Here is a 42,264-nt window from a genome sequence, read left to right as displayed (position 1 = left end):
ACCACACAGTGGGAAGCCGCGCGGGTCCAGGTCCGGCGGCTGACCAAACGACTGCGGCGCACGGCCGAGCCGGCTCACGCCGAAGCCGCCGACGCCGTGCAACCGATCGAGGACGCCCGCACCGAGGCGAACCGCATCGTGGGCCAGGCCCGACGCCGGATGGACCACCTGGCCCGGCGCCACGATCGGCTCGCCGCCGCAGTCAAGACCCACCCCACGAAGACCCGACGGTCGACCGCGGAGGTCGACCTGTCCCGCGACGATGGAGGTGCCGCAGCATGACCACCACCATGACCCCGTTCGCCGCGCCCGGCCTGGCGAGCCTGCCGACGCCGCCCACGGGATGGCCGATCGGTTCCTACGCCACCTACGCCGAGGCCCAACGCGCCGTGGACTACCTGGCCGACAACGACTTTCCCGTTCAGGACGTCACCATCGTCGGCGTCGACCCGCTGGTGGTCGAACGCGTCACCACCCGCCTGACGTGGGGCCGGGTGCTCGGTGGCGGCGCGGCCTCCGGCGCCTGGTTCGGGCTGTGGGTCGGCCTGCTGCTCGCCCTGTTCAGCCCCGGCTCGCTGCTGCCGCCGATCCTGATCGGTCTGCTCACCGGCGCCGTGTTCGGCATGGCGCTGGCCGCCGCCGGCTACGCGTCGCTGAAGGGCCAGCGCGACTTCGCCTCGACCACCCAGATCGTCGCCGGCCGCTACGACGTGCTCTGCGAGCCCCGGCACGCCGAGAAGGGCAAGACCCTGCTGGGACGCCTCGCCCTCGCCGAACCGGCATCCTGACACCGGCCGGTGCGTTGCCGGGCCGGCTCAGCCGGCCCTGGTCAGCCTGGACTGTTCCAGCCCGGCGACGATGTCGTCGACGAAGTCCACCGGATCCCGCCCGCTGTCCAACACCTTCCGCACCAGCGCGTGCTCGGCGGCATCCATGGCGGCGAACTCGTCTCGCATCCGGCCGAACAGCTTCATCGCCTGCTCCTGGTGACCGAGGCAGGCGTACGCCCAACCCTGGTTGCCACAGATGACGGCGACCAGCAGCCGGGACTTGTGCGTCTGCGCCGGGATTTGGCCGAGCTGGAACAGCATCAAGGCGTCATTGGGCGCGTCGAGGTGCAGGTACATCCGGCCCGCCCGGTAGAGGATGTGGGCGATCAGCAGGTCGTCGTCGACTACCTTGGCGAGCTCGAGTGCGTGGCCGAGGTGCTCGCGGGCGTCCTGGAGCGAGCCCAGGTCGAACGCCACCCAGCCGGCCAGGTTGTGCAGCTTGGCCCGGTTCCACAGAAACCGCAGCCATACCGGCTTCTCGGCCGCGGACGGATGCACCGGGATCGGCTCGGCCAGCACGGCGAGCAGAGCCGCCCGGCACGACACGCTGCCCTCCCGCTCGAAGAGCAGCTCGACGGTGCGGCGGGTCGCCTCGAGGCGGTCCACCCGGTCGCTGTCGATGGGTTCGGCGGACATCGCGCGGGGTCGCGCCCACGGCGGCTCGGGATCACCGAGGACGTATGCCCCGACGGCGACCGCGCAGGCGTGCGCCAGGAACCGCCGCCTGGCCACGAGCTCCTGCTCGTCGGGAGGCCGGCAGACGGCGGTGAAGTCGCCCGACTGCCAGGAGAGCACGGCGTCGAGGCCGGTCAGCCGGGCCAACTGAATGCGCTGGTCATCGGGAAGGAGCGCCAGTTCGGCATCCCACCGGCGAACGGCGCCACGGCGCCGGTACTCGTCGTCGAACCGGCGGTAGGCCCGGCGCACGGCCAGCGGGTCCGGGGTGATCCGGCCCGCCGCCCGGAGCAGCTCGTCGATGCTCACCGCGTGCCTCCCGCCAACATCGCGCGCAGTCGTTTGCGGGCCAGGTAGCGGTGCTTCTTGACGCTCCCCGGAGTCACGCCGAGGATTTCGGCGCTGGCCGCCACGGAATGCCCCAGCGTGAAGAGGATGATGGCCTCGGCCTGCCGGCGCGGAAGCTGCCGAATCGCCGCATACACCCGCTCGTTCTCAGCGATCGTGGCGATGGGATCGGTGGTCGCGGGCACCCGAATCGGCACGGCCGGCCGCCTTTCCCGAGCCAGGATGCGCCCGATCCGCCGCAACGCGACCTTGAGCACCCACCACTCCGGCTTGTCGAAGTGCCTGAGCTGGTCCCAGTTCCGGCGCGCCAGCAGGAACGCCTCCTGAACCTCGTCCTCGACGAACCGCTCATCCGCGACGCGCATCGAGACGGCCAACCGCACCGGTTCCCAACAGCGAACAAAGAACTCCTTGAAGGCGGCATCCTCCTGAACCGCCTCGACCGGCCCTGGCGATACCGCGTCCCGCCATCCTTCGTCCTCCGCCGTAGCCACCCCATCATCCTTCCCATGCCCTGTGCCATTCGTGCCCAGGACAGGCCGCCCGCGCCGGAACGGTTGAACCGCCGCGAACCGCGGGCCCTACCCGACCTGGTCGCGGCGGCGGGTCAGATAGGCGGTCTGAGCGGTGTTGCCGGCCAGCTCGATGGCTTTGTCGTACGCCGCGCGCGACTGCCGGCCGTGGCCCAGCCGGCGCAGCAGGTCGGCGCGGGTGGCGTGGTAGGCGTGATAGCCGGCCAGCTCGTCCTCAAGACGGTCGACGAGTGCCAGTGCGACTTGCGGGCCGTCGAGCTCGGCGACCGCGATGGCCCGGTTGAGGGCGATGATCGGCGAGGGGTCGAGGCGGACGAGCTGGTCGTAGAGGGCGACGACCTGCGACCAGTCGGTGTCGCGTACGTCGCGGGCGGAGGTGTGCACGGCGTTGATCGCGGCGAGGATCTGGTAGCGGCCCGGGGCCACCCCGCTGGCCAGGCGCTCACGCACCAGCCGATGACCCTCGGCGATCAGCGCCGTGTCCCAGGCCCCCCGGTCCTGCTCGTCGAGGGGGACCAGTTCGCCGCCGGCCGAGACCCGGGCGGTGCGGCGGGCCTCGATGAGCAGCATCAGCGCCAGCAGCCCGGCCACCTCACCGTCGTCGGGCAGGAGGGCACGGATCAGGCGGGTGAGCCGGATCGCCTCGGCGGTCAGGTCCTGCCGTACCGGAGCGGTGTCGGGGCCGGTCGCCAGGTAGCCCTCGTTGAAGACGAGGAACAGGACGGCGAGCACCCCGGACACGCGCGCCGGGAGATCCTCCGCGGACGGCACCCGATAGGGGATGCGAGCCGCCTTGATCTTGGCCTTCGCGCGGGTGATCCGCCGCTCCATGGTGGTCTCCTGCACCAGGAAGGCGCGGGCGATCTGGGCCACGGTCAGTCCGCCGACCATGCGCAGCGTCAGCGCCACCCGGGTCTGCATCGCCAGGGCCGGGTGACAGCAGGTGAAGATCAGCCGGAGCCGCTCGTCGTCGATGGCGCCGACCGGCGCGGGCGGGTCGTCGTACAACAGCTGAGCCTCCCGCTGCTTGTCGTCGCGCTTGTTCTCGCGCCGGATCCGGTCGATGGCCTTGCGGCTGGCGGTGGTGGTCAGCCAGGCGCCGGGGTTGGGTGGCACGCCGTCGGCCGGCCAACGCTCGACCGCGGTCGCGAACGCCTCGGCCGCCGCCTCCTCGGCGATGTCGAGGTCACCGAAACGCCTGGTCAGGGTGGCGACCACCCGCGCCCACTCCTCGTGGTGGGCCCGGGTGACCGCCTCCCGGACGTCGATCACGCTCACCGGAACGGCCGGACCTCGACCTTCCGATTGCAGGCCTTCGACCCCTCGGCGGCGAGCTTGAGCGCCACGTCGAGGTCGGGGGCCTCGATGATCCAGAAGCCGGCGAGGAACTCCTTCGACTCCACGAAGGGTCCGTCGGTGATCAGCGCCTCCCCGCCACGGTTGTCGATGACGGTGGCCGTGTCGGGGCCCCCGAGGCCACCGGCGAAGACCCAGTGGCCCTCGGCCTTGAGCCGGTCGTTGAACACGTCGATCGCGGCCGCCTCCTCCGGGGTGGCCATGCCGGGCGCGTCGAAGATCACGGAAACCAGGTACTGCATCTGAAGATCATCTCCCGTGGTTCTGGGCGCCCCTCGTGGGCTGCCCTCACCCCTGCTACGAACACCGCAGCCCCGATCCGACACCGCCGCCCGGACTTCTTTCAAGATTTCCGGCACGCGTCAACCGGCGAGCGGGCAGGTCCGGGGTCCTCGGGTCGCGGCCTTGCTGGTGAGGGTGATCGGCGCGGTGGTGGACAGCGCGTCACCGACGGTGCACACGATCTGGTCGGCGGCCGTGTTGGACAGCGTCGTGACGTCGGCCGACACCACGACCTCGACGTTGCCGGACGCGTCGATGGTGACGGTGATCGGGTCGAGTCCGGTGGGGACCTCGCTCGTCAGGTTCATGGCCCGTTCGTCGCCGTCGGGTCCGTCCTGGAGCAACACAAGGGTCTGGGTGGGCGAAAGGTGCTGGCGCGTCGGGCGACGCATCAGTATCAGCGAGGAGTTGGCGAGGAAGTAGAGGTTCACGCCCTCGGCCGGTGCGGCGGGTGCGGGCCCGCCGCGGATCACTCCGCTCGGTCGCACCCCGCAGCCGGCGCTGAGCACGGCGATCAGCACGACCAAGGCGAGCAGGGGTCGTCTCGTCATCGGGTGTCTCCGGGTTCGCTGCCGGGCCGCGGCAGGTGGACGGTGAACACCGCCCCGCCGGCGGGACGGTTCGCGGCGGTCAGGTCGCCGCCGTGCAGCCGGGCGTTCTCCCGGGCGATGGCCAGGCCGAGGCCGCTTCCCTCGGAGCGGGCCCTGGCGGTGTCGGCCTTGTAGAACCGGTTGAACACGTGCGGCAGCACGTCCGGGGCGAGCCCTGGCCCGCCGTCGCCGACCTCGATGTCCAGCCGGTCCGGTCGGACGTGCGTCCGCACGGACACCGGGGGCGCGCCGTGCCGCAGCGCGTTGCTGACCAGGTTCGCGATGATCACGTCCAGCCGGCGGGGATCCAGGCGGGCCACGACGCCCTGGGGCAGGTCGGTCCGCACGCGGTCGGACCAGCCGCGGGCGCGCAGGGTCGCCCGGATCGCCTCGGCCACGTCGACGTCGTCGAGCGCGAGCGTCGCGGTGCCGGTGTCGAACCGGCTGACCTCGATGAGGTCGTTGACCAGCCGGGTGAGCTTGTGGGTCTCCCCGCTGACCAGCCGGGCGGCCCGGCCCGCGTCACCCGGCAGGCGTTGCGCCTCGTCGTCGAGGACGTCGGTGACCGCGGTCATCGCGGCCAGTGGGGTGCGCAGCTCGTGGGACACGTCGGCCACGAACCGCCGCGCCTCGGCCTCCATCCGGCGCAGGTCGCCGACGTGCCGTTCCAGCGTTTCCGCGGTGTTGTTGAACGTGCGCGCGACGTCGGCCAGCTCGTCCGTGCCACGGATCTGTGCGCGGGCGGTCAGGTCCCCCTCGCCCAGCCGGTTGGTCGCCCGGCGCAGCTCGCGCACCGGTTCGAGCACACCGCGCCCGGCCAGCACGGCCAGCAGCACGGCGAACACCAGCGCCACCGCGCCGGTGAGCCAGGCCCGGGTGGCGAGCCGGGCGATGCTCTGCTGTTCTGGTTCCAGGCTGCGCACCGAGTAGATCTCCAGCTCCGACGGCTGCGTGGCCGGGCCGGGCGGCAGCGCGGAACCGCCCGGCGGCTGCGCGGGCCGGCCGGGCCGGCCAAGCCGCAGCTGGGTGCCGATGACCAGCACGGGTCTCCCGTTCATCGATACCCGTTGCCACACCACGATTCCCTCGCCAACCGCACGCCGCAGTTCCCGTGGCAGCGTGTCCGGGTCCAGGCGACCCACCGACCGGCGGTCCCGATAGACGGCGACCGCGGTGTCGTCCCTGCCGGACAACCGACCGGCGATCTCGTCGAGCGTGGCTTGGCTGGGTGGCAGGTCGCCGAGCGGCGGCAGGGTCTCGATCCGCTCGGTGATCGTCAGCACCGCGGTGTCCTGCGCCTTCTGCAGGATGATGTCACGGGCCTGGACGTAGTCGACGCCGGCGACGAGCGCGGCGGTGCTCACTCCGAGCAGCGCGAAGGCCACCAGCAGGCGGGTGCGCAGGCTCCTGGCTCCGCCAAGAAACCGGGCCGCAGGGTTCACACTGTTCACAGTGGTCCGAACCGGTAACCGAAGCCCCGTACGGTCTGGATGTACACCGGCGCCGCGGAATCGTCCTCGATCTTGGCGCGCAGCCGCTGCACGCAGGCGTCCACCAGCCGGGAGTCGCCGAGGTAGTCGTGTTCCCACACCAGTTCGAGCAGTTGCTGCCGGCTCAGCACGCGGCCCGGTGTCGCCGACAGCTCCAGCAGCAGGCGCAGCTCGGTCGGCGCGAGACCGACCGGCTCGCCGTGTTTGCTGACCATCAGCGCGGCCCGGTCGATGGTGAGGTCACCATGTCGCTCAACCGGTGGCGGCCCGACGTTCGCCGGGCCACCGCCGGTGCGCCGCAGCACCGCGCGGATACGCGCCTCGAGCACCCTCGGCTGCACCGGCTTGACCACGTAGTCGTCGGCGCCGGCCTCCAGCCCGGCGACCACGTCCATGTCGTCGTTGCGGGCGGTCAACATGATGATCGGCAGGTCGCCGTCGGTGCGAATCCGGCGGCAGATCTCGAATCCGTCCATCCCCGGCAACATGAGGTCGAGCACCACGACGTCGGGCGGCGTGGCGCGCAACAGCTCCAGCCCCTGCTCGCCGGTCTCGGCGGCGTCGACGGCATGTCCCTGCCGGGTCAACGCCAGCTCAAGGCCGGTACGCACCGCCCGGTCATCCTCGATCAACAGCACTCGGGACACATGCCCCACTATCTCAGCGCTGCCCAGCGCCCGCGCTCCGGTATCCACCGCCCGCGGCGGTTCGTGTCGGACCATTTCCGGGCCGTGGCCTTCTCATGACACGACAGGGATCGGGCGCGCGCATTCGGTGTCGACAGTGGGTGCCATGGTCGAAATCGAGTCCCGCTCGGTGTGGCTGCGTGCCCTGGTCACCAAGCTGATCGCCCGATGCCTGCTGCCCCTGACCGCGCTCCGCGCACCCGGTCGGGCCCGCTGGCTCGCCTGCCAGTGGGCGCTTGGTATCCGGTTTCCGGCAGAGGATCTCGAAGGGCTGTCCCCTCCCGCGCGTGCCGCGTTCACCACCGCCCGCGCCGAGGCGTTCTGGCGGCACGGTCAACTGATCGGCCTCACCTCCGGCCACCGGGACGCCGCCGAGCAGCATCGGCTGTTCATCGCGGAGGTCCGCCGCACCGGCTCGATGGCGGCGGCCCGCCGCCGGGTGCTCCCACCCGAGGAATCCGCCCACGTCGCGGGCATCGCCTTCGACGTGCGGCCGGTCGGCGGGGCACGCTGGCTCGAGCGGCACGGCCACCGCTACCACCTGTACCGCCGCTACGACAACGAATGGTGGCACTTCGAGTACCGGCCCGAGTACGACGGGCAACCACCCCCACGCCTTCCACACCCCGGCTGTAGCACAACCGTGACACGGTGATCACGGCGCGCGGACATCGTCCGGCCACGGTGAGCCCATGCGTATCGCGTCACCGCACGCGCACGCCGTGGTGCACCTGGACGCGGTGGCGCACAACACGGCGCTGTTCGCCGCCGCTACGAAGGCGGCGGTGATGGCGGTCGTCAAGGCCGACGGCTTCGGTCACGGGGCCGTGCGGGTGGCCAGCGCCACGCTGTCCTCGGGCGCGACCTGGCTGGGCGTGACGACCTGCGCCGAGGCGCTGCGGCTGCGCGCGGCCGGTATCACCGCCCCGATCCTGTCCTGGCTGCACAGCCCGCTGGAGGACTTCGGGCCCGCGCTGCTGGCCAATGTGGACCTGTCGGTGTCCGCACGAGACCATCTCCGTGCGGTCGCCGCGAGCGCGGCGAGGCTGGGCGTCACCGCCGAGGTGCACCTGAAGGCGGACACCGGACTGCACCGCAACGGCGCGCGACCCGAGGAATGGCGAGAGCTGGTGCGCCTGGCCCGCGATCTGGAGACCAACGGGCACGTGCGGGTGCGGGGCGTCTGGTCGCACCTGGTCAGCGGCACGCACGCGGCCGGGGACACGACCCGGTTACAGGTCAAGCTCTTCGACGAGGCGGTCGAGGTCGCGCGCGGCGCCGGGCTGCGACCGGAGATCCGCCACCTGGCGAACTCCGCGGCGACCCTCGGCGCACCGCGGACCCACTACGAGCTCGTCCGTCCCGGCATCGGGCTCTACGGGGTGGAGCCCGATCCACGGCACGTCTTCGGGTTACGCGGCGCCATGACCCTGCGCGCACGCCTGATCCTCGTCAAGCGCGTGCCGGCGGGCAGCGGCGTCTCCTACGAGCACGACTACGTCACCGACCGCGACACCACGCTCGCGCTGGTGCCCCTTGGCTACGCAGACGGTCTGCCCTGGGCCGCGGCCAGGCACGCCCAGGTCTCGATTGCCGGCCGCAGGTATCCGGTGGCCGGCCGGATCGCGATGGACCAGTTCGTCGTCGACGTCGGCGACGCCACCGTCCACACCGGAGACGAGGTCGTCCTGTTCGGACCCGGTACCGAGGGAGAGCCGACGGTGGCCGACTGGGCCAGGTGGGCGAACACCGTCCCACACGAGATCGTCACCGGAATCGGCCCACGGGTGGCACGTCGCCATGTCCACACAGGCGCCCGCCGGATGGAGGAGCCGTTGCGTGCCTGAGCCGAAGATCCGACTCGCCGTCCTGTTCGGTGGTCGCAGCGGTGAGCACGAGGTGTCGTGTCAGTCGGCGGCCAGCATCCTGATCAGCCTCGACCGGGAACGCTACGACGTCCTGCCGGTCCGGATCGGCAGGGACGGTGTCTGGGCCAGCGTCCCCACCATGCCCGACCTGGCGACCGTCGGGGAGGTCCTGCGCTGGCAGCACAACGGCTTCCCCGACACCGGCCGCACCACGCCGGCGGCCAGCATGTTCGCCACCGCGCGCGAGCTCATGTCGTGTGACGTCGTGTTCCCGGCGTTGCACGGCCCCTGCGGGGAGGACGGCGCCGTCCAGGCGATGCTGCAGGGATTCAAGATCCCGTACGTCGGCAACGGCGTCGCGGCCAGCGCGCTGAGCATGGACAAGGAGTACACGAAGAAGATCGCCGCCTTCGCCGGTCTCGCGGTGGCCGACGGCGTCGTGCTGCGCAAAGGGCAGCACGAGGTCTCCCCGGAGGACCGCGACCGGTTGGGACTCCCGGTGTTCGTCAAGCCCGTCCGCGAGGGCTCGAGCATCGGCGTATCCAAAGTGGAGGACTGGACCGAGTTGCCGGAAGCCCTCGACCGGGCGCGCAAGAGTGACCACAAGGTACTCGTGGAGGCGGCGGTCCCGGGCCGGGAGATCGACATCGGAGTGCTCGAACGCCCGAGCGGCGATCTCGAGGTCAGCCCGCCGATGGAGATCCTGCCGTCCACCGAGCACGCCTTCTTCGACTACCGGGCCAAGTACGCCGACTCCAGCACCGTTTTCGACGTCCCCGCCAAGCTCGACCCGGCGACCACCCATGCCATCGGCCAGGACGCCCTACGCCTGTTCCGCGAGCTGGGCTGCTCCGGTCTGCTGCGGGTCGACTTCTTCCTCCGTCCCGACGGGACCAGGATCCTCAACGAGGTCAACACCTTCCCCGGCTTCACCAGCGTCTCCCAGTACCCTCGGATGTGGCAGGCCGCCGGCCTCGACTACGGCGACCTCCTCGACGTCCTGGTCGACACCGCCCTCACCAACCAGACAGGCCTCCGCCAACGCCGAGGTGTCCACCCACCGGGCCGGCCGCGCCGTTGACGTGCACCGCCAACTCCGGCAACAAGATCGACACGTCGTGCAGGTTGAGATACTGGTGGCAGGTCATCGTCGGCCGGGGCGCCCGCGATGACGGCGCGGGCGGAGTCGCGTCGTCATCGTGGGCACCCTCTCGCCCGAACAGATCGAGGCCGGCAGGCGTCTCGGGAGACTGCTGCGTGAAGCGCGAGCAGACCGGGCGCGTTCGGCACGATCGCCCGCCTCGGCGAGGTACTCGACGTGCCGACACAAGACCTCGCCGTCGCATGGCGGACGGGCATCGTCACCGGGTGACCGGTGAGTCAGTCCTGCATGGCTTCGGTGAAGAACTCCGGTGGTGCCTGCAGGTCGTGGGCGCGGAACAGGACGGCGTGCTCGACGCCCATGGCCCTGCCGCTCATCGCGGTGAACTTCGGGATGATGTCCTCGGGAGCGGGGTGGCCCGGGAGCGCGGCGAGGTACGCGGCGTGCGCCTCGAGCGAGGCGACCCCGCGGCGCAGCGGCTCACCCGTGACGTCGACGCCATGGGTAGCGCCGGAGCCGGCCAGCCCGGGGACAATGAACCAGCGCACGGAGTGCGGTTCGAGGCCCTCCTCGTCGACCTGCTCCGGGAAGACCCACCGGTTGCCCGCGTCCCGCACCGCATCGAGCGTCGCAAGCCCGGCCGCGCGATGATCAGCCTGGTCGAAGCCATACGGCGTCTCGACCTCATAACCGGCGCCGAGTACGACATCGGGCTTGAACCGGCGAATCTCCCGGCAAATGTCCCGCCGCAGATCGAGACCGTACACGAGCACGCCGTCCGGATGCTCCAAAACGGTCAGATGCTTGACACCAACAACTTCGCATGCGACCTGCTGCTCGGCAACGCGCAGGCGTGCCGTCTCCTCAGGAGGGTTCGGCATCCCAGCCTCACCCCGGGTAAGCAGCAGATACCCAACCTCGATACCACGCGCAGTCCAACGAGCGACAGCCGCGGACGTGCCATACTCCATATCGTCAGGGTGCGCAACCACACAGAGCACCCGCTCGAAGGACTCCTCGGGAAGTGCAGGCAATGTCATGCCGACCATCCTCCCGCGCCCAACCCCCACCGTCCGCCCTTTGAACGTTGCCGATGAGCCCCGGCCCAGCGGACAACGAGCCCGGCCGGACCGAACACAGCGCCGACGTACCAGCTCCCCCCAAGTACACGGCGAGCCGGGCGGTGGCCAGCAGATAGTTGTAGCGGGCGACCTCCGGGTAGTTGCCCGAGCGCAGGGATCGGTTCCAGTCGCGCAGCAGCCAGGTCTTCGATACGCCGGTGGTGATCTTGGTGAGGTCAAGGAGTGGCATCGATCGAACCCTCCGAGCCAACGTGTCCATGACCGGCGTGCTCGACCTCGAAGGCCAGATCCTGGGGCAAGTTTCGTCGTCGCGGGCCAGTATCTTGACGGCGATACCGGATTGCCAGAGATGCCACCCGTTGCGCGTAAGCAAGCAGATTGTCCAACTTGCCTACTGGCCACAGGATTGAGCGAGCGCACGAAAAGCAATTTACCAGGCGGGAGGCTCTCATGTCCGACGACCCGACCAGCGACCACTGCGCCTCCGCGGGAGGAAGTACGTCGGCGCGCGGAATCCCCAATGCCGACAAGCCCGGGCCACTGGCTGGTGCCGCCGTGGCCCGCCGACGCGACGTTCAGCGACGTCGTGCGGCATTTCCTGCGGTTCCACCCGTGGGGGCAAGGCAAGCACCGCGCACCTGGCCGCCTAATTCCCGGGCTACGAGGCGGCGCTCGGCGCGGCTCCGCCGGCGTATGCGCTCTCCACGCGCTGGTGCGCGGATATGCACAACTGCATCCGCCGATGCGCACGGCTCTACCGGGACGAGCGCGCCGCAAAGTCGAACAGAAACGTCTCGGCGTTGCAGACTACAACACGGATTTCCAACCCGTCATCGGTATTTCAAGAACGGGCGTCGTAAAATTGCCCGTCATACCTTGATTGATTCGAGTGCCCTGTTGATCGCGTCGCGGTCGACGGCCGTTGGGTCGAGCGGCTCCTCGCCCAGCCAGTCCAGGTAATTGTCGTGCTCGGGGTGGCGGGGGTTGGTGATGGCCTCGAGGAGGTTGTAGTAGCCGGGGATTCCGCCGCAGTCCTCGGGTGGTCCGGCGTTCTCCGCGGCCAGACACACCACGCGGGGATCGTCCTCGGCGGGTTCGACGGACTCCACGGCGATGTCGTGCACCCAGTTGTCGCCGAAATCGTAGGTGTAGCGCAGCCGGTCGCCCTTGCGCGGTGCGGCCGCGGCCAGCGTGGCGCGGCGTTCGTCCTCGGTGCCGGGGACCGCCCGGTAGCCGTGGTCGGCGTAGCGGCGGCCGTTCGCCTCGAACTCGTGCAGGTGGTCGTTCTCCCAGCCGAAAGCGGCCTGGATGACCCAGTGCAAAGTGTCCAGCGGGATGTCGCCGGGAAGGGACAGCCGCCGCCAGATCGGCGGATCGCTGTCGGCCAGGGTGACCTTGATCTGGTAGGTCGGGTGGCTCGGCTCGGCACGTGCGGTGGGCCTGCCGCGGCCGAGGGCGTTGAGCGCGCGCCGGTAGGCGTCGACGTCGAACGGCGCGGCACGGACCAGAGCGGGGTGCAGGTGCTCGGTCGCGACGGCCATCAGCTCGTGCAGCACGTCGTGGCGGTGCATGCCGCCGTCGCGCAGCCGGCGGGCGGCCTGCCACGCCTCGGGCGGGTCGCCGTCCCACAGCTGGTTGGCGATCAGCTCGTGCAGTGCCAGGTGCAGCCGGGGGTTGACGCCGTCGATCTCGCCCTCGAAGGACGGGTCGGCCAGCGCCTCGTGGTACTCGGGGTGCTCGCCCTTGATGAGCAGCCCGCGCTCGTCGGAGTCGGCCGGGTCGAGCTTGGGGAAGTCCTCGCCGCCGATGGTGGTGCCGTGGTACGGCATCGCGAAGAACCGCCGCTCCAGCGTGTCCTCGACCTCCGCGCGGGGCAGCACGGGCGCCAGGTCGCCAAGATAGGACGCCGGGTCGAAACCGTGACCGGTCACCTGCCGGCGACCGCCACGTCCGCCGGACTGCCGCGCCTTGCTCTGCTTACGTTTGCGTCCCCTGCTGACCGGACTCACCGCGGCAGGCTCCCACGACTCGCCGGGACGTAATCAGCCGGGGTGCGGTGCCCGCCCACTACGGTTGAACCCGATGTTGGTTCGCGATCCGGATCTCCCAGGGCAGGGTGAACCACCGGCCCTACCCGACCAGTTGTTGAGCCTGCTGGCCCGGTTACGCGCCGCTCCGGTCGTTGATCCGGCGGCGTCGGCACTGGTGGACCGGGCGGTCGCGGTGTTGCGCCGGCCCGGGTTCGACACGCTGTTGTCGTTGCCGCAGTTGGGGTTCGAGCCGTTCGACTACCAGCGGGAGACGGCCGCCACCGTGCTGCGCCGGATGCGCGGCCGGGCCATCCTGGCCGACGAGGTGGGCCTCGGCAAGACCATCGAGGCCGGTCTGATCACCGCGGAGCTGCGGCTGCGCGGCCTGGCCGACCGGACGCTGGTGATCACGCCGGCCGGCCTGGTCGAGCAGTGGCGCGACGAGCTGGAACGCAAGTTCGGCCTGCCCACCGCGATCCTGGCCGGCAAGGACCGGGTTCCGGACCGGCGTGGGAGCGGGCCGGTGCTGCTGGCCTCGCTGGCCGCGGCCCGCCGCGATCCACTGCGGACGGAGCTCACCGGCACCGGCTGGGATCTGGTGATCGCCGACGAGGCACACCGGACTGCGCGCGGCACGCAGCGCGTCCGGCAAGCTGATCCGTGCGCTGACCGCCCGGTTCCTGCTGCTGCTGACCGCGACGCCGGTGGAGAACCGGCTGCAGGACCTCTACGAGATGATCTCGCTGGTGGCGCCCGGCCTGCTGGGCACCCCGGCCCAGTTCCGCATCCGGCACGCACCATCCGGCCATGACGTCGGCAGCCCGCGCAACCTCACCGAGCTGCGGGCCAGGACACGGCAGGTCATGGTGCGCCATCGCCGCAGCGAGGTCGCGCTCCGGCTGCCGCAACGCCTTGCCGAGACGATCCTGGTCACGCCGGACGCCGACGAGCGGAACATGTACGCCGAGCTGACCGAACGCGTCCGCGCCGAGGCGAAGGAAGCGCCCGCCGGGCGGCGCCTGGCGCTGCGATCGGTTGTCCGGCTGGCCGGATCCACCCCGGCGGCGGCCGCGCCGACGCTGGCCAAGCTCGGCTGGACCGACCTGGCCGGCGCGGCCGGCGCGATCACCGATCCGGCCAAGGCCCGCCTGCTCGTGGCGAAGCTGGGCGAGCACGCGGCCCGCGGCGAGAAGGTGCTGGTGTTCACCGCGTTCCGGCAGACCCTCGACGTGGTGGCGAAAGCCGTGCGCGCCGCCGGGATCGATCCCGCCGTCTACCACGGGAGCCTGCCGCGTGCGGACAAGGAGCGGGCGATCATGGAGTTCCGCGACCGCAAACCCGTGCTGCTGTCCACCGAATCCGCGGGCGAAGGCCGCAACCTCCAGTTCTGCCACGTGATGATCAACCTTGACCTGTCGTGGAACCCGATGCAGATCGAGCAGCGCCTCGGCCGCCTGCACCGGGTCGGCCAGACCCACGACGTGCTGCTGACCAACCTGGCCTGCCGGGGCAGCATCGAGGAACGCATCCTGCACGTCCTGGAAACCAAGATCAACATGTTCGAGCTGGTCGTCGGGGAGCTGGACATGATCCTCGGCCGGATCGACGAGGACTTCGACTTCGAGCAGGCCGTGTTCGACGCCTTCACCGCCACCGACGACGCCGGCTTCGTCCGGCGCATGGCGGAGCTCGGCGATCAGCTGGCCGCGGCGCGCACGACCTACCTGTCGGACCGGCGCACCGTCGACATCCTGGTCGGGACGGACGGGTCATGACCGCACGGCGGGCGCCGGCCTTCGCGTTCTGGTTGGACTACCTGGATTCCCGGGGTGGGCTGTGGGAGCGGACCGGGGACACCGTCCTTGCCGTGCTCCCCGAGCAGCTGGCCGGCCGGCACGATCTGCCCGAGTCGGCGCTGATCACCGATGACCCGGACGTCGCGCGGGAGGACGGCGTGCTGTTCCTCGGCGCCGGGCATCCGGAGATCGACAAGGCCGCCGAGGCGGTCGTGGAAACCGGGGATGTCGCCGCCCTCGCCCTGCCCCACTCCGCCAAACCGGTGTCCAGGGAGGATCTGCTCGCGCGGATCCGCGAGCGGGTTCCCGTCGACCACGGCCGGATCGACGCGTCCGGCGCACCGATCCGAACCCACCGCGCGGTGCTGCGTCTGGAGGCGATGGTCAGTCACACCGTCTCCACCGAGGAGCGGTTCACCGAGGTCACCGAATGCCTGATCGACGTTCCCTCGCGGATCGCCTGGCCCGAGGACCCGGCCGCGCGGCTGCGGGACGCCGTGGCGGCGGCCGACACCCTGTCCCGGACCGAGGCCAGAACGGGCGACCTGGTTCCCGCGCTCGCCGCCGCCCACCGGGTGCTCGACGACGCCGCGGCGGCGCGCGGGCGGATCCTGGCCGCGCATGCCGACGCCGAGCGCGCCACGGAGGTCGCCAGGGCCAACGACTACTACGCCGCGGCTCTCGCGGCCATCGACAAAGCGCCGGATCGGCGCCGACCCGAAGCGCGCGGCCCTGCTGGACGCCCGCGCCCAGGCCACCGTGGCCGAGCGCGACCGGCGACTGGCTGAAATCGACGAGAAACACCGCCATAGCCACACACTGCGTCCGTTCCGGCTGCACCTGGTCGAGGTGCCGGCCTGGCGGCTGGCCACCGATGTTCGGCGCGGCGATCGCCGCTGGCCGCTGACCTTCGACTACCTGCCCGCGCTCGGCACCGTCGCTCCGGTCCGCTGCCCCGCCTGCCACGCGCACGCCCCGCTGGTCGCGACCAAGACCCGACTCGGCTGCACCGCCTGCGTACCCGCCAGGCACCCGTGCCCACGACATCCCCACCACCGCCGGCCCGCAAACCGGCCGCGCGACCGGCAGCCAGCGACCCTGACCCGTCGGTATCCGGGAGCCGGCGCCGGCCGGAACCTCGCAATCCGCACGGCACCCGTCCCGCTCCCCCGGCGCCCCGATGATGACCGCGGCTCGCCCCGCCGGCCCGGCACTGCCCGGCCGAGCCGAGGAACGGAAGGTCATCACCTTCTGGAACCACGCCGCGGCCGGCGAGCACCGCAAGCTCACCCGGCTGATCGCCCCCGACTCACCGCTGGCCGCCCTCACCCGGCTCTACGGCGCGCTCGGCCCCCTGTACGGCATCGGCGTCCCCGCCGGGCACACGCCTACGAAGTTCACCTGCGGCAACTACGACCGGCCGGTGGCCGGGCAGCGCGGCGGCACCGCCGGCGCCCTGCACACCCGGGACGACCAGTATCCCTACCTGCTGCTGTGGTCACCGGAACGGCTGCTGGAAGAGGTCTTCCCGTACGCGGAGCCGTGGTACCTGGGCAGAGCCACCTGGTTCCACCGACCGCCGCGCACCGCCCCGGCACCCCATACCGACCTCGACCCCGTGGCCCAACTCCTGCTCACCCACGTCACCGCCCGGCACGGCCTCACCTTCACCGCCCGAGCCCTTGCGGCATGGTGGCGCTTACCCGCCGCCGACGATCTCGCCACCCGCTTCCCGCCCCGGGTGCTCGCCGCCGCCGTGGACCGCGCCGTCCGCTACTGGTCCGGGGCCACCTACCCGGACGCGGCCAAGACATTCCGCGCCGACGAGTCCCTCGTCCGCAAGGCCACTCCCTACTGCAGAAACACCTCCAACTCAACGACACCCGCAACTGGTGACTTGGCATCAGCGGGACGCATCGCGATGCCGTGGCGGACGTGCCCGACCTGGACCGGCCCGGACCACGGCCGAGTATGAGGTGTCTGCAATTCCGCGCCATCCAGCCCTCCGGCGGGAGCTCCCTCCCCCGACGGGAGAGGGAGGCGGCTCGGCTCAACCCGACCAGGACTACGGTGGTCCGATGCTGGATCTGAGCCGCCTTGACGTGGACGAGATCGGGCAGGCGCTGGCGGACCAGACCGACTACGAGCACCGGTGGCTGATCAACCCGGTTACCGGTGAGGTCGGGTTCTGGACCTCCGAACTGGGCATCGACGGTCAGACACCGGTCGACCTCGACGAGTTGGACGAGCTGTGCATCGACCCGCTGCCGCCATACGTGTGGTACCAGGACATGGCCGACTTCGCCGAACTCGTCACCGACGAGCGCGCCGGGCGGCGGCTCACCCGGGCAATACAGGGACGGGGCGCCTTCCGCAGGTTCAAGGATGAGTTGCACGAGGAGTTTCCGGACCTGCTGCCGGCCTGGAACGCCTTCCGCGACTCCCGAACCCGGCGCCGCGCGGTCGAGTGGCTGGCCGACAACTCGCTCATCGATGACGACGCCGCCACGCGATACCTCGCCGAACATCCCGACCCGGACGTGCCATGAGCCGCGTGATCACCCGAGTGCCGAATAGGCGGGCCTGAGCAGGTCGGTCAGCGGGCGACCGCGCACGTGACGCCGATCGCACCGGACTCACCGGGGCAGGTTCCACAATCGCCGGAACGCGATCGGCCGGGGGTGACCGCCAGGTTCGTCCTTAGTGGACGAACCTCGCGAACCCGGGAGCGGTAGGCGGCTCATGCGGGCGCAGACGCCTTCCGCGGATTCAATGACGAGCTACCCGACTGCCTCGCCAAACACCCCGATCCGGACGATCTCCCAACCACGGCCTCGTAAGGTGAGGCACCATGCCACCAGATCGCTCTGAGGGTGAGGATCCAGCCACAAGGGATGTCCTGCTGAGGCGGTTCACCGAGGCCATCTCGGGGCTCGGACCCGGTGAGCTACAGGGGGCGCTGCAGCAGGTGCTCGCGGCCGGCGCGGGCCGCGTCGATCCGTTCGAGCGCCCCGGCACCGCCGTCACGCCGGCATCCACGCCGCGGCGACGTCGTCACCTACCAGGTCCGCATGGACCTCAGAGGTACCAAGCCGCCGCTGTGGCGTCGGCTAGAGCTCGCCTCCGACCTGTTCCTCGACGATCTTCACGCCGTGATCCAGACCGTGTTCGGCTGGACCGACAGCCACCTGCACCGGTTCGGCAGCGGATCGACGTATTACAGCCAGGACAACGAGTACTACCTGTCCCCGTTCGAGGTTGAGGAGGGCGAGACCGGTATCCCCGAGGAGCAGGTGCGCCTCGACGAGGTCCTGATCGAGGTCGGCGACACGCTGTTCTACAACTACGACTTCGGCGACGACTGGCAACACACGATCAAGCTCGAAGCCGTCCACCCCCGCGACAACGCGCAACCGGTGGCGATCTGCACCGCCGGACGGCGGCCCGGCCCCGCCGAGGACTGCGGCGGGGTCTCCGGCTACGAACTGATCGCCGCCGCCACCGACCCCACCCACGCCGACCACACCGACGCCGTCGCCGAATACGCCCGCTACTTCGGCTCCGACGCCGACCCGGCCCACTACCGCCCCACCCCGTTCGACCTCGACGAGATCAACACCATGCTCGCCGACCTCGGTAACGGCGACACCGGGCAATCCCCGCACAAGGCACTCGACGAACTCGTCCACGCCATCCGCACCAGCAACGGCAAACAGCGACTGCGACGGCTCATCGGCAACGCCACCCTGGACCAGCCCGTGCACGTCGACGTCGACACCGCGGCCCAGATGGTCCGTCCCTACACCTGGCTGCTGGATCGCGTCGGCACCGACGGCATCGCCCTCACCGGCGCCGGCTACCTGCCCCCGGTCCACGTCGAAGCCGCTACGGCCGAACTCGGCCTCGCACAGGAATGGATAGGCAAGGGCAACCGCGAGAACCTAACACTGCCGGTGCTCAGCCTGCGCGAATCAGCACGGAAAGCCGGGCTGCTCCGCAAGCACCGCGGCAAACTCCTGCTCACCGCCCGGGAAACAGCCTGCGTACGGATCCCGTCGCGCTGTGGTGGCATCTCGCCGCAACCACACCCGCCCGCTCCACCGACCCCTGCGAGACTCAGGCCGGGCTCATCATCCTGATCTTGACCGCCGCGCGGGCCACCACCAACCTCAACACGACCATCGCCGAATTTCTCAGCGCGATCGGTTGGACGACCACCGACGGCACGCCGCTGACCGGTTCGATGGCCGCCCACGCGGCCTGGGACACCATGGCCCTACTCCGCCGTATTGGTGCTTCGCCCAAGAAGAACACAACCACAGTCGACCCGACCGCCCCACACCGGGCGGAACCACCTTCGCCCGAGCCGCCCTCACAACCTGGCCCAACCACTAGAGATCAACCTGCTGGCCACACAGATCCGCCGGAAAGCACCGTAGGCGCCGGAGGTGTCCGCCTACCAACGGATGTCGACCGCGCCGGGCCCGCCCGGTGCCCACACCTCACCCGAAATGAAGCATCAGCATCAAGGTGCCCATGACCGGCATGCTCGACCTCGAAGGCCCAGACCAAGATCCAAAAAAGAAAGAGCTTCCATAGGCTGTAACCCGCGGAAACCCTAGATGCCGTTGGGCTGACAGGATTTGAACCTGCGACCCCTTGATCCCCAGGCACTTTACAGCGGTTTTGAGGTGGATTCCGGGCGCTTCACCAGCATGCTCTCGGTTCGTCGAAGTCCACTAGGGGCTGCGGTCATTGTCACCCAGTTCGTCACCCTCCGGCCTCGCCATTCCCATCCGGCTTGCCGTACCCCAGAGCCGCCCGCCCACGCCCTATGGCTCAACACAAGAGCCGAACCGAAGCTTGCTTGGCTGATTTATATGCACGGCAAACCGCCTAACCATCCCCATTTTTAAGTGAATCGCAGCTCTTCATAATTGTCGCATCAGTTGGCAAACCGATCGTGCGCCAGACTATCACTACCGTATTATCAACTCGAGAGATGACTATTGGGCCATAGACGTATGTCGTTCCAGAGTTCGATCCCAAAAATAGCCCACATGAGTTCTTGACGCTCCCATCATTGAACCCTTCCGCCTTGTACTCTACTAGCCCGCGCACAGCAATAGGCACACCCATACTGGGAGCATAGTACCCGGACTCATTACTCCCCCTTGTGCATCTCATCTTGTATTATTTCGGCACTTATGCGACCGCTGAGAAACTGGAATACTAAATTGCCCATTGCTATAATGGCGGCGACAATTAATCCTAGGTAGAACCGTCGAGGCCTATCCCGCATGACACCCGTCAGGATCAAATAGGAAGCACCGAGTGCTGCCGAAATAACGACTGCGACACCGCCGTAATTGGCGACATCGAAACTCCACCGCCCATCCGTATTAACATTGTATAGCAGAGACCCGCCCGCTGCAAGTAGTCCTGCAAAAAGCAGGTATATCAGACCTTTTCTTCCACCGCCACCCCTCCGTTCGCGGACATACAAAATAGCAGATGCTGCCGCAACAAGGGCGGCAAATCCCAGGAACGCCACGCCAGCTCGAATTACAAGATACTGGGTTGTTACTCCAACCTGTTCCGGCTCCAACCGAAATGCCCAATAATAGCTACTTACATAAAGCCATTGAAATATGAAAAAGTACCCGAGCAGCACTACATTCAGCCCGACAAGTACCTGCAGCGAGCCTAGTGTCGTCTTGATCGTTTCTCCCAAGCTCCCACCGACCATATGGTTTTCGCCCTTGTTACGCAGAATTCCCTTGTCATGGAGATTGGAGTTGGGCTCGAGGAGCCCTACAACCCTTGCGGGCTGGAATTTGGACACGCAGTTCCGCCAAGTAACGATGGCCGCGAGAACTGTGGCGAGCAAGACGAAACCCCGACGACGTTGCCCGTGACTGTCGTATGACACAAACGGAAGTATAGACGGCCAGTAGATCCGCGCGGAGGCAGCCGGCCAATGCACATCCCCGTCCGGGCGCGAAACTGTATGACGCAAACCTGACCGATCCACGATCCCTCTGTCCGCCCCGGCCTAGATGACTGATTCCTTATTGATCTTCAGTGGTCGTAGGCGATGAGGGACCGTTTGACCTGGGCGTTGATCTTCCAGTTGTGCCAGATCACGGCGGCTAGGGCGAGTAGGCGTTGGGCGATGCGGGCGAAGACCCCGGCGGGGGTGCGCCCGCCGTGGCCTTCCAGGGTGAGCTGGTCTTTGAGCGTGTCGTAGATCGCTTCGATCCACTGCCGCATGCCGGCAAGGTTGCCCAACCGGCGCTTTTCGTCTTTGCGGTCCGGTCGGGCGAGCAGGACGCCGGTGATGTCGGCGGCGAAGCGTTCGATGTCTTTGCCGGCCAGGCCCTTGTCAGCCAGCACGACCATGCCCTGCCGTAGCGCACCGGTATCGCGGGCATGACCGAGCAGTTCCTCGCACACCTCCCGTTCCCCGATCTTCGGGTCGGCCAGACGCCAGGCCACCGGCATGCCCTCGACGGTGGTGATCAGATACAGCTTCAGGCCCCAATACCAGCGGGAGTGCCAGGCGCAGTAGCCGTAGTTGGCCCACCCGACCAGATCCGAGCGTTTGGCCGTTTCCCGCGAGGTGCCGCAGGGACCGGGGTGGCGTCCAGCAGCCGCAGATCGTCGGTCCACGACGGGCACAGCGTGGCCAGGTAGCGGGTGATCTGGCAGATCAGCGGCGCGGCGGCCTTGATCCGCTTGTGGTAGTCGGGCTGCTTGGGCAGATACCGAAACAGGTGTCCCAGCCGGGCGTAGCACAGGCGTAGCCAGTGATGCTCCCAGCGGGCACCCAGCAGGACCTGGGCCACCGCCAGACACACCAACTCGGCGTCGGTCAGCTTCTTGGGCGACCCGCCCGGCGCTGTTGGGGCGGGATCACATGATCGTCGATCACCACGTACAGTGCGGTCAGGAGGGTATCTAGATCTGCAGTCACGAGCGATCATGGATGCCCTCCTCCCCTTTGTTGATCAAGCCGCCACGCCGCACCAACCGGAATCTAGGAATCAATCATCTAGACGTCGGTTACCTTGGTTACATCTGTAACGTCGCTGGTCAGGCCAGTGTTTCGGGTGGCTACGCTCCAAGTACCGGGGTTACCCCCTGTTGCAGCCTCCCGCACCCCCAGAACCCTGTAACAGCGGGGGTAATCGGGGTGCCCGAGCGGGTTACTGTGCCACACGCGACTGACCTGCGATGTTATGCCTGTACGGCAGTAACCGACTTTGGCAGCAGTGTGGCACCACAAGTCTGGGGGGTGTAACCGGGTGCCCGGACACGGTCAGGAACCACGCCACGAACGTCACCGCGTCCACACGCGGAAGGTGCATCAGTGCTTGAGTCCCTGGCGTGCGCGGGTGCTGGCTCACAGCTCGTGGTAGCTCGATGCAAATGCCATCCACCACCCGCGCGGGTTGGAAGTTGTAATCGCTTGTGCGAGCTGTTTTGCGGATTCGGTACGTAGAGCGTGAATTGACGTGTCCTGCCAGGCTTCGGCGGCGTATCCCTGCGTCCTGTACTCGGAGGTCTGCAATAGGGTCTCGATCTTGTCGGCGTCGTGGGCGACCTTCGATTCCAGTGTCTCCGTGGCCTCGTACTCGGCGGTCATCGCCTGAAAGACCTTGGCGATCTCATCGAGCATGCCCGCGGTTTGGTGAGCAGTAACGGCCTGCGGCACTGCCGTCGTGACGTATGCACGTCCAACCGAAGGGACATCGCCGATCCAGCTTCGTGGACGTCGTGCATCAAGCAGAGGGCGGCTGTTCGGCCAGGGTCGGCACCTTCAAGCGCAGCAAGTGCGATCCCGACAAGGCCGACACGGAACGAGTGTTCGGCGACGATCTCAGGCTGCGTGATGCCAAGCAGGAGCCATCCAGAGCGAGGAAAGTGCTTCAAGTGGCCTGACTCGAACGGGAACGCTGCGATTCTGGCGAGCGGGTGACTTTCACGGCGGGGGACCTGCTGACTGCGCACAAACTTGGCGCTGACCGACCTGAGTCTTCCCATGTGGGCAGAACTCGCGGCAGCACAGTTCTGCCCGGAATGCCTGCACGACTTCTTGTACCCACCCGTGGAGGCGGACCGATGAGCACACGATCTGGTCGTCGCTGCTGTGGCCGCGACCGAGCGCGGTTGGTACGTCTTCCCGCTGCGGACAGGCAGCAAGCATCCGGCGTTGCACGGTGCCGACCACTGCGACCGGTCCGGTGACTGCCGCGACGGTCACCGCATCCCCGAACAGCGCGCGGTGTCTACCCTCACCGAACGAGACCGCGCCCTGTGGGCCAAGCACGGGTGGAACGTCGCGGTCGCGACCGGCCCGTCCGGTCTGGTCGTGGTGAACCTGGACGTGCCGAAGGTCGACGACAAGCCCCGTCCGGACGAGTGGAACCTGCCCGGCATCCACGACGGATTCGACGTGTTCGCCACCGTGTGCGAACAGGCCGGCCACCCGGTCCCGTGGGACACGTTCACCGTGCGCACCCCCAGCGGTGGAACGCACCTCTACTACACCGTCCCGCCGGGCATCCAGCTCCGCAACACCGGAGGCGGCCGGGGACGCGGACTCGGCTGGAAGGTCGACACCCGCGCGTTGGGCGGACACGTGGTCGCGGCGGGCTCCGTTGTGGACGGACGCCCCTACGAGATCGAACATGACCGGCAACCGCAACCACTGCCCCAGTGGCTCTGTGAGCGCCTAATCCCCTTTAAGTCCCGGCCGCGCCGGGTTCGCGCGTCCACGGCCGCCGTAGGGCCTTCCTGCAGGCCGCAATCGACGGGGAGGTGGAACGGGTCACCTCCGCACAGACCGGACGCAACTGGGCGCTGTACTACGCGGCCTGTGCGCTCGGACAACTCGTCGCCGGTCGCGCACTGTCCGAACAGGACGTGCGAGACACCCTGATCGCTGCCGCGGCCGGGCACGTCGCCGACGGTGCCTACAGCCTGCGGCAAGCCCACCTGACCATCACCTCCGGCCTACGCGCCGGAGCCAACCGTCCCAGGAGCGTTGCATGACCAACGCACTGCGACTCGTGGAAACCAACCGGCTGACCGGTGCCCCGCTGCTGGACGCGGTCACCACGTTCGTGTCCCGGTTCATCGTGTTCCCGCATGAGCACTGCGCGCCGATGCTGACGCTGTGGTACGCGCACACCCACGCCGCGGAACACTTCTACGTCACGCCACGCCTGGTCATCTCCAGCGCCGAACCCGGCTCCGGCAAGACGTTGGTGATCGAGGTCGGGCAATACCTGGTGGCCAAGCCGGAAATGGTGCTCAACGCTTCCACCCCGGCGGTGTTCCGCATGGTCGCCAACAACGGGCCGATCACCTTGCTCTGGGACGAGGTGGACGCCACCTTCACCAGTGGGGGTGGCGCCAACGAAGACCTCCGGGCGATGCTCAACGCCGGCTACAAACGCACCGCCTACGTCGCGCGATGCGTCGGCGACAGCCACAGCGTCCAACGCCCCCCGTCTACTCCCCGGTCGTCCTGGTCGGGCTCGCCGGAGGGATGCTACCCACCATCACCACCTGCGCCATCACCGTCCACATGCGACGTAAGAAGCGGGACGAGACGGCGGAGGAGTTCCGGGAGCGCGTCGTCCAACGCGAGGCGGAACCGCTGCGGGAGGCATTGGCCGCATGGATCGGCGGCATCGGCGAAGCACTTGGCGAGGCGGAGCCGGCCATGCCACCCGGAGTGGCCAACCGCTCCCGGGAGATCTGGGAGCCTCTGCTGGCCATCGCCGATGCCGCTGGTGGCACTGGCCGAACACCGCCCGCCAAGCCTGCGCGCACTTCGTGCGCGAAGCCGACCAGCAGCCCGTCACCACCGGCGTGCAGCTCCTGGCAGACCTGCGCACCATCTTCGCCGACCGGGAAACCGACCGGCTGGCCACGTCGACATCCTGACCGACCTGGTAGCGCTCGACGAGGCGCCGTGGGGCGACATCAACGGCGGCCGGCCCCTCGACCCACGACGACTCGCCCGGGAGCTGGCGCAATACCACGTCACACCCGTCCCGTTCCGCACGGGTGGCCAGATCACCAAGGGCTACGTCGCCTACCCCACCAGCGGCCAACTGGGATTCGCCGATGCCTGGAGCCGCTACCTACCCACCGACAACAACGACGGGGAGGAGGACTCATGGAACCACTGAACACCGTAGTGCCCGAACGGCACCTGTACCGAATCCCCGAAGCCATGCAACTCCTGTCCATGAGCCGATCCGTCATCTTCGAACAAATCCGTGCCGGACGACTCCGGTCGGTCACCCAGGGTCGCTCAAGATTGATTCCCGCTGTGGCCATCAACGAATACGTCCAATTGCTCATCCACGAAGCTGAGGTGAAATATGACCAAGCGTCCTAGCCGGGGTGACGGCGGACTGCATTGGGACGCTCAACGGCAGCGCTGGATCGCGACCGTGACAGTTGGCTACACCCCGGCAAGCGCATTGTCCGGAAGGCTAGCGGTAAGACTAAGACCGCTGCCAAGGACAAGCTCAAGGAGATGCTCCGGGCATCGACGACGGCCTGCCGGTAGCGCCGGAGAACTACTACGTGCGCGACGCCGTCACCACGTGGCTCAAAGTTCGGGCTCAAGGGCCACGACAAGGCCACCGTCGACAACTACCGGCACCTTGCGGAGACCCACATTATCCCGCACCTGGGTAGGCGTAAGCTCCGTGAGTTCCGCCGACGACGTGGACAAATGGCTTGCTGAGCGGGCGGAGAAGCTCAGCACTCGCACACTGCGATTGATTCTCTCGCTACTGCGACGTGTTATCACCTTCGCTCAGGCACGAGACAAGGTAAAGCGGAATGTGGCACTGCTATGCGACTGCCTGACCGGACAAACCGGCCGCCCCTCAAAACCACTGAATTTCGACCAGGCCGAAGCAGTGCAGCCACAGCGGAAGCTGACGACTCGACGATGGGTGCCTACGTCATCACCTCGCTTCTCGGCGGCGTCCGAACCGAAGAAGCGCACATCCACTGAGGGTGGGAGCACGTTCACCTCTTGGAGGACACGGTTGAGTCGAGCGACGACGAACAGAAGCCGCTGCCGCACGTTGACATATTCCGGTCGGTGCGGACCGGAGGTGACACCAAGACCAGGAAGTCTCGCCGTTCCCTGGCCATCCCACAGCGGGTCGTCCGGGAGCTGCGCAAGCAACGCGCTCGACAGGACGCACTGCGGAAGCGGGCCGGAGACCGGTGGCAGGAGAACGGCCTGGTGTTCCCCTCCGAGGTCGGCACCGAGATGGACCGGCACAACGTGCTACGCGGGTTCCGCAGGATCCTCAAGGCGGCCGGGCTCAACCCTCAGGACTGGACACCCCGGGAGCTGCGGCACAGCTCCGTGTCCCTGCTCTCCGACGCCAAGGTGTCCATCGAAATCATCTCCCACCTGGTCGGGCACAGCGACACGACGGTGACCGAACGGGTCTACCGCCACCAACTCCGCCCAGTGATCGAAGAAGGTGCTAACGAGATGGACCGCATCTTCCCGGACACAGCGGCATAGTCGCCCGACGTGGGGTCAGATCCTGTCCACTCCACAGTGGACGGGATCTGACCAGTGTGGTCACTCACCGGCAGCCGTGCGCTGGCCGGGAGCACCGCCCAGCTTGGCCCGGATCGGCTCCGGTAGGCGATCCCGCAACCCTGCGATTGTCTTCGGCTTAGTCACCAGCTCGTCGACCAAATCGTTCGCCGTTTCTAGCAGCATCTCCACCAGAGGTGGACCCTCAGTGTCATCCAACGCCAGGACAACCAACTCACCCCAGCTTGTCCGGCTCCTCGACATGCAGCATCTTGTTGCCCAGGTAGCGCACCACCTCGAGCATCTCACCCAATGGGGTACTCACCCGTCCCCGGATACGATCGATCCGCGTATCCAGCTTCGCGCCTTTCGGTGCCCTTGGGTCCAGAACCTTGATCAGCCGCTCCACCATCGCCCGCGCCAGCGCCGCTCCAGCTCGACGTGATACCGCCGCCACCGTGGATGCCTCGTCGTACAAGCGCCGTACCTCGTCGGGCATGTCCGCATGTGGTTGCGCACCAAGCCGCGCCAGCGGATAGATCATCTGATCGCGTCGCCATACCGATGGCTTGCTGCAACGACTACACCGCGCTTCCTTCCACATCGACCGGTAGCTGTGCCTTCCCGGGACCTCGACCACCTCGCCCTCGCCAACACCAAGTATCTGCCAGTGTTGATGCGCATACACCCCACAACGCGGACAGACGAATGCCTCCTTGTCCAACGCGGGCAGATCGTCCTCCGCGGGCGGCTCCGGCGAGTCAGCTGATCCAGCGCCGAGCATGGATGTCACGTGAGGGCCCTTCCGAGACGTGGCGGCACAGTTACTCAGTTAGTCACTCGCCGACGTAGTCAGGCCCCGTCCACTCCTCGGTGGACGGGGCCTGACCTGCGTCGGGCTGACAGGATTTGAACCTGCGACCCCTTGACCCCCAGTCAAGTGCGCTACCAAACTGCGCCACAGCCCGGCTGCGCTCCGCGGTGCGGAGTGCGACTGGAGTTTAGCGCACCCCGCACCGGCCCCGACGTTTGGTGTCGGCGCCGCTTGGCTAACGCCTGTGGCAGCATGCAGGGACTCGCTGGCGGCGAGTCCCTGCGATCCCCTCGGCCCATTCGTCGCTCCCCCTGCGACGCCGACAGGCGCAACTATGGCTCAGCCATCTGGTCGGTAGTACCGCCGGAAGTCGAGCGAGCCGACTCGACTTTGGTAGGGGCGGAGATCGGGAGCTCGGCGAGGACGGAGAAGCCGCCGTCGGGCAGGGTCGAGGTGCGCAGGGTGCCGCCGACGGCGCGGACGCGCTCGGCCAGGCCTTCGAGGCCGGTGCCGCCGGTGTCGTCCGGGCGGGGGGCGGGGCGGGTGGGGTGGCCGTTGACGACGGAGATGAGGACGTGGGCGCCGTCGCGGACGAGTTTGACCCGGACGGCGGAGGCGGGGGCGTGTTTGGTCACGTTGGTGAGGGCTTCTTGCACGATCCGGTAGATCGCCCGTCCCACGGCCGGGTCGACATCGTCGCCGTCGCCGTCGATGTCGCCGTCGAACTCGATGCGTAGGCCCGCGCGGCATACTCGGGTGAGGAGTTTGGGGAGGTCGGCGAGGCCGAGCGGGGGGCGTGAGTCGTTGATCAGGCCGAGGGCGGCGCGCATCTCGGCGAGGGACTCCTTGGCCAGCACCCGCAGGCGCAGCGCGGCCTCCCTGGTCGCGTCGTCGGGAGCGGTGGCGGCCAGGGCGGCGGACTGCACGGCGATCAGCGTGGCGTGGTGGCCGACGGCGTCGTGGATCTCCCGGGCGATCCGGGCCCGTTCGGCCGCGCGGGCGCTCTCCAGGCGGGCGTCGAGCTCGGCGGAGCGGGCCCGGCGCACCTCGGACAGGCTTTCCCGAAGCCGGCGCCGGACCTCGACGAGGGCGCCGAACGCCGCCGGGCCGGCCAGGCCGACCACGGCGAACGCCACGCTCCACACCCGGTCCGGCCATGGCATGGCCACCTTGAGGTGCAGCGGGAGCAGCATCGCCGCCAGCCCGACGCAGACCCAGGCCACCACGACGGTCCAGCTCCGGGAAACCCGCCCGATCCGGTAGAGCGCGATGATCGCCGGGGGCCAGCCGAGCCCGCCGGCCAGGGCGGGCAGGCAGAACAGCATCGCCAGCCACGGCCAGCGCAGCCGCAGTGGCAGCGCGCAGGAGGCGACCAGGGCGGTGGGGACCGCGAAGGAGAACGCGGTCGGGTGGGACAGCAGGGTGGCCGCCACCGGGATCCCCACCACGAGGATCTCGCCGAGCACCACCCGTAACCAGCGCGGCATGCTCACCCCCTAATCACCGTGACACTACGGCACTCATCCCCCGATCACACGCTGCGCGAGGAGGGCGGCCTGCACGCGATTCTGGACGCCGAGCTTGGTCAGCAGGGTCGAGACGTAGCTCTTCACCGTGGCTTCGGTGAGGCCGAGCTTGGCGGCGATCTCCGCGTTGGGGCTGCCCCCGGCCAGCAGCTCGAGGACCTGCCGCTCGCGCGCGCTCAGCGAGTCGAACACGGCCCGCTGCTGCAGGGCGCTGCCGGCGACGCGCAGCTGCGGGAGCAGCCGCGCGGTGATCCGGGGATCGAGGACGGCGCCGCCGGAGGCGAGATCCAGCACGGCGCGGACCAGCATGTCCGGGTCGGCGTCCTTGAGCAGGAAGCCCTGCGCGCCCAGTTCGAGGGCGGTCGCGACGTAGTCGTCGAGGTCGAACGTGGTCAGGATCGCGGTCGCCGGGGGTTTGGGCAGGTTGAGCACCTCGCCGAGCACGTCGAGCCCGCCGACGCCGGGCATCTGGACGTCAAGCAGCAGCACGTCGGGCTGGTGGGCCCGGACGGCCTCCAGAGCCTGCGCGCCGTCGGCGGCCTCGGCGACCACGTCGATGCGCGCGTCGGCCTTGAGCAACACGCCGAGCGCGGCACGCAGCAGCCGCTCGTCGTCGGCGATCACCACCCGGACCCGCGTCACTGCCACTCCCCTGAGCGCCTGTGTACGCACAGGGTAAATGGCGGGGTCAGCGCTTATGCGGGCGCTTGTCGTGGACGCGGATGGAGATCCGGATCGGGCTGCCGGTGAAGCCGAAGCGTTCGCGGAACTTGCCTTCCAGGTCCCGGCGACACCGGCTTCCAAGAAGCCGGTGGTGAACAGCACCAGGGTGGGCGGGCGGATCTGGGCCTGGGTGGCGAAGAGCACCTTGGGCTGCCGGCCGCCACGCACCGGCGGCGGAGTGGCGGCGATCAGCTCGGACAACCACGTGCTGAGCTGGCCGGTCAGGGCGGACACGTTGACCCGCCCGGCCCACGGGACACGGATCAGATCACGGCCCAGCCGGGTTCGCCCGGCCCTCCCAACCGGGCCTGGTCAGCGCTTACGCGGGCGCTTCTCGCGGACGCGGATGGAGATCCGGATCGGGCTGCCGGTGAAGCCGAAGCGTTCGCGGAACCTACGTTCCAGGAACCGACGGTAGCCAGCCTCGAGGAAGCCGGTGGTGAACAGCACCAGAGTGGGCGGGCGGATCTGAGCCTGGGTGGCGAACAACACCTTGGGCTGCCGGCCGCCACGCACCGGCGGCGGGGTGGCGGCGATCAGCTCGGACAACCACGTGTTGAGCTGACCGGTGGGGACTCGTTTGTCCCACGACTCCAAGGCTCTGCGCAACGTCGGCGCCAGCTTGCGCACGGACCGGCCGGTCAGGGCCGACACGTTGACCCGTTCGGCCCACGGGACACGGACCAGATCACGGTCCAGCTCGCGGGCCAGCCGGGTTCGGCGGTCCTCGTCGACCAGGTCCCACTTGTTCAGGGCCAGCACCAGGGCCCGGCCGGCGTCGACGACCATGGTCAGCACCCGCAGGTCCTGCTCGGTGATCGGTTCGCTGGCGTCCATCAGCACGATGGCCACCTCGGCCGCCTCGATGGCCGCCCTTGTCCGCAGCGACGCGTAGTACTCGGTGCCGCTGGCTGTGTTGACCCGCTTGCGCAGGCCGGCGGTGTCGACGAACCGCCACAGGTCGTCGTCCAGCTCGACGAGGGAGTCGACCGGGTCCACGGTGGTGCCGGCGACCGGGTCGACGACCGCGCGGTTCTCCCCGACGAGGCGGTTGAGCAGGCTGGACTTTCCGACGTTGGGCTTGCCGACCAGGGCCACCCGGCGGGGGCCGCCGCGCACCCCGAAGGTCTCCGCGGGGGTCTCGGGCAGCGCGGCCAGGATGGCGTCCAGCAGGTCGCCGGAGTTGCGGCCGTGCAGCGCGCTGACCGGATGGGGATGCCCGAGCCCCAACGACCACAGGGACGCGGTGTCGGCGACGAGGCGGTCATCGTCGACCTTGTTGGCGGCCAGCAGCACGGGTTTCTTGGACCGGCGCAGCACCTTGGCCGCGGCCTCGTCGGTGGCCGTCGCCCCGACCGTGGCGTCCACCACGAGCAGCACGGCGTCGGCGGTGGCCATGGCGAGCTCGGCCTGGTCGGTGACGGCGGCGCCGAGCCCGGTGGCGCCGGGGTCCCAGCCGCCGGTGTCCACGACGGTGAACCGCCGGCCGCTCCACAGCGCGTCGTAGGCCACCCGGTCCCGGGTCACGCCGGGCTTGTCCTGCACGACGGCCTCTCGCCGGCCGAGGATCCGGTTCACCAGCGTGGACTTGCCGACGTTCGGCCGCCCGACGACGGCCAGCACCGGCTGCGGCGGCTGGTCGCCGTCGGAGTCGCCGTGGCTGAACTCCTCGTCGACCGCGGTCCACTCGGACTCGTCCGCCCAGCTTCCGTCCAACTCAGTCATGTCTGAAGTCTCACCCGCAGCTCGTCCACCTCGCGCACCAGGTCGGCCAGCCGAGTCCGGATCTCCTCCGTGCCGGCGACCAGTCCCGACCGTCCACGTTGGACGGACAGGGCGAACGGCGGACCGACCAGCACGTCCACCTCGGGACGGAACCGGCGCCCGGTGCCCGGCGGCCGGGCGGTGCCCCGCGTCGCCACGGGCAGCACGACCGCGCCGGTGGTCCGGACCAGCCAGGCGGCACCCCGCTCGGCCTGCAGCACGTCCCCGCTGCCACGCCGCCCCTCGGGGAACACGCCGACCAGCCCGCCCTCGCGCAGGAACTGTACTGCCGCCATCAGCGGTCCCCGGTCGGGCTCCCCGCGCCGGATGTGCAGCTGCCCGAGCCAGCGCAGCAGCCGGCCGAGGATCCCCCGGCCGAGCTCGGCCTTGACGAGGAAGACCGCGCGCCTGCCCACCAACCCGAACAGCATCTGCGGCTCAATGAAGGAGCTGTGGTTGGCAACCAGGACGACCGGGCCGGTGGCGGGAATCCGCTCCCTGCCGTGAATCCGGATCCGGAACACCGGGCGGTACAACCAGGTGCCCAGCCAGCGGGCGAAATCGTGCAGCCACGGCACGGCGCCGTCGGGCAGCGCGGGGGCCATCGTCACCACCCGGCGCGCAGCGTGTTCTGGTCGCTCCCGGCCGCCACCCCGCGCAGACCCCGTTCGTCCACTATGGCCACCAGCCGGTCGAGCACCCCCATCAGGTCCAGCTCGGTAGTGTCCACCGCGACCGCGTCCTCGGCGGCACGCAGCGGCGAGGCCGACCGGGAGGAGTCCAACCGGTCCCTGCGGTCCACATCCCGGCGCGCCTCGTCCACTGTGGACATACGACCCTCTGCGGTGTCCTGCCGGGCCCGCCGGCGCGCGCGGGCATCGGAGGACGCGGTGAGGAAGATCTTGAGGGCGGCGCCCGGGGCGACCACGGTGCCGATGTCGCGGCCCTCGACCACGATCCCGGCGCCCCGGTCGAGCTCCCGCTCGATGATCGCCCGCTGGTCGGCCACCAGCAGCTCGCGCACGCGCGCGATCGCCGAGACCGCGGACACCGCGCGGGTCACCGGACCGCCGCGGATCTCGTGCGCGACGTCCTCGTCGCCGATGTGCACGGTCGGGGCGGCCGGATCGGTGCCCACCCGCAGGTCGACGGCCTCGGCGATCGGGATCACCCGCGCCTCGTCTGCCGGATCGGCGCCGGCGCGCAGCACGGCCAGGGTCACCGCCCGGTACATCGACCCGGTGTCCAGGTAGCGCGCGCCGAGCAGGCCGGCAAGGCGGCGGGCCACGGTCGACTTGCCGGTGCCCGACGGGCCGTCCAGCGCGACGACCCCGCGCAGATCACCAGCAGCCACCCGCGTGCCTCCCTCGACCATCCGCCCCCGGTCCATTCTGCCTGGACCACCCCGGGCCTGCCTTAACCGGGAGTGATGAAGCCCGACTCGTAGGCCGTGATAACCGCCTGGGTCCGGTCCCGCGCCTGCAGCTTGGCCAGCACGTTTCCGACATGGGTCTTCACCGTCTGCACGCTGACGAACAGTCGCTCACCGATCTCGGTGTTCGACAGGCCGGTGGCCATCAGCCGGAGCACCTCGGCCTCGCGCTCGGTCAGCCCGGCGTGGTCGAGCCCGCGCCCGCCCCGGCGCCCGCCGCGCGCCGCGGCCAGCGCCCGGATCGCGGCCGGGAACAGCAGCGAGTCGCCGCCGGCCACGACCCGGATGGCCCGCACGATCTCCTCTGGCCGGGCCCGCTTGAGCAGGAACCCGTTGGCCCCGGCCAGCAGCGCGTCGTAGACGTGGTCGTCGTTCTCGAACGTGGTCACCACCAGGATCTTCGGCGGGTCGGTGAGGGTCTGGACGAGGTGCCGGCTGGCCTGGATGCCGTCCACCGCCGGCATCCGCACGTCCATCAGCACGACGTCCGGCCGCAGTCTGGTGACCATGGGCAGCACCTCGGCGCCGTCGCCGGCCTCGCCGACCACCGTCAGGTCCGGTTCCGCCTCGATGATCGCCCGCAGCCCGGCGCGGATCAGCTCCTCGTCGTCGACCAGCAGCACCGCCGTCTTTCCGTCCGTCACCCGCGGCCGCCCTTTCCCAGTGGTATCCGCACGCTCACCCGCCACCGGTCACCCTCCGGTCCGGCCGTCATCTGTCCACGAAGGACGGTGACCCGCTCGCGCATTCCGGCCAACCCGCGCCCGCCGCCGTTGCGGGATGCCGCGGCCCGGTTGCCGAGCGGATTGCTGAGGTCGAGGGCGAGCTCGTCGTCGGACGCGGCCAGCCGCAGCGCGACCGGAACCCTACCGGCGTGCCGCGCCACGTTGGTCAGGCACTCCTGCAGGATCCGGTACGCCTCCCGGGACACCACGGCCGGCACCGCGGCCAGCTGTCCCTCCACAGTGGACTTCACGTCGACCCCGGCGATCCGCGTCTTGTCCAGCAGCCGCGGCAGATCGGCCAGTGTCCACTGTGGCGTGTCGGCGGATCGGTCCTCGCGCAGCAAGCCGAGCACGTGGTCGAGCTCGGCGAGCGCGCCGCGGGCCGACTCCTCGATCGCGCCGAGCGCGCGGTGGGCGAACGCCGGGTCGGTGTCGAGCACCCGGCGCGCCGCGCTGGCCTGGATGGTCACGATGCTCAGCGCGTGGCCGACCGAGTCGTGCAATTCCCTGGCCAGCCGGTTGCGCTCGGCCAGCGACTCGGTCCGGCGCTGCAGCTCGGCAAGCCGCTCGGCCGCGGTCGGCCCGAGCAGGAACGGCGCCGCCCGGATCGCCAGCGTGGTCGTGCCGATCACCAGCCAGGCCAGCACGACGAGGCCGAGCAGGGCGGCGACCGGAACCCAGGCGCTGATCAGGCCCGTGGGGAACCGCAGCGCGAGGCCGAGGACATCCATCGAGCCGGTGAACGGCGCCAGCAGCGACAGGACCAGCGTCGGCGGCAGCGCGAGGGTGAGGGTGCTGATCACTCCGCCCACGATCAGGTGAAGCACGAACCACCCGGCGAAGCGCCAGCGGGATTCCCACGACATGGCCCGCGCGCCGGCCTGCTCGGGGACGCCGTCGCCGAGCAGCTCGCGCGCCGCGGTGCCCTCGATCACCCGGACGGCCGGGATGAACGACACCGGGATGCTGACTCCGACCACGAGCACGACCACCGACCCGATCACCAGCCAGGCCGGAACCCGGGCCGGCAGCAGGGACGGCAGGATGAACGCGGCGAGCAGGATGAACGGCACCAGCACGGCGCCGCCGAGGATCAGGTACACCCAGCGCCGGTAGGTCGACGGGCGGACCACCGGGCCGAAGATCGCACGCGGCACTCCAGCCACGGTCCGCCTCTCCGGATTCAACTGCTGTCGTTGCGTTCCAGCCAATAGTGCGGATCACGGGTGATTGTGGCTGGGTGCCGTCACGGTACCCCTGAGGTTCCGTTGGCAGGGCGCGAACCCATTGCCTCCTCGCGTAGGGCGCGGAACTCGGCGGCCAGGGCGGGCAGCTGATAGTGCGCGTTGAGGCCGCTCGGATTGGGCAGGACCCACAGGCGGGCTTCGGCGATCCGCTCCGGCTGCTCGCCCACGGTCGCTTTCGGACGGGCGAAGCCGGTGCGGTAGGCCGAGACTCCGACGACGGCGACGAACCGTGGCGTGTGCTCGGCGGCGAGGCGGGTCAGGCGCGCGGCCCCGGCGCGCAGCTCGGCCGGGGTCAGCTCGTCGGCCCGCGCGCTGGGCCTTGCGACCAGGTTGGTGATGCCGAGGCCGTAGTCGAGCAGCAGGTCCTGCTCGTCGGGGCGCAGCCGCCGCGGGGTGAACCCGGACAGGTGCAGCGCCGGCCAGAACCTGTTGCCCGGCCTGGCGAAGTGGTGCCCGGTGGCGGCCGAGTACAACCCCGGGTTGATCCCGCAGAACAGCACCGCGAGGTCGGGCGCGATCACGTCCGGGATCGTCAGTTGGGGCAAGGCCGCTCCTGCATGAGGGCGAGGTTCTGGCCGTCCGGATCGGCGAAGGACGCCATCCACAGCTCGGTCCGCCCGTCCCGGTGGACCACGTGCGGCGGCTCGGCCACCGCGACGCCCGCGTCCGCCAGCCGGGCGTACTCGGCGTCGATGTCCTCGACGGTGAAGTAGACCAGGGCCGTGCTCCGGAACGCCGGCGACTCCGGAACGCCCAGGTACAGCCGCACGCCGCCGGACTGGAAGAAGGCCATCGGCTGGCCGGGCACCCGGAACAGCATGGGAATGCCGAGCACGTCCCGGTAGAAGCCGATGGCGCGATCGAGGTCGGTCACGCTGATGTGGATCTGCCCCACTGGACCTACGGCCATGATCCCTCCTATTCTTAACCAAGGTGAAAGGATAACCATGGTTAAGGAACTCGGTCAATCGGCGGTCCGCGACACGGCCGACCTGCTGCACTCGGCAACGGTCCACCTGCTGCGCCGGGCGGCGACCGCCGACGTCGGTATGAACCTGGACGGTCCGCGCGCCTCCCTGCTGTCCGTGCTGGTGTTCGGCGGCCCGCAGCCGATCAGCCGCCTTGCCGAGGCCGAGCGGGTCTCCCCACCGGCGATCACCAAGCTCGTCGACGCCCTGGAAGCCGCCGGCCTGGTCCGCCGCAACCGCTCCACCGCCGACCGCCGGATCGTGCTCGTCGAGGCCACCCCCGCCGGCCGCCGCATCCTCCAACGCGGCCGCGCCGCCCGGGTCAACCTGATCGCCACCCTGCTCGCCGGCGCCACCCGGACCGAGCTGGCCACCCTCGAGCGCGCCGCGAAGATCATCGAGAGCCGGCTAGGCCGGAACCAGTAGGGCCTCGGCGCCGGCGGGACGGTAGCCCGCCGCGAGCACGGCGCGGATCGAGGCGGCGTTACCCGGGGCGACCTGGGCCCATACCGGTTCACCCGGGGGCACCAGGTGAACGGCGCCGGCGAACAGGGTGCGACCCAGGCCGCGGTCCTGGGCGGCGGGGTCCACCTCGACCGCGACCTCCCAGCGGCCGGCCACTCCCCGGCCCAGCACCAGGACGCCGCCGGGCACCGTCCACACGCGAACGTCGGCGCGGTGGGCGCGGGCCCTGGCCACCCGGGCGTGCTCGGCGTCGGTGCCCGGGCGCAGGTCGAGCGGCGCCCCGGCCGGCGCCGCGGCCACGAACACGGCGTCGATGTTGTTGATCCTGCGGCCGGTGCGGGCGGTCAGCGCGGTGAGGAACGGCGGGTTGAGCGGGGCCGACAGGTCGCCCGCGGGCAGGACGGAGCGGACCCAGCCGGGCTCGACCGGGGCGGAGATCACGTGGTGGGCGGTGAAGGCGAACACGCCGACCGAGCGCGGGTCCGGCGGGTCGACGACGGTGACGGTGCCGTCGGCCGGGGGTGGCCGGTCGGCCGCCGCGGCGGACAGCAGGCCGGCGAGGTCGGCCACCTCAGACGGTGAAGCCAAGGGCGCGCAGTTGCTCGCGGCCGTCCTCGGTGATGCGCTCGGGGCCCCACGGCGGCATCCAGACCCAGTTGATCTTGAAGTCGCTGACCAGGCCGCCGCCAGGGCCGGAGGTGAGGGCGGCGCGGGTCTGGTCCTCGATCACGTCGGTCAGCGGGCAGGCCGCCGAGGTCAGCGTCATGTCCAGCAGGGCGACGTTGTCCTCGCCCACCCTGATGTCGTACACCAGCCCAAGATCCACGACGTTGATGCCCAGCTCGGGGTCGACCACGTCGCGCATGGCCTCCTCGACGTCCTCGACGGCGGCTATGTCGGCGCGGGGTTCGGTCATCGGGCTTCGCCTCCATCGGCGCGGGTCGCCGCGTCCTTGAATGCCATCCACCCCAGCAAAGCACACTTCACCCTGGCCGGATACTTCGCGACACCGGCGAAGGCGACGCCGTCCTCCAGCACGTCCTCGTCCGGCTCGACCTGGCCGCGGCCCTGGATCATCTCCACGAATGCGTCCATTGTGGACATGGCTTCCTTCAGGCTGTGGCCCACCACGAGGTCGGTCAGCACCGACGTGGACGCCTGGCTGATCGAGCAGCCCTGGCCCTCGTAGGAGACGTCCTCGACGGTCGCCAGCTCGCCCGACCCGGCAAGGCGCACCCGCAGCGTGACCTCGTCCCCGCAGGTCGGGTTGAGCTGGTACGACTCGGCGTCGAACGGCTCACGCAGCCCGCGCCGGTGCGGGTGCTTGTAGTGGTCCAGGATGATCTCCTGGTACAGCGAGTCCAACTGCACGGTCACACCACCCCGAAGAAGCGCTTCACCTGTTCCAACGCATCGGCGAGCGCATCGATTTCCGCCTGCGTGGTGTAGAGGTAGGCCGAGGCGCGGGTGGACGCCGGCACGCCGAACCGCCGGTGCAGCGGCTTGGCGCAGTGGTGGCCGCCGCGCACCGCGATGCCGTGCGCATCGAGCACGTGGCTGATGTCATGCGGGTGCAGCCCGCCCAGCGTGAAGCTGATCGCCCCACCGCGGTCGGCCACCGTGGTCGGGCCCAGCACGCGCAGCCCCTCCACCGCCTGCAGCCGCTCGAGCGCGTAGCCGGTGATCTGCCGCTCGTGCGCGGCGACGGCGTCCATGCCGATGCCGGACAGGTAGTCGACGGCCGCGCCGAGCCCGATGGCCTGCGCGATCGGCGGGGTGCCGGCCTCGAACTTGTGCGGCAGCGCGGCGTAGGTGGACCGCTCCATCCGCACGTCCTCGATCATCTCGCCACCGCCGAGGAACGGCGGCAGCGCCTCGAGCACCTCGCGCCGGCCCCACAGGACGCCGATTCCGGTCGGCCCCACCATCTTGTGCCCGGTGAACCCGATCAGGTCGGCGCCGGTGGCGATCACGTCGTACGGCAGCTGCGGGACGGCCTGCGCGGCGTCCAGCACGACCAGCGCGCCGACCTCGTGGGCCCGGCGGGCGATCTCGGCGACCGGGTTGACCGTGCCCAGCATGTTGGACACGTGCACCATGGCGACGACCCTGGTCCGCTCGTTGATCAGCTCGTCGATGTTCGACAGGTCGAGGCGGCCGTCGTCGGTGACCCCGAACCAACGCAGCGTGGCGCCGGTGCGCTGGGTCAAAAGCTGCCACGGGACGATGTTGGAGTGGTGCTCCATCTCGGTGATGACGACCTCGTCACCGGGACCCACCCGGTACGGCGGCTCCGCCCAGGCCAGCACGTTCGCGACCAGGTTGAGGCCCTCACTGATGTTCTTGGTGAAGATCACCTCATCCCGGCTCGGCGCCTTGATGAACGCCGCGACCTTGTCCCGAGCCCCCTCGAACGCGGCGGTCGACTCCTCGCCGAGCTGGTGCACCGCGCGCGCCACGTTGGCGTTGTGCAGCTCGTAGTGCTCGGTCAGCGTGTCGATCACCGACCGCGGCTTCTGCGAGGTGTTCGCGCTGTCCAGGTAGATCAACTGGCGCCCGTCGCCGAGGCGCCGGTCCAGGATCGGGAAGTCCTTGCGGATCGCCTCGACATCCAACATGACGCCCTCCCTCAGCCGATGCTGGCCGGCTCCTGCTTGCCGGTGAACCGCACGTAGCCCTCGTCCTCGAGCCGGTCGGCGAGCTCGGAGCCGCCGGACTCCACGATTCGCCCGCCGGCGAACACGTGCACGAAGTCCGGGGTGATGTGCCGCAGGATCCGGGTGTAGTGGGTGATCAGCATGACCCCGACGTCACCGGCGGCTTTGAAGTTGTTGATGCCGGCGGACACCACGCGCAGCGCGTCGACGTCGAGGCCGGAGTCGGTCTCGTCCAGGATCGCGATCTTCGGCCGGAGCAGGGTCAGCTGCAGGATCTCGTGCCGCTTCTTCTCCCCGCCGGAGAAGCCCTCGTTCACGCTGCGCTCGGCGAAGGCCGGGTCGATGTCCAGAGCGGACATCGCCTCCTTGACCTCCTTGACCCAGGTCCGCAGCTTCGGGGCCTCGCCGCGGATCGCGGTCACCGCGGTGCGCAGGAAGTTCGACATGGACACGCCCGGCACCTCGACCGGGTACTGCATGGCCAGGAACAGCCCGGCCCGCGCCCGCTCGTCCACGCTCATCGCGAGCACGTCCTCGCCGTCCAGCGTGACCGACCCGGACGTCACCGTGTACTTGGGATGTCCGGCGATCGCATAGGACAGGGTCGACTTGCCCGACCCGTTCGGACCCATGATCGCGTGGGTCTCCCCCGCCTTGATCGTCAGATCGACGCCGGCGAGGATCTCCTTCTCGACCTCGTCGGCGACGACCGAGACGTGCAGGTCCTTGATCTCAAGGGTGGCCATCAGGTTCCTTCTAGCTCAGGTTGATCGGGATCAGGTCCACGTGGACCATCCCACCGGTGATCGTCACGGGGTACACGGCGACCGGCTCGGTGGCCGGCGGCGCGGACGGCGCTCCGGTGCGCAGGTCGAAGCAGGACCCGTGCAGCCAGCATTCCAACCCGCGCGCGGTGACCTCGCCCTCGGAAAGGGCGAGCTCGGCGTGCGAGCACTCGTCGCGCAGCGCGTGCACGGAATCGCCTTGCCGCACTAGGACGACGGGCACGTCGCCGACCTCGACGCCGAGCGGCTTGCCGTCGTCCAAATCGGACAGCGCGCAGACGGGCAGGACGGGGACGTGGGTGGGGGATGGTGGGCGGGTAGGACCAGTCATATGCCGACCGCCTCCAGCTCCGCCTCGATCGCGGCCTCCAGGCGCTCCCGCACCTCGGGCACGTCGATCTTCAGCAGGATCTCGTGGAAGAAGCCGCGGACTACCAGCCGCCGCGCGGTCTCCGCCGGGATCCCGCGCGCCTGCAGGTAGAACAGCTGCTCGTCGTCGAACCGGCCGGTGGCGCTGGCGTGCCCGGCGCCCTCGATCTCCCCGGTCTCGATCTCCAGGTTCGGCACCGAGTCGGCCCTGGCGCCGTCGGTGAGCACCAGGTTGCGGTTCAGCTCGAACGTGTCGGTGCCCTCGGCCGCCGCCCGGATCAGCACGTCGCCGATCCACACGGTGTGCGCGCCCTCGCCCTGCAGCGCGCCCTTGTACGTCACCCGGCTGCGGCAGTTGGGCACGGCGTGGTCCACGAAGGTCCGGTGCTCCAGATGCTGGCCGGCGTCGGCGAAGTACAGGCCGAGCAGCTCCACGTCGCCGCCCCGGCCGGTGAACGTCGCGGTGGGCGACACCCGGACCAGGTCGCCGCCAAGGGTGATCACGGTGTGCTTGAGCGTGGCGTCGCGCCCGAGCCGGGCGTGCTGAGCGGACACGTGCACCGCGTCGTCGGCCCAGTCGTGCACCGCCACCACGGTCAGCCGGGCGCCGTCGTCCACAATGAACTCGACGTTGTCCGCGTAGCTGCCCGAGCCCCGGTGGTCGAGCACGACCACGGCCTTGGCGAACCGCTCGGCCCGCACCTGCAGGTGGCCGTACGCCGTCCGCCCCTCACCCGGCCCGGTCACCGTGACCATGACCGGCGCGGCCACGACCGTCTCGCGCGGCACGGTGAGCACGGTCGCCTCCGTGAACGAGCACCAGGCCTGCGCGGCGATCCGGTCGCCCGGCGTGCCCGCGGCGCCCAACCGCTCGTCGCCGCGCGCCGCGGTCTCCACCGTCACCTCGGGACCGGCGCTCACCTCGACCAGGGCCGAACCCGTTGCGGCGGCGCCCTTGTGCAGGTCACGCAGCCGGCGCATGGGGGTGAAGCGCCAGATCTCCTCGCGGCCGCCGGGCACCTCGAAGGCGTTCACGTCGAACGAGGTGAACCACTGGGCGCGCGAGGAGGTCGGGACCACCGCTCCGTGCGAGTGCGGGGTCTGTGCGGTGGCGGTCATCTAGCCGACGGCCCCTTCCATCTGCAGCTCGATGAGCCGGTTCAGCTCCAGCGCGTACTCCATCGGCAGCTCGCGGGCGATCGGCTCGACGAACCCGCGCACCACCATGGCCATCGCCTCGTCCTCGGTCAGGCCGCGGGACATCAGGTAGAACAGCTGATCCTCGCTGATCTTGGACACGGTGGCCTCGTGGCCCATCGACACGTCGTCCTCGCGGATGTCCACGTAGGGATAGGTGTCCGACCGGCTGATCGTGTCCACCAGCAGCGCGTCGCACTTCACCGTGGAGCGCGAGTTGTGCGCCCGCTTGTTCACCTGCACCAGACCGCGGTACGAGGTGCGGCCACCGCCGCGCGCGACCGACTTGGACACGATCGTCGATGACGTGTGCGGTGCCATGTGCACCATCTTGGCGCCGGCGTCCTGATGCTGGCCCTCGCCGGCGAACGCGATCGACAGCACCTCGCCCTTGGCGTGCTCGCCCATCAGGAACACCGACGGGTACTTCATCGTGACCTTGGAGCCGATGTTGCCGTCGATCCACTCCATGGTCGCGCCCGCCTCGGCCTTGGCCCGCTTGGTGACCAGGTTGTAGACGTTGTTCGACCAGTTCTGGATGGTGGTGTACCGGCAGCGGCCGCCCTTCTTCACGATGATCTCGACCACAGCGGAGTGCAGCGAGTCCGAGCTGTAGATCGGCGCGGTGCAGCCCTCGACGTAGTGCACGTACGCGCCCTCGTCGACGATGATCAGCGTCCGCTCGAACTGGCCCATGTTCTCGGTGTTGATCCGGAAGTAGGCCTGCAGCGGGATCTCCACGTGCACGCCGGGCGGCACGTAGATGAACGACCCGCCCGACCAGACGGCGGTGTTCAGCGCGGCGAACTTGTTGTCGCCGGCGGGGATGACCGAGCCGAAGTACTCGCGGAACAGGTCCTCGTGCTCCTTGAGGGCCGTGTCGGTGTCGAGGAAGACGACGCCCTGCTCCTCGAGGTCCTCGCGGATCTTGTGGTAGACGACCTCGGACTCGTACTGGGCGGCCACGCCGGCGATCAGCCGCTGCTTCTCGGCCTCGGGGATGCCCAGCTTGTCGTAGGTGTTCTTGATGTCCGCGGGGAGCTCGTCCCAGGTGGTCGCCTGTTTCTCGGTGGAGCGCACGAAGTACTTGATGTTGTCGAAGTCGATGTCCGACAGGTCGGCGCCCCAGGTGGGCAGGGGCTTCTTCTCGAACAGCCGGAGACCCTTGAGGCGAAGGTCGAGCATCCACTCCGGCTCGTTCTTCTTCCCCGAGATGTCCCGGACGACCGCCTCGGACAGGCCGCGGGCCGCGCTCGCGCCTGCGACGTCGGGGTCGGCCCAGCCGAACTGGTAGCGACCCAGCCCCTCCAGCTCCGGATGAGCGGTTGTCG

General features: G+C 69.5%; 47 protein-coding genes, 1 tRNA gene and 3 pseudogenes. 17 read left to right on the top strand and 34 right to left on the bottom strand.

Translation table 11 applies throughout. The features are described from left to right. Together VGX25_RS15620 and VGX25_RS15615 are read left to right on the top strand one after the other, a co-directional pair. On the top strand, nt 1-282 hold a 282-nt coding region (locus tag VGX25_RS15620; protein WP_326918503.1), incomplete at its 5' end, for a hypothetical protein. After that, a complete protein-coding gene (locus tag VGX25_RS15615) occupies nt 279-788 on the top strand; it encodes a general stress protein (RefSeq protein WP_326918502.1) in 510 nt (169 codons plus the stop codon). The genes VGX25_RS15620 and VGX25_RS15615, both read left to right, overlap by 4 nt. A gap of 27 nt (nt 789-815) precedes the next feature. Here VGX25_RS15615 and VGX25_RS15610 read toward each other — a convergent pair whose 3' ends face one another. The 7 genes from VGX25_RS15610 to VGX25_RS15580 form a co-directional block, all read right to left on the bottom strand. Beyond that, the gene (locus VGX25_RS15610) at nt 816-1,814 is read right to left on the bottom strand and encodes a tetratricopeptide repeat protein (RefSeq protein ID WP_326918501.1); all 999 of its coding nucleotides are present in this window, start codon (nt 1,812-1,814) and stop codon (nt 816-818) included. Next, on the bottom strand, nt 1,811-2,347 hold the full coding sequence (locus VGX25_RS15605) for a sigma-70 family RNA polymerase sigma factor (protein ID WP_326918500.1): 537 nt from the start codon (nt 2,345-2,347) through the stop codon (nt 1,811-1,813). The genes VGX25_RS15610 and VGX25_RS15605 overlap by 4 nt, the downstream gene beginning before the upstream one ends. Nucleotides 2,348-2,434: 87 nt before the next feature. Continuing rightward, nucleotides 2,435-3,658, bottom strand: coding sequence for an RNA polymerase sigma factor (locus VGX25_RS15600; RefSeq protein ID WP_326918510.1), 1,224 nt, complete (start codon nt 3,656-3,658; stop codon nt 2,435-2,437). A gap of 2 nt (nt 3,659-3,660) precedes the next feature. After that, on the bottom strand, nt 3,661-3,984 hold the full coding sequence (locus VGX25_RS15595; protein ID WP_326918499.1) for a YciI family protein: 324 nt from the start codon (nt 3,982-3,984) through the stop codon (nt 3,661-3,663). 120 nt (nt 3,985-4,104) lie between these two features. After that, nucleotides 4,105-4,575 (bottom strand): hypothetical protein, encoded by a 471-nt coding sequence (locus tag VGX25_RS15590; RefSeq protein ID WP_326918498.1) that lies wholly within the window; start codon nt 4,573-4,575, stop codon nt 4,105-4,107. Then, the gene (locus VGX25_RS15585; protein ID WP_326918497.1) at nt 4,572-6,056 is read right to left on the bottom strand and encodes an ATP-binding protein; all 1,485 of its coding nucleotides are present in this window, start codon (nt 6,054-6,056) and stop codon (nt 4,572-4,574) included. The genes VGX25_RS15590 and VGX25_RS15585 overlap by 4 nt, the downstream gene beginning before the upstream one ends. Before the next feature lie 5 nt (nt 6,057-6,061). Beyond that, complete coding sequence (locus VGX25_RS15580; protein WP_326918496.1) at nt 6,062-6,751, bottom strand: response regulator transcription factor; 690 nt, start codon at nt 6,749-6,751, stop codon at nt 6,062-6,064. Between the two features lie 145 nt (nt 6,752-6,896). Here VGX25_RS15580 and VGX25_RS15575 point away from each other — a divergent pair, with 145 nt between their 5' ends. From VGX25_RS15575 to VGX25_RS15565, 3 genes are read left to right on the top strand one after another with little or no spacing between them, the layout of a single operon-like run. Further along, complete coding sequence (locus VGX25_RS15575; protein ID WP_326918495.1) at nt 6,897-7,445, top strand: D-alanyl-D-alanine carboxypeptidase; 549 nt, start codon at nt 6,897-6,899, stop codon at nt 7,443-7,445. A gap of 37 nt (nt 7,446-7,482) precedes the next feature. Beyond that, the gene (gene alr / locus VGX25_RS15570) at nt 7,483-8,637 is read left to right on the top strand and encodes an alanine racemase (RefSeq protein ID WP_326918494.1); all 1,155 of its coding nucleotides are present in this window, start codon (nt 7,483-7,485) and stop codon (nt 8,635-8,637) included. Next, complete coding sequence (locus tag VGX25_RS15565; protein ID WP_326918493.1) at nt 8,630-9,739, top strand: D-alanine--D-alanine ligase family protein; 1,110 nt, start codon at nt 8,630-8,632, stop codon at nt 9,737-9,739. Before alr ends, VGX25_RS15565 begins: the two co-directional genes overlap by 8 nt. A 299-nt stretch (nt 9,740-10,038) precedes the next feature. Here the strand turns inward: VGX25_RS15565 and VGX25_RS15560 are convergent, their stop codons facing one another. Continuing rightward, on the bottom strand, nt 10,039-10,809 hold the full coding sequence (locus VGX25_RS15560) for a PIG-L deacetylase family protein (RefSeq protein ID WP_414635825.1): 771 nt from the start codon (nt 10,807-10,809) through the stop codon (nt 10,039-10,041). Between the two features lie 902 nt (nt 10,810-11,711). Next, nucleotides 11,712-12,773 carry a DUF1841 family protein gene (locus VGX25_RS15555; protein WP_326918491.1) on the bottom strand — a complete coding sequence of 354 codons (1,062 nt, stop codon included), beginning with the start codon at nt 12,771-12,773 and terminating at the stop codon, nt 11,712-11,714. A 151-nt stretch (nt 12,774-12,924) separates the two neighbouring features. Here VGX25_RS15555 and VGX25_RS15550 point away from each other — a divergent pair, with 151 nt between their 5' ends. The 6 genes from VGX25_RS15550 to VGX25_RS15525 all read left to right on the top strand — a co-directional run bounded on the left by VGX25_RS15550 (nt 12,925) and on the right by VGX25_RS15525 (nt 18,807). After that, nucleotides 12,925-13,683 carry an SNF2-related protein gene (locus VGX25_RS15550; protein WP_414635823.1) on the top strand — a complete coding sequence of 253 codons (759 nt, stop codon included), beginning with the start codon at nt 12,925-12,927 and terminating at the stop codon, nt 13,681-13,683. After that, a complete protein-coding gene (locus VGX25_RS15545) occupies nt 13,577-14,647 on the top strand; it encodes a DEAD/DEAH box helicase (protein ID WP_414635821.1) in 1,071 nt (356 codons plus the stop codon). The genes VGX25_RS15550 and VGX25_RS15545 overlap by 107 nt, the downstream gene beginning before the upstream one ends. Beyond that, a complete protein-coding gene (locus VGX25_RS15540) occupies nt 14,644-15,456 on the top strand; it encodes a hypothetical protein (protein WP_326918490.1) in 813 nt (270 codons plus the stop codon). The genes VGX25_RS15545 and VGX25_RS15540 overlap by 4 nt, the downstream gene beginning before the upstream one ends. Nucleotides 15,457-15,848: 392 nt before the next feature. Continuing rightward, nucleotides 15,849-16,643, top strand: a complete 795-nt coding sequence (locus VGX25_RS15535; protein WP_326918489.1) for a hypothetical protein — start codon at nt 15,849-15,851, stop codon at nt 16,641-16,643. 103 nt (nt 16,644-16,746) lie between these two features. Beyond that, nucleotides 16,747-17,217, top strand: coding sequence for a UPF0158 family protein (locus tag VGX25_RS15530; RefSeq protein ID WP_326918488.1), 471 nt, complete (start codon nt 16,747-16,749; stop codon nt 17,215-17,217). Between the two features lie 393 nt (nt 17,218-17,610). Further along, nucleotides 17,611-18,807 (top strand): plasmid pRiA4b ORF-3 family protein, encoded by a 1,197-nt coding sequence (locus VGX25_RS15525; RefSeq protein WP_326918487.1) that lies wholly within the window; start codon nt 17,611-17,613, stop codon nt 18,805-18,807. On the opposite strand, the gene VGX25_RS15520 is transcribed toward VGX25_RS15525, so the two are convergent. The 5 genes and pseudogenes from VGX25_RS15520 to VGX25_RS35685 form a co-directional block, all read right to left on the bottom strand. After that, entirely contained in the window at nt 18,785-18,940 is a 156-nt protein-coding gene (locus tag VGX25_RS15520) for a hypothetical protein (RefSeq protein ID WP_326918486.1), read from the bottom strand. The two genes, VGX25_RS15525 and VGX25_RS15520, sit on opposite strands and share 23 nt — an antisense overlap. A gap of 892 nt (nt 18,941-19,832) precedes the next feature. Further along, complete coding sequence (locus VGX25_RS15515; RefSeq protein ID WP_326918485.1) at nt 19,833-20,558, bottom strand: hypothetical protein; 726 nt, start codon at nt 20,556-20,558, stop codon at nt 19,833-19,835. 191 nt (nt 20,559-20,749) lie between these two features. Continuing rightward, a pseudogene (locus VGX25_RS15510) lies at nt 20,750-21,644 on the bottom strand (IS982 family transposase). Between the two features lie 429 nt (nt 21,645-22,073). Further along, a complete protein-coding gene (locus VGX25_RS15505) occupies nt 22,074-22,349 on the bottom strand; it encodes an HD domain-containing protein (RefSeq protein WP_326918484.1) in 276 nt (91 codons plus the stop codon). Further along, nucleotides 22,313-22,714: an HD domain-containing protein gene (locus VGX25_RS35685; protein ID WP_414635820.1), complete on the bottom strand. Its 402-nt coding sequence runs from the start codon at nt 22,712-22,714 to the stop codon at nt 22,313-22,315. Before VGX25_RS35685 ends, VGX25_RS15505 begins: the two co-directional genes overlap by 37 nt. A 106-nt stretch (nt 22,715-22,820) precedes the next feature. On the opposite strand from VGX25_RS35685, the gene VGX25_RS15495 reads away from it, so the two are divergent. The 5 genes and pseudogenes from VGX25_RS15495 to VGX25_RS15465 all read left to right on the top strand — a co-directional run bounded on the left by VGX25_RS15495 (nt 22,821) and on the right by VGX25_RS15465 (nt 26,243). Further along, nucleotides 22,821-23,612: a bifunctional DNA primase/polymerase gene (locus VGX25_RS15495; RefSeq protein WP_326918482.1), complete on the top strand. Its 792-nt coding sequence runs from the start codon at nt 22,821-22,823 to the stop codon at nt 23,610-23,612. Nucleotides 23,613-24,149: 537 nt separating this feature from the next. Further along, a pseudogene (locus VGX25_RS35910) lies at nt 24,150-24,464 on the top strand (DUF3631 domain-containing protein); the annotation flags it as partial. Then, nucleotides 24,463-24,873: a DUF3631 domain-containing protein gene (locus tag VGX25_RS35905; RefSeq protein WP_422652979.1), complete on the top strand. Its 411-nt coding sequence runs from the start codon at nt 24,463-24,465 to the stop codon at nt 24,871-24,873. The pseudogene VGX25_RS35910 and the gene VGX25_RS35905, both read left to right, overlap by 2 nt. Further along, nucleotides 24,861-25,085 carry a helix-turn-helix domain-containing protein gene (locus VGX25_RS15470; RefSeq protein ID WP_326918507.1) on the top strand — a complete coding sequence of 75 codons (225 nt, stop codon included), beginning with the start codon at nt 24,861-24,863 and terminating at the stop codon, nt 25,083-25,085. The genes VGX25_RS35905 and VGX25_RS15470 overlap by 13 nt, the downstream gene beginning before the upstream one ends. A gap of 720 nt (nt 25,086-25,805) precedes the next feature. Next, nucleotides 25,806-26,243: a tyrosine-type recombinase/integrase gene (locus VGX25_RS15465; RefSeq protein ID WP_326918479.1), complete on the top strand. Its 438-nt coding sequence runs from the start codon at nt 25,806-25,808 to the stop codon at nt 26,241-26,243. Between the two features lie 253 nt (nt 26,244-26,496). Here the strand turns inward: VGX25_RS15465 and VGX25_RS15460 are convergent, their stop codons facing one another. The 12 genes and pseudogenes from VGX25_RS15460 to VGX25_RS15405 form a co-directional block, all read right to left on the bottom strand. Beyond that, nucleotides 26,497-27,054, bottom strand: coding sequence for a hypothetical protein (locus VGX25_RS15460; RefSeq protein WP_414635819.1), 558 nt, complete (start codon nt 27,052-27,054; stop codon nt 26,497-26,499). A gap of 101 nt (nt 27,055-27,155) precedes the next feature. Beyond that, nucleotides 27,156-27,229 (bottom strand) — tRNA-Pro (locus VGX25_RS15455). Between the two features lie 178 nt (nt 27,230-27,407). Continuing rightward, nucleotides 27,408-28,562 (bottom strand): sensor histidine kinase, encoded by a 1,155-nt coding sequence (locus tag VGX25_RS15450; RefSeq protein ID WP_326918478.1) that lies wholly within the window; start codon nt 28,560-28,562, stop codon nt 27,408-27,410. Nucleotides 28,563-28,595: 33 nt separating this feature from the next. Next, nucleotides 28,596-29,249 (bottom strand): response regulator transcription factor, encoded by a 654-nt coding sequence (locus VGX25_RS15445; RefSeq protein ID WP_326918477.1) that lies wholly within the window; start codon nt 29,247-29,249, stop codon nt 28,596-28,598. A gap of 40 nt (nt 29,250-29,289) precedes the next feature. Further along, nucleotides 29,290-29,603, bottom strand: a pseudogene (engA, locus tag VGX25_RS15440) (ribosome-associated GTPase EngA); the annotation flags it as partial. 33 nt (nt 29,604-29,636) lie between these two features. After that, on the bottom strand, nt 29,637-31,049 hold the full coding sequence (gene der / locus VGX25_RS15435; RefSeq protein WP_326918476.1) for a ribosome biogenesis GTPase Der: 1,413 nt from the start codon (nt 31,047-31,049) through the stop codon (nt 29,637-29,639). Continuing rightward, entirely contained in the window at nt 31,046-31,693 is a 648-nt protein-coding gene (locus tag VGX25_RS15430) for a lysophospholipid acyltransferase family protein (protein ID WP_326918475.1), read from the bottom strand. Before VGX25_RS15430 ends, der begins: the two co-directional genes overlap by 4 nt. Nucleotides 31,694-31,695: 2 nt before the next feature. Beyond that, nucleotides 31,696-32,463, bottom strand: a complete 768-nt coding sequence (gene cmk, locus VGX25_RS15425) for a (d)CMP kinase (RefSeq protein WP_414635818.1) — start codon at nt 32,461-32,463, stop codon at nt 31,696-31,698. A gap of 41 nt (nt 32,464-32,504) precedes the next feature. Further along, entirely contained in the window at nt 32,505-33,164 is a 660-nt protein-coding gene (locus tag VGX25_RS15420) for a response regulator transcription factor (protein WP_326918473.1), read from the bottom strand. Next, a complete protein-coding gene (locus VGX25_RS15415) occupies nt 33,161-34,402 on the bottom strand; it encodes a sensor histidine kinase (protein WP_326918472.1) in 1,242 nt (413 codons plus the stop codon). The genes VGX25_RS15420 and VGX25_RS15415 overlap by 4 nt, the downstream gene beginning before the upstream one ends. A gap of 89 nt (nt 34,403-34,491) precedes the next feature. Further along, nucleotides 34,492-35,037 (bottom strand): G/U mismatch-specific DNA glycosylase, encoded by a 546-nt coding sequence (gene mug / locus VGX25_RS15410; RefSeq protein ID WP_326918471.1) that lies wholly within the window; start codon nt 35,035-35,037, stop codon nt 34,492-34,494. Further along, the gene (locus tag VGX25_RS15405) at nt 35,025-35,402 is read right to left on the bottom strand and encodes a VOC family protein (RefSeq protein ID WP_326918470.1); all 378 of its coding nucleotides are present in this window, start codon (nt 35,400-35,402) and stop codon (nt 35,025-35,027) included. Before VGX25_RS15405 ends, mug begins: the two co-directional genes overlap by 13 nt. 37 nt (nt 35,403-35,439) lie before the next feature. Between VGX25_RS15405 and VGX25_RS15400 the strand changes: the two genes are divergently transcribed. After that, nucleotides 35,440-35,886 (top strand): MarR family winged helix-turn-helix transcriptional regulator, encoded by a 447-nt coding sequence (locus VGX25_RS15400; protein WP_326918469.1) that lies wholly within the window; start codon nt 35,440-35,442, stop codon nt 35,884-35,886. Here VGX25_RS15400 and VGX25_RS15395 read toward each other — a convergent pair. From VGX25_RS15395 to sufB, 8 genes are all read right to left on the bottom strand, one after another. Next, nucleotides 35,869-36,513 (bottom strand): N-acetyltransferase, encoded by a 645-nt coding sequence (locus tag VGX25_RS15395; protein ID WP_326918468.1) that lies wholly within the window; start codon nt 36,511-36,513, stop codon nt 35,869-35,871. The genes VGX25_RS15400 and VGX25_RS15395 overlap by 18 nt on opposite strands. Beyond that, nucleotides 36,497-36,841 carry a metal-sulfur cluster assembly factor gene (locus tag VGX25_RS15390; RefSeq protein WP_326918467.1) on the bottom strand — a complete coding sequence of 115 codons (345 nt, stop codon included), beginning with the start codon at nt 36,839-36,841 and terminating at the stop codon, nt 36,497-36,499. The genes VGX25_RS15395 and VGX25_RS15390 overlap by 17 nt, the downstream gene beginning before the upstream one ends. Continuing rightward, a complete protein-coding gene (sufU, locus tag VGX25_RS15385; protein WP_326918505.1) occupies nt 36,838-37,296 on the bottom strand; it encodes a Fe-S cluster assembly sulfur transfer protein SufU in 459 nt (152 codons plus the stop codon). The genes VGX25_RS15390 and sufU overlap by 4 nt, the downstream gene beginning before the upstream one ends. Nucleotides 37,297-37,298: 2 nt before the next feature. Beyond that, nucleotides 37,299-38,543, bottom strand: coding sequence for a cysteine desulfurase (locus VGX25_RS15380; protein ID WP_326918466.1), 1,245 nt, complete (start codon nt 38,541-38,543; stop codon nt 37,299-37,301). A gap of 11 nt (nt 38,544-38,554) precedes the next feature. Further along, nucleotides 38,555-39,328, bottom strand: coding sequence for a Fe-S cluster assembly ATPase SufC (sufC, locus tag VGX25_RS15375; RefSeq protein ID WP_326918465.1), 774 nt, complete (start codon nt 39,326-39,328; stop codon nt 38,555-38,557). Between the two features lie 10 nt (nt 39,329-39,338). Continuing rightward, nucleotides 39,339-39,698: a non-heme iron oxygenase ferredoxin subunit gene (locus VGX25_RS15370; protein ID WP_326918464.1), complete on the bottom strand. Its 360-nt coding sequence runs from the start codon at nt 39,696-39,698 to the stop codon at nt 39,339-39,341. Next, on the bottom strand, nt 39,695-40,855 hold the full coding sequence (gene sufD, locus VGX25_RS15365) for a Fe-S cluster assembly protein SufD (protein ID WP_326918463.1): 1,161 nt from the start codon (nt 40,853-40,855) through the stop codon (nt 39,695-39,697). Before sufD ends, VGX25_RS15370 begins: the two co-directional genes overlap by 4 nt. Then, nucleotides 40,856-42,264, bottom strand: a 1,409-nt coding sequence (gene sufB / locus VGX25_RS15360; RefSeq protein WP_414635817.1) for a Fe-S cluster assembly protein SufB, incomplete at its 5' end; no start/stop codon positions are given.

The organism is Actinophytocola sp. (assembly GCF_035942955.1).
In the GTDB taxonomy this organism is placed as follows: domain Bacteria; phylum Actinomycetota; class Actinomycetes; order Mycobacteriales; family Pseudonocardiaceae; genus DASYTH01.
Note: the sequence above shows the minus strand (reverse complement) of the source record. Positions and strands in the feature narration are given on the sequence as shown.

Coding starts and splice junctions, on each gene's coding strand:
- VGX25_RS35905 (WP_422652979.1), top strand. CDS start 24,463: ATGCCGCTGGTGGCACTGGCCGAACACCGCCCGCCAAGCCTGCGCGCA.
- VGX25_RS15540 (WP_326918490.1), top strand. CDS start 14,644: ATGACCGCACGGCGGGCGCCGGCCTTCGCGTTCTGGTTGGACTACCTG.
- VGX25_RS15530 (WP_326918488.1), top strand. CDS start 16,747: ATGCTGGATCTGAGCCGCCTTGACGTGGACGAGATCGGGCAGGCGCTG.
- cmk (WP_414635818.1), bottom strand. CDS start 32,463: ATGGTCGAGGGAGGCACGCGGGTGGCTGCTGGTGATCTGCGCGGGGTC.
- VGX25_RS15595 (WP_326918499.1), bottom strand. CDS start 3,984: ATGCAGTACCTGGTTTCCGTGATCTTCGACGCGCCCGGCATGGCCACC.
- sufC (WP_326918465.1), bottom strand. CDS start 39,328: ATGGCCACCCTTGAGATCAAGGACCTGCACGTCTCGGTCGTCGCCGAC.
- VGX25_RS15380 (WP_326918466.1), bottom strand. CDS start 38,543: ATGTTGGATGTCGAGGCGATCCGCAAGGACTTCCCGATCCTGGACCGG.
- VGX25_RS15550 (WP_414635823.1), top strand. CDS start 12,925: ATGTTGGTTCGCGATCCGGATCTCCCAGGGCAGGGTGAACCACCGGCC.
- VGX25_RS15535 (WP_326918489.1), top strand. CDS start 15,849: ATGATGACCGCGGCTCGCCCCGCCGGCCCGGCACTGCCCGGCCGAGCC.
- VGX25_RS15390 (WP_326918467.1), bottom strand. CDS start 36,841: ATGACCGAACCCCGCGCCGACATAGCCGCCGTCGAGGACGTCGAGGAG.
- VGX25_RS15470 (WP_326918507.1), top strand. CDS start 24,861: ATGGAACCACTGAACACCGTAGTGCCCGAACGGCACCTGTACCGAATC.
- der (WP_326918476.1), bottom strand. CDS start 31,049: ATGACTGAGTTGGACGGAAGCTGGGCGGACGAGTCCGAGTGGACCGCG.
- VGX25_RS15505 (WP_326918484.1), bottom strand. CDS start 22,349: ATGCTCGATGAGATCGCCAAGGTCTTTCAGGCGATGACCGCCGAGTAC.
- VGX25_RS15400 (WP_326918469.1), top strand. CDS start 35,440: ATGGTTAAGGAACTCGGTCAATCGGCGGTCCGCGACACGGCCGACCTG.
- VGX25_RS15575 (WP_326918495.1), top strand. CDS start 6,897: ATGGTCGAAATCGAGTCCCGCTCGGTGTGGCTGCGTGCCCTGGTCACC.
- sufD (WP_326918463.1), bottom strand. CDS start 40,855: ATGACCGCCACCGCACAGACCCCGCACTCGCACGGAGCGGTGGTCCCG.
- VGX25_RS15370 (WP_326918464.1), bottom strand. CDS start 39,698: ATGACTGGTCCTACCCGCCCACCATCCCCCACCCACGTCCCCGTCCTG.
- VGX25_RS15615 (WP_326918502.1), top strand. CDS start 279: ATGACCACCACCATGACCCCGTTCGCCGCGCCCGGCCTGGCGAGCCTG.
- VGX25_RS15450 (WP_326918478.1), bottom strand. CDS start 28,562: ATGCCGCGCTGGTTACGGGTGGTGCTCGGCGAGATCCTCGTGGTGGGG.
- VGX25_RS15430 (WP_326918475.1), bottom strand. CDS start 31,693: ATGGCCCCCGCGCTGCCCGACGGCGCCGTGCCGTGGCTGCACGATTTC.
- alr (WP_326918494.1), top strand. CDS start 7,483: ATGCGTATCGCGTCACCGCACGCGCACGCCGTGGTGCACCTGGACGCG.
- VGX25_RS15405 (WP_326918470.1), bottom strand. CDS start 35,402: ATGGCCGTAGGTCCAGTGGGGCAGATCCACATCAGCGTGACCGACCTC.
- VGX25_RS15560 (WP_414635825.1), bottom strand. CDS start 10,809: ATGGTCGGCATGACATTGCCTGCACTTCCCGAGGAGTCCTTCGAGCGG.
- VGX25_RS15520 (WP_326918486.1), bottom strand. CDS start 18,940: ATGGTGTCCCAGGCCGCGTGGGCGGCCATCGAACCGGTCAGCGGCGTG.
- VGX25_RS35685 (WP_414635820.1), bottom strand. CDS start 22,714: ATGGGAAGACTCAGGTCGGTCAGCGCCAAGTTTGTGCGCAGTCAGCAG.
- VGX25_RS15590 (WP_326918498.1), bottom strand. CDS start 4,575: ATGACGAGACGACCCCTGCTCGCCTTGGTCGTGCTGATCGCCGTGCTC.